The organism is Bradyrhizobium sp. SZCCT0153 (genome assembly GCF_018129995.1).
GTDB classification, from domain to species: domain Bacteria; phylum Pseudomonadota; class Alphaproteobacteria; order Rhizobiales; family Xanthobacteraceae; genus Bradyrhizobium; species Bradyrhizobium japonicum_G.
In genome coordinates this window covers 511774-569070 of sequence record NZ_JAFCKS010000002.1, presented here as the reverse complement: position 1 = coordinate 569070, position 57297 = coordinate 511774, and the positions used below count along the sequence as shown (strand labels likewise).

General features: G+C 65.2%; 51 protein-coding genes (2 of these 51 cut by a window edge). 27 read left to right on the top strand and 24 right to left on the bottom strand.

Translation table 11 applies throughout. The features are described 5' to 3' along the window. Both JQ572_RS10430 and JQ572_RS10425 read right to left on the bottom strand, forming a co-directional pair. On the bottom strand, positions 1-87 hold the beginning of the coding sequence (locus JQ572_RS10430; RefSeq protein WP_349643090.1) for a hypothetical protein. 390 nt of this gene lie to the left of the window's left edge; the window shows 87 of its 477 coding nt (coding positions 1-87); it begins with the start codon at positions 85-87; its stop codon lies beyond the left edge, outside the window. A 6-nt stretch (positions 88-93) separates the two neighbouring features. Beyond that, positions 94-3513 (bottom strand): CHAT domain-containing protein, encoded by a 3420-nt coding sequence (locus JQ572_RS10425; RefSeq protein WP_211382915.1) that lies wholly within the window; start codon positions 3511-3513, stop codon positions 94-96. Between the two features lie 54 nt (positions 3514-3567). Here JQ572_RS10425 and JQ572_RS10420 point away from each other — a divergent pair, with 54 nt between their 5' ends. Next, a complete protein-coding gene (locus JQ572_RS10420) occupies positions 3568-4596 on the top strand; it encodes a dienelactone hydrolase family protein (protein ID WP_249128945.1) in 1029 nt (342 codons plus the stop codon). A 35-nt stretch (positions 4597-4631) separates the two neighbouring features. Here the strand turns inward: JQ572_RS10420 and JQ572_RS10415 are convergent, their stop codons facing one another. Both JQ572_RS10415 and JQ572_RS10410 read right to left on the bottom strand, forming a co-directional pair. Further along, positions 4632-5393, bottom strand: a complete 762-nt coding sequence (locus tag JQ572_RS10415; RefSeq protein WP_211382914.1) for a hypothetical protein — start codon at positions 5391-5393, stop codon at positions 4632-4634. A gap of 14 nt (positions 5394-5407) precedes the next feature. After that, positions 5408-5596 carry a hypothetical protein gene (locus JQ572_RS10410; RefSeq protein WP_211382913.1) on the bottom strand — a complete coding sequence of 63 codons (189 nt, stop codon included), beginning with the start codon at positions 5594-5596 and terminating at the stop codon, positions 5408-5410. Between the two features lie 253 nt (positions 5597-5849). On the opposite strand from JQ572_RS10410, the gene JQ572_RS10405 reads away from it, so the two are divergent. Further along, the gene (locus JQ572_RS10405) at positions 5850-6827 is read left to right on the top strand and encodes a DUF2336 domain-containing protein (RefSeq protein WP_211382912.1); all 978 of its coding nucleotides are present in this window, start codon (positions 5850-5852) and stop codon (positions 6825-6827) included. On the opposite strand, the gene JQ572_RS10400 is transcribed toward JQ572_RS10405, so the two are convergent. The 4 genes from JQ572_RS10400 to JQ572_RS10385 form a co-directional block, all read right to left on the bottom strand. Beyond that, positions 6828-7172, bottom strand: a complete 345-nt coding sequence (locus JQ572_RS10400; protein WP_211382911.1) for a DUF1491 family protein — start codon at positions 7170-7172, stop codon at positions 6828-6830. Positions 7173-7225: 53 nt separating this feature from the next. Continuing rightward, on the bottom strand, positions 7226-7438 hold the full coding sequence (locus tag JQ572_RS10395; RefSeq protein ID WP_211382910.1) for a hypothetical protein: 213 nt from the start codon (positions 7436-7438) through the stop codon (positions 7226-7228). A 158-nt stretch (positions 7439-7596) separates the two neighbouring features. Further along, entirely contained in the window at positions 7597-8295 is a 699-nt protein-coding gene (locus JQ572_RS10390; RefSeq protein ID WP_211382909.1) for a peptidoglycan-binding domain-containing protein, read from the bottom strand. Beyond that, positions 8288-10156, bottom strand: a complete 1869-nt coding sequence (locus tag JQ572_RS10385) for a PAS domain-containing sensor histidine kinase (protein WP_211382908.1) — start codon at positions 10154-10156, stop codon at positions 8288-8290. The genes JQ572_RS10390 and JQ572_RS10385 overlap by 8 nt, the downstream gene beginning before the upstream one ends. Positions 10157-10562: 406 nt before the next feature. Here JQ572_RS10385 and JQ572_RS10380 point away from each other — a divergent pair, with 406 nt between their 5' ends. Together JQ572_RS10380 and JQ572_RS10375 are read left to right on the top strand one after the other, a co-directional pair. Continuing rightward, the gene (locus tag JQ572_RS10380; RefSeq protein WP_211382907.1) at positions 10563-10988 is read left to right on the top strand and encodes a DUF5330 domain-containing protein; all 426 of its coding nucleotides are present in this window, start codon (positions 10563-10565) and stop codon (positions 10986-10988) included. A 69-nt stretch (positions 10989-11057) separates the two neighbouring features. Beyond that, a complete protein-coding gene (locus JQ572_RS10375) occupies positions 11058-11486 on the top strand; it encodes a SufE family protein (RefSeq protein ID WP_211382906.1) in 429 nt (142 codons plus the stop codon). 4 nt (positions 11487-11490) lie between these two features. Here JQ572_RS10375 and JQ572_RS10370 read toward each other — a convergent pair whose 3' ends face one another. Continuing rightward, a complete protein-coding gene (locus tag JQ572_RS10370; RefSeq protein WP_211382905.1) occupies positions 11491-11907 on the bottom strand; it encodes a Ros/MucR family transcriptional regulator in 417 nt (138 codons plus the stop codon). A 149-nt stretch (positions 11908-12056) separates the two neighbouring features. Beyond that, the gene (locus JQ572_RS10365; RefSeq protein WP_211382904.1) at positions 12057-12923 is read right to left on the bottom strand and encodes a DUF308 domain-containing protein; all 867 of its coding nucleotides are present in this window, start codon (positions 12921-12923) and stop codon (positions 12057-12059) included. A gap of 313 nt (positions 12924-13236) precedes the next feature. Between JQ572_RS10365 and JQ572_RS10360 the strand changes: the two genes are divergently transcribed. Both JQ572_RS10360 and JQ572_RS10355 read left to right on the top strand, forming a co-directional pair. Next, positions 13237-14886 carry a glycosyltransferase family 39 protein gene (locus tag JQ572_RS10360; protein WP_211382903.1) on the top strand — a complete coding sequence of 550 codons (1650 nt, stop codon included), beginning with the start codon at positions 13237-13239 and terminating at the stop codon, positions 14884-14886. Between the two features lie 127 nt (positions 14887-15013). Next, positions 15014-15793, top strand: a complete 780-nt coding sequence (locus tag JQ572_RS10355; RefSeq protein ID WP_211382902.1) for a class II aldolase/adducin family protein — start codon at positions 15014-15016, stop codon at positions 15791-15793. A gap of 208 nt (positions 15794-16001) precedes the next feature. On the opposite strand, the gene JQ572_RS10350 is transcribed toward JQ572_RS10355, so the two are convergent. From JQ572_RS10350 to JQ572_RS10340, 3 genes are all read right to left on the bottom strand, one after another. Further along, the gene (locus JQ572_RS10350; RefSeq protein WP_211382901.1) at positions 16002-17396 is read right to left on the bottom strand and encodes a M20/M25/M40 family metallo-hydrolase; all 1395 of its coding nucleotides are present in this window, start codon (positions 17394-17396) and stop codon (positions 16002-16004) included. 38 nt (positions 17397-17434) lie between these two features. Next, positions 17435-18793: a glycosyltransferase family 87 protein gene (locus JQ572_RS10345; protein WP_211382900.1), complete on the bottom strand. Its 1359-nt coding sequence runs from the start codon at positions 18791-18793 to the stop codon at positions 17435-17437. 133 nt (positions 18794-18926) lie between these two features. Then, positions 18927-20546 carry a helicase HerA-like domain-containing protein gene (locus tag JQ572_RS10340; RefSeq protein ID WP_211382899.1) on the bottom strand — a complete coding sequence of 540 codons (1620 nt, stop codon included), beginning with the start codon at positions 20544-20546 and terminating at the stop codon, positions 18927-18929. 348 nt (positions 20547-20894) lie between these two features. Here JQ572_RS10340 and JQ572_RS10335 point away from each other — a divergent pair, with 348 nt between their 5' ends. The 11 genes from JQ572_RS10335 to JQ572_RS10285 all read left to right on the top strand — a co-directional run bounded on the left by JQ572_RS10335 (position 20895) and on the right by JQ572_RS10285 (position 31418). Beyond that, positions 20895-21260, top strand: coding sequence for a DUF2267 domain-containing protein (locus JQ572_RS10335; protein WP_211382898.1), 366 nt, complete (start codon positions 20895-20897; stop codon positions 21258-21260). Between the two features lie 26 nt (positions 21261-21286). Continuing rightward, the gene (locus JQ572_RS10330; protein ID WP_211382897.1) at positions 21287-21694 is read left to right on the top strand and encodes a DUF4332 domain-containing protein; all 408 of its coding nucleotides are present in this window, start codon (positions 21287-21289) and stop codon (positions 21692-21694) included. A 231-nt stretch (positions 21695-21925) separates the two neighbouring features. Then, a complete protein-coding gene (gene folP, locus JQ572_RS10325) occupies positions 21926-22786 on the top strand; it encodes a dihydropteroate synthase (protein ID WP_211382896.1) in 861 nt (286 codons plus the stop codon). Further along, complete coding sequence (folB, locus tag JQ572_RS10320; protein ID WP_211382895.1) at positions 22783-23151, top strand: dihydroneopterin aldolase; 369 nt, start codon at positions 22783-22785, stop codon at positions 23149-23151. Before folP ends, folB begins: the two co-directional genes overlap by 4 nt. A gap of 1 nt (position 23152) precedes the next feature. Then, positions 23153-23644, top strand: a complete 492-nt coding sequence (gene folK / locus JQ572_RS10315; RefSeq protein WP_211382894.1) for a 2-amino-4-hydroxy-6-hydroxymethyldihydropteridine diphosphokinase — start codon at positions 23153-23155, stop codon at positions 23642-23644. 81 nt (positions 23645-23725) lie between these two features. Next, complete coding sequence (locus JQ572_RS10310; RefSeq protein WP_211382893.1) at positions 23726-25597, top strand: methylmalonyl-CoA mutase family protein; 1872 nt, start codon at positions 23726-23728, stop codon at positions 25595-25597. Next, on the top strand, positions 25594-26058 hold the full coding sequence (locus JQ572_RS10305) for a GFA family protein (RefSeq protein WP_211382892.1): 465 nt from the start codon (positions 25594-25596) through the stop codon (positions 26056-26058). Before JQ572_RS10310 ends, JQ572_RS10305 begins: the two co-directional genes overlap by 4 nt. A 23-nt stretch (positions 26059-26081) precedes the next feature. Beyond that, positions 26082-28238, top strand: coding sequence for a methylmalonyl-CoA mutase (scpA, locus tag JQ572_RS10300; RefSeq protein ID WP_211383534.1), 2157 nt, complete (start codon positions 26082-26084; stop codon positions 28236-28238). 76 nt (positions 28239-28314) lie between these two features. Beyond that, entirely contained in the window at positions 28315-29304 is a 990-nt protein-coding gene (meaB, locus tag JQ572_RS10295) for a methylmalonyl Co-A mutase-associated GTPase MeaB (protein ID WP_211382891.1), read from the top strand. Continuing rightward, the gene (locus tag JQ572_RS10290) at positions 29301-29954 is read left to right on the top strand and encodes a pyroglutamyl-peptidase I (RefSeq protein ID WP_211382890.1); all 654 of its coding nucleotides are present in this window, start codon (positions 29301-29303) and stop codon (positions 29952-29954) included. The genes meaB and JQ572_RS10290 overlap by 4 nt, the downstream gene beginning before the upstream one ends. Before the next feature lie 93 nt (positions 29955-30047). Continuing rightward, complete coding sequence (locus JQ572_RS10285) at positions 30048-31418, top strand: TIGR03808 family TAT-translocated repetitive protein (protein WP_211382889.1); 1371 nt, start codon at positions 30048-30050, stop codon at positions 31416-31418. Between the two features lie 25 nt (positions 31419-31443). Here JQ572_RS10285 and JQ572_RS10280 read toward each other — a convergent pair whose 3' ends face one another. From JQ572_RS10280 to JQ572_RS10265, 4 genes are all read right to left on the bottom strand, one after another. Next, positions 31444-32031: a TIGR03809 family protein gene (locus JQ572_RS10280; RefSeq protein WP_433996199.1), complete on the bottom strand. Its 588-nt coding sequence runs from the start codon at positions 32029-32031 to the stop codon at positions 31444-31446. A 509-nt stretch (positions 32032-32540) separates the two neighbouring features. After that, complete coding sequence (locus tag JQ572_RS10275) at positions 32541-34229, bottom strand: S8 family serine peptidase (RefSeq protein WP_211382887.1); 1689 nt, start codon at positions 34227-34229, stop codon at positions 32541-32543. 15 nt (positions 34230-34244) lie between these two features. Then, on the bottom strand, positions 34245-34937 hold the full coding sequence (locus JQ572_RS10270; RefSeq protein WP_211382886.1) for a hypothetical protein: 693 nt from the start codon (positions 34935-34937) through the stop codon (positions 34245-34247). Beyond that, complete coding sequence (locus tag JQ572_RS10265) at positions 34934-35503, bottom strand: sigma-70 family RNA polymerase sigma factor (protein WP_211382885.1); 570 nt, start codon at positions 35501-35503, stop codon at positions 34934-34936. The genes JQ572_RS10270 and JQ572_RS10265 overlap by 4 nt, the downstream gene beginning before the upstream one ends. Positions 35504-35939: 436 nt before the next feature. On the opposite strand from JQ572_RS10265, the gene JQ572_RS10260 reads away from it, so the two are divergent. Both JQ572_RS10260 and JQ572_RS10255 read left to right on the top strand, forming a co-directional pair. Then, positions 35940-37097, top strand: a complete 1158-nt coding sequence (locus JQ572_RS10260; protein WP_211382884.1) for a GGDEF domain-containing protein — start codon at positions 35940-35942, stop codon at positions 37095-37097. Between the two features lie 63 nt (positions 37098-37160). Beyond that, the gene (locus tag JQ572_RS10255; RefSeq protein WP_211382883.1) at positions 37161-38264 is read left to right on the top strand and encodes a DUF2336 domain-containing protein; all 1104 of its coding nucleotides are present in this window, start codon (positions 37161-37163) and stop codon (positions 38262-38264) included. Between the two features lie 118 nt (positions 38265-38382). Here JQ572_RS10255 and JQ572_RS10250 read toward each other — a convergent pair whose 3' ends face one another. Then, positions 38383-39021, bottom strand: coding sequence for an NrsF family protein (locus JQ572_RS10250; RefSeq protein ID WP_211382882.1), 639 nt, complete (start codon positions 39019-39021; stop codon positions 38383-38385). A 2-nt stretch (positions 39022-39023) separates the two neighbouring features. After that, positions 39024-39569, bottom strand: coding sequence for a sigma-70 family RNA polymerase sigma factor (locus JQ572_RS10245; RefSeq protein WP_211382881.1), 546 nt, complete (start codon positions 39567-39569; stop codon positions 39024-39026). A 290-nt stretch (positions 39570-39859) separates the two neighbouring features. On the opposite strand from JQ572_RS10245, the gene JQ572_RS10240 reads away from it, so the two are divergent. Together JQ572_RS10240 and JQ572_RS10235 are read left to right on the top strand one after the other, a co-directional pair. Beyond that, complete coding sequence (locus JQ572_RS10240; protein WP_211382880.1) at positions 39860-40525, top strand: hypothetical protein; 666 nt, start codon at positions 39860-39862, stop codon at positions 40523-40525. A gap of 122 nt (positions 40526-40647) precedes the next feature. Next, positions 40648-41427, top strand: coding sequence for an enoyl-CoA hydratase (locus JQ572_RS10235; RefSeq protein WP_211382879.1), 780 nt, complete (start codon positions 40648-40650; stop codon positions 41425-41427). 105 nt (positions 41428-41532) lie between these two features. Here JQ572_RS10235 and JQ572_RS10230 read toward each other — a convergent pair whose 3' ends face one another. Further along, entirely contained in the window at positions 41533-43392 is a 1860-nt protein-coding gene (locus JQ572_RS10230; protein WP_211383533.1) for an acetyl-CoA hydrolase/transferase C-terminal domain-containing protein, read from the bottom strand. Between the two features lie 239 nt (positions 43393-43631). On the opposite strand from JQ572_RS10230, the gene JQ572_RS10225 reads away from it, so the two are divergent. From JQ572_RS10225 to JQ572_RS10210, 4 genes are all read left to right on the top strand, one after another. Continuing rightward, positions 43632-45029, top strand: coding sequence for a TolC family outer membrane protein (locus JQ572_RS10225; protein ID WP_211382878.1), 1398 nt, complete (start codon positions 43632-43634; stop codon positions 45027-45029). Between the two features lie 25 nt (positions 45030-45054). Beyond that, entirely contained in the window at positions 45055-45612 is a 558-nt protein-coding gene (locus JQ572_RS10220; protein WP_211382877.1) for a P-loop NTPase family protein, read from the top strand. A gap of 39 nt (positions 45613-45651) precedes the next feature. Beyond that, entirely contained in the window at positions 45652-46563 is a 912-nt protein-coding gene (locus JQ572_RS10215) for an amidohydrolase family protein (RefSeq protein WP_211382876.1), read from the top strand. Between the two features lie 201 nt (positions 46564-46764). Beyond that, a complete protein-coding gene (locus JQ572_RS10210; protein ID WP_211382875.1) occupies positions 46765-47388 on the top strand; it encodes a LysE family translocator in 624 nt (207 codons plus the stop codon). A gap of 9 nt (positions 47389-47397) precedes the next feature. On the opposite strand, the gene JQ572_RS10205 is transcribed toward JQ572_RS10210, so the two are convergent. The 3 genes from JQ572_RS10205 to JQ572_RS10195 all read right to left on the bottom strand — a co-directional run bounded on the left by JQ572_RS10205 (position 47398) and on the right by JQ572_RS10195 (position 53364). Beyond that, on the bottom strand, positions 47398-50514 hold the full coding sequence (locus tag JQ572_RS10205; protein WP_211382874.1) for an efflux RND transporter permease subunit: 3117 nt from the start codon (positions 50512-50514) through the stop codon (positions 47398-47400). Positions 50515-50551: 37 nt separating this feature from the next. Next, positions 50552-51796: an efflux RND transporter periplasmic adaptor subunit gene (locus JQ572_RS10200; RefSeq protein ID WP_211382873.1), complete on the bottom strand. Its 1245-nt coding sequence runs from the start codon at positions 51794-51796 to the stop codon at positions 50552-50554. Between the two features lie 167 nt (positions 51797-51963). Beyond that, the gene (locus tag JQ572_RS10195; protein ID WP_211382872.1) at positions 51964-53364 is read right to left on the bottom strand and encodes a CoA transferase; all 1401 of its coding nucleotides are present in this window, start codon (positions 53362-53364) and stop codon (positions 51964-51966) included. Between the two features lie 119 nt (positions 53365-53483). Between JQ572_RS10195 and JQ572_RS10190 the strand changes: the two genes are divergently transcribed. Both JQ572_RS10190 and JQ572_RS10185 read left to right on the top strand, forming a co-directional pair. After that, the gene (locus JQ572_RS10190; RefSeq protein ID WP_008136644.1) at positions 53484-53771 is read left to right on the top strand and encodes a hypothetical protein; all 288 of its coding nucleotides are present in this window, start codon (positions 53484-53486) and stop codon (positions 53769-53771) included. Positions 53772-53866: 95 nt separating this feature from the next. Next, positions 53867-54637 (top strand): SDR family NAD(P)-dependent oxidoreductase, encoded by a 771-nt coding sequence (locus JQ572_RS10185; RefSeq protein WP_211382871.1) that lies wholly within the window; start codon positions 53867-53869, stop codon positions 54635-54637. Between the two features lie 137 nt (positions 54638-54774). Here the strand turns inward: JQ572_RS10185 and JQ572_RS10180 are convergent, their stop codons facing one another. Next, on the bottom strand, positions 54775-57297 hold the 3' portion of the coding sequence (locus JQ572_RS10180) for an error-prone DNA polymerase (protein WP_211382870.1). It continues 921 nt past the right edge of the window; only the last 2523 of its 3444 coding nucleotides appear in the window; its start codon lies beyond the right edge, outside the window; its stop codon occupies positions 54775-54777.

Sequence of the window (57297 nt, the reverse complement as noted above, 5' to 3'; positions counted from 1 at the left end):
GCCCGAAAGCAACAGACCCGCACCAATAAACCCAAGCAGAATGTGACGCTTCATTGTGAATTCACCCATGCCCTTGCCTGCCTTCACCTGCGATCAACGTACGCCGCCATCGCCGATGATCGTGTACGGCGCCCAGAACAGCGGATGCGCATAGGCAAACTCGGTCTTGCCTTCGCTGTTGAGATAGCCGGGTCCGTCGACAAGGGCCATCATCGCCTCGCGCAGCGCCTGGCTCCGCGACAGCTTGGGATCATCCGCCTGCCGCTTGAACAGGTCGGTCACCAGTTGCCGTGCCGATTGCGAATGCACCGACCAGTTCGTGACCAGCAAGGCGCGCGTTCCGGCGTAGAAGAACGCGCGGCCGAGCCCCGACGCCGCCTCGGCGCCGGCACCTGCACCTGCACCCGTGTTGCAGGCCGACAGGATCACCCAGTCGGCATCGAGCTTGAGGCCGAGAATCTCCTCCATGGTCAGGAGGCCGTCACCGCCCTCTCCAGTCACCGTCGGGGACGACAAGGCCAGCGCCGGCTGTGTCAATCCATTGAGCTCGCCCGGGACCAGACCGTGGGTGGCGAAGGCCAGAATCCTGAAGCCGGAGAGGTCCATCGTCTTGACGACGCTCTCGGTCGCACTCTTGCCGAGGAACAACACCTTTGAAGGATCCGCCTGCAAGGCCAGCGCGATCGACTTCAGCTCATCGGCCGTGTCGGGAAGCCGGGGCAGCAGACCGAGTTCGGCACTGTCGACACCCTCCAGCTTGGGACTGTTGCGCCGCTTGAGCGGCCCGCCGCGCGTCACGTTGCCGGCGGCGTCGGCGACCAGAACCTTGGCCTGATCGCCTTCGGCCTCAGCCTCGGCCTGCTGATCCTTGTTGAAATAGGGATCGCCGAATGCCACCAGGTCTCCCCTGCCGGGCTTGCCAGGGGGCAATTGTCGCAGCGTGCGCAAGGCTGCAGCCGACGGCACCGTCGACACGGCATGGGTGCGGGCCAGCCAGGGCACATTGCGGTAGCCGACGAACAGCGGATCCTCGTCCTGAGCAACTTCGGCCGGTGCGGTCGGCAGCAGCGAGAGCGGCAACAGGCCCAGGGCGCCATTGGTGACCACGATGAGATTGTTGGCCGGTTTCCATCCGCTCTCGACGGGCTTCAGCAGCAGCTCATAGAGCTCGTAGCCGAGCTTGAGATCGAAGGGCGGAATATCCGAGATCATCGCGGCCTGCGGCTCGAGCGCCTCCCGCAGCTTGCGAATCTTCGTCTCGATGTCGCCGATACCCGCCTTGACCGCGGCGAAAGCCACCGGGCCCGACTTCGGCACGGCCCAGACGAAGCTGCCGTTATGGCCAAAATAGAAGGACAGCATCGCCTCATTGTCGGCAAGCGTCGCGCGAATCTCGGCGACGCTCGGCGGCCGGGGCGAGACGAGATCGGCGTAGGTGGGAAACTTCTGCTTGATCTGCTGGCGCGCCTTGTCGCGTTCGCCGCGCAAGGCCGCGATCGACGCCTGGATCTGCTGAACTCCCTTGTCGTCGCGTTCCGCCGAGGGAAGCGCGAGCACGTTGTTGAGTGTGCCGAGCTGGGCGTTGACCTGTTTGGTGAGGTCCTGCTCCTTGCGGACGAGCTCGGCGAGCGCGGGATCCTTTGCTGCTGCGCGAGCACTGGAGGCCGCGAGCGCCTGCTGCACCGAACGACCACGAACGGCATCGGCGAGACTGAAGGTCTCCTCGCCAATGCCGTTGCCCTCGGCCCTCGCGAGCAGCAGGAGGTAGCTCTCGACGATCGACTGCAGCCGCTGGCTGCGTGCCGCCACCACACTCGTGTTCTCGTCGTCGGCGTTTTCGTTGGCGTTCGCCATCATGACCGGAATGGCCGCCTTGAATTCCCGGATCGCGTCGGCGTCGCGCCGCGCGCGCATCAGGCCGACCGCCAGGGTGCCGCGCGCCGAGGCGGCGTCGAAATGGTTTTCGCCGACCCGAGCGATCTGCTTCTTCACCAATTGCTCGGCGGCAGCGATCCCGGCGTCCAATTGACCAGCGCCGTAGAGCGACATGATCCGGGACGGATTGAGCTCGAAGACCTGGCGGCGCTGCGGCTCCCAATTGGCGATCGCCTTGTCGATCCTCGCAAACATGTCGTTCGCCTCGGCAGTCTTGCGCTGGATCGTCAGAATGCCGGCAAGCTGCGAGAACAATTGCACCGTCGCCTGCGAGTCCTCCGGCACGCCTACCGTCTTGTTGATCTCTAGGGCGACACGGCCCAGCTTCTCGGCTTCGTCGTAACGGCCCTGATCGACCAGAATGCTGGCCAACCCGATCACGAAGCGCGGCGTGACGGGATTGTACTTGCCGGTGTCCTTCAAGCGCGACAGCAGCGCACGGCGGGCGTCGACCTCGGCTTCGGCCAGCCTGCCCTGTCGGGCCTTCATGCGTGCCTGATTCAGCACGATGCCGTCGATAGCTTGCAGCAGAATAGTTTCCGCGGGCGGACTGTCCGCATCCATGATGGCCTTCGTGCTCGACCGCTTGCGAATCTCCGCGGTGCGATAGGCTGCCTCGGCTTCGGCAAACTGGCCGCGCGCCTCGAAGATCTGGGCGCGGGACATCTCCAGCTCACCTTCCCAACTCTGGCCGAACTTGGCATAGGAGGCTCGCCAGCCGGGAAGGCCGCTGGTGCGCGCTTCCTGAATCGCGGTCAGGCTGCGGCGCATATACGCTTCGGCCTGCGCCACATCGCCCATCTGAATGAGAACGGACGCAATCCCACGGTTGGTATTGAACTGCAATCCCTTGGCGCCTGGCATGCTGGCCGATTCGCGCAGAAGTCTTTGCATGATCTCGAGAGAACGCTTCGGATCGCCCGCAAGGGAGTGCTGCAGCGACTGGAGTTGCATCATCCGACCGAGCATGTTCGCCCCGACGAGCCCGCGCCCCACGTCAACGGCCTTGTCTGCATCGGCGATGGATTCGGCGAGCCGGCCGAGTTGTGCGCGCGCATTGGCCCGATCGAAATAGAATTGTGCGAGGTCCTGGCGCGATTCCTTCCCCGTGGGCGCGGCGTCGGCGTCCGATCGCAATTCAGCAAGCATCTTCTCGTCAGGTTTTTCACCATCCAGGACCGCGGTGATGTCGGCGATGCTGCGAGGCGGCGCGACGAAGCCCTTCGGCAAAGCGGCCCCCGGATCGAGCTTGGGCGCGACCTCCTTCGGAAGCTCGACGGCGACGTTGGCACGGCCGTTTGCAGCGTTGAGTGCGGCGAGCACGCAAGCCCTGACCTGAGGAGACGCCTTGGCGCGGCACCCCTCGATGTCGGCACCGGCTTTGCGGCCTCCCTGCGCCTGCATGCACGCCTGCACGATCGGCTTGCCGACCGTCATCCGGCAATTTTCGAGCGCCGCCTCCTTGGTCAGCGCGGCGGCCGGACCGGTCAGCCCCAGCAAAATGGCAAATGGCAGCAGCTTCCGCGGCAGGTTGAAATCCAGACGGCTTTCAAACGGATTCCTGGTCTCTAAGCTCATCTTGAAAGACCTTTTGCGAAAAATGACCTGATACAACGAAATAATCCTATCCTCATGGATGTGGAGAACAAGCGCCAATCAGTGCGGTCCGGGGATATGCTCAAAAGGGTTAGCGGTTGCAGCAAAAGCGAGTTCCCAAGGCGCGCGGGCTGGCTGAACTGGCGCAGGCGGATCGGGCTGGTTGCAGGATTGGTTGCGGGCTGGTGCGCCGGCGGGGTCAGCGCCCAGGACGGTCAGGACGGTCCCGCGTGGCAGCCCGCGGTCTGGGAGGCCGAGACCATCTATCGCGGAGCGACAATCGCACCGGATCTGGTCCTTCCCGACACCGCTGAATCCGTCGAACAACTCGCATCGCCCCGGATGGCGCTGCTGAAGCCAACCGGACCAGGCCCGTTCCCGGCCATCGTTCTCATGCACCAGTGTAGTGGACTGCACGGGCCCGTCGCTGCGTGGGCCCGCGCGGCAATTTCACACGGCTACGTTGTCCTGCTGGTCGACAGCCTCGGGCCACGGAACGTCCAGAGCGTCTGTTTCGGTCCAAGAAACGGCGTGAATTTTTTCCGGGGCGTTAGGGATGCGCTGCAAGCCGCGGAACGTCTCCGCCAGCAGTCCTACGTCGACAAGAAGCGCATCGCTCTCGCCGGCTTCTCCTGGGGAGCCATGGTAAGTTTGCTGGCCGCGAGCCCGCACTACGTCAGCGCGTTGAAAATCGACTCGGGGTTTGCGGCGGTTGCAAGTGTCTATCCCGGCTGCTTCCGCATCACGCCGAAGGGACGGCCGCCGTTCGACCTGGTCAATACGGATATTTCGAATCCGCTTCTCGTCCTGATGGGGGGCGCCGACACCGAGACGCCCGCATCGGACTGTATCGACAAGCTGGAAGCGATCAAGGGAAGCGGTGTGCCCGCGGAGTGGCACCTCTATCCCGACGCGACGCATTGCTGGGATTGCCAACGGCTGGACGGAACGAGCAAGATCGACGTCCGCGGCCATCGCGTCGAATATCGGTTCCGACAAGATCTGACCGAAGACTCCCGGCGCCGGCTTTTTGAATTCCTGGACCGGACCATGCCAAAGCGGTAGCGCGCCGGACCTCCGCCCCGGCGGACGCGCCCCGATCAGCCCTTCACGACGACCGCGCGGCCGTAGGGCGGCTGCGCCGCGACCGGCGGGTTGGCGGTCTGGGCGGCGAGTTCGCCGATCAGGCGGTCGGCATCGGCGGCCATGCCGTCGGGCGCCTGGATCACCAGGCGTTCCAGCGCCCAGCGATAGGACGCGACGCGCTGCTCGAGGCATTGCTGGACCCACTGGATGATCAGCGAATTCTCCTGCATGCGCGCGACCGCATCCTCCCTCTCCCTCGGCGAGAGCTCGGAGACGCGCGCCATGCTGGCATTGCGCTTCTTGTCGAGATCGATGACGTGGATCGCGGAGGCGAAGAACGGCTCGAAGCGGGTGATGTCGTTGCGCACGTCCTCGATCAGCTGCGCATAGCGCGAGGAATGCGAGCGGTGCGGCTCGTCGATCAGCGTGCGTCCGTACATGGTGCGGTCGAACACGATCTTCTGCTGCCAGGGTGACGGCAGCGCCTTGTAGTCGCCGAACACGCTCTTCCAGGCCGGGCGCGACAGCGGCGGCTCGATCATGGGATAGGCGAGGTCGCGAAGCTGGCGCTCGGCGTCGGTGAGCTGGAATTGGGACGGCCTCAGGCCGACGCTGCCGGTGACCTCGGCCCCCAGCCAGCGATGCATGTCGTCGCTGCGCATGCTCTCGCGGGTGCGGCCGAAATCACCGCCGCTGCAGGCGGCGAGCATCGCGCCCAAAGCTGCGAGCAGGATGGCCGTTGCGACGGCGCGGATCTGGCGAAGGTCTTCCGGCATTGCAAAGCCGGAGGCTAGCGGCGACGGCGACGACGCCCCGGCGCTGTGCCCTGCTCCGGTCCGCGATCGCCGCTGGTTTCGTCGCTCTCGCGCTCGATGCGGATCACCGGGAGGATCAAGATCGTTCCCATGTCCGCGCGCGGAGCCACGTCCCCCGACGAGCCCACCCGGCGACCGGCCGGAAATTCGATGATGGTCCCCATGTCAGCTCTCTTCAATTGCCGCGCGACCGAGCGCGCTTCTGCAACATGGGATCATTAAGATCAGTTCATGGTTAACGGGGTGTAAACGCGCCGGCGGAACCGTAACCGCACGGGCCGGCCCCGCCGTCCCGTTGCGGCACGAGAACGGCTTCAATTGCAGGGCCGGCTTCACGCCTCGTTTTCCTTAACGAGCCTTTAAAGGAGCCTGCGATAGACTGGCGGCGAGCATCTTTTCCAGGTCGCGTATCTCTCAATGACCAAGTCGCTGTTTCCCGGATTCGACGGGCTGATGTCCCTCTCCCGTCGCGAAGGCGTCGATGTTCGCCCGACGCTGCTGCGCGTGCTGACCGACCTGTATGTCCAGACGCGCGTCCACAGCGAGGACGAACAGCGGCAATTCGTCGAACTCGCCACGCGATTGATCGACCAGGTCGACGATGCGACACGCGCGGCCGTCAAGGCACGGCTCGCGATCTATCCTCAGACGCCCGTCCCGATCCTGCAGAAGCTCGGGCTGGTCGCAGCCCAGGAAGGCCGCAGGGTTCCGCTCGCGCGCGAGACCCCGGCTGCCCCGCCGGCGCCCTCCCCGGTCCGCACGCCGACCGAGGCCGAGCAGCGCATGGCCTCGAACATGGCGATGCAGCCGAGTGACGCCGCCGAAATCCACGACATGTTCTTCCGCGCCGATGCGTCCCAGCGCGCGCTGATCCTGCACAATCTGGCGCAGACGCCGCTGAAGGCCGCGCCGCGAATTCCGACCGTGCGCGCCAAGCGCGCGATCCAGATCCTGGAGATGGCGGCGATCGCGGGCGACGTCGAGAATTTCACCTTCGAACTCGGCGACAGCCTGATCCTGCCCTCGCGCGTCGCCGCCCAGATCGTGGACGATGCCGGCGGCGAAGCGCTGGCGATCGCCGCGCGCGCTCTCGACATGCCGAGCCCGAACTTCCAGCGCATTCTGCTGTTCTTCAAGCCGGAGATCGGCATGTCGGTCGAAGCGGTGTACCGGCTGTCACGGCTCTACGATCGCCTCGGCGATCGCTCGGCGCTGGTGATGCTGGCGGCCTGGCGCGGCTCGACGCTCGCCGTCACGCGGGCAAAGTACCAGCCGTCGCTGCATGACAGCGAGCGCCAGCGCGCGCGCGCGGGCGCGAGCCAGACGCGGCCCGGCGTGCAGCCCGGCTCGAGCCCGGCGGTGCGCACCGGCACAGGCGGATCGTCGGATCGGTAATCAGGTCTTCGCGAGCTCGAGAAAGTGTCGCCCGGCGCGGTCCTCGGTCTCGACGATCCAGACATCCGAATCGAAGCGTATTTCCTTGGTCAGCCGTTCCTCGACCGCGGGCTCAGGCAGCGGCTGCTGCGCAACCGGCACGAAGAAGCGGTCGACCGGCCGGCCGTCGTCATAGACGGTCTGCGGCGCCGGCACATAGAGCATCGCATTGCCGTCGAGCAGCGACACCTTCACGAACACCGCTCCCGCCTCCTCGGCCCCGCGACGACGCACCGCGCCGTACACGCCCTCGGTCTGGCACCGGCGCAGATAGGCTGCGACCCATATGTTCGATTTCAACCGCATGAGTCCGACGATAGGCCAGCATGAAGCGCCGCGCCAGTCTCAGCGCGGGCTTCTCATGCCTTGCGCGCGCGCTGCTGTCCACCGCCGATCTGGCGTGCGACGAGGTATGACAACGGCATCGCGAGCGCAAAGCCCACGGCGACCGCGTACGGGATGTTCCTGATGGCGTCGCTGGCAAAGCTCGGGACCATCAGCACCACGATCAGGCTGATACCAGCCAGCGTGGTTCCAAGCATGATCCAGACCAGAATCGAGACCTTGAACATGACAACCTCTCCTCCTCGATGATGAAGACGAGAGATCATCGTGGCCGAAGCCGCCGGCCGTCATTGATCCCGGGCAAATCACACCAGCATGGACCCGGCTTCTTTTGCCGGCGCGCGAGGCGCAGAATTGATGCGCATCAATGACAGTTGAAGTACCGCTATTCGACGGGATGGCCGATCGCGGCGCCGAGCTCGCGCAACAGGCGGTCGGACACCTGGCCGGTCACCTGCATCCTGTGTTCGCGCTCGAATTTCTGGATCGCGGACTGGGTCTCGCCGCTCATCGCGCCCGTGACCTTCAGATTTCCATAGCCGTATTCGGACAGCGCACGCTGCACGCCGGCGATACGCCTCGCGGCGGGGCTCTGCTGCACCGGAATCGGCGCCGGCGGCCGCATCGCGGAGAGCGGCGTCGAGGTCGTTGCCTTGACCAGACTGGTCATCGGATCGCTGCCCGAGCGCGGCGCCGATGCGGTTGCCTCGACCGGCTTCTCGGCGGCCCGTTCGGCAGGCTTGGGCTCGACGCGAAACTCCGTCGCTTTCGGCTCGAGCGGCGAGGTATCGGCGCCGACGGGGCGCGGACGCGGCAACGGGTTCGACAGCGACACGGACGAGGGCGCTGGAAGATTGATCACGGTGCCGAACATCGGCGCGGGATGCCGGCCGGTCTGCAGGAACAGCGCATTGGCGACGATCGCGCCAATGGCGGCGACGGCGACGAGGCCGGCCAGCGTGTCCTTGGGGCTGTGCAGCAGCACGCGCATCACGAGGTTGCGCTCGGTCTCGACATCGATGACCGCGGCCTTGGCGCCTCGGCGGCGCGGAGCAGCTTCGTCCTTGGCAGACTTCTTAGGCACTTTTCTTCACCGGAGCAGGTTGGTCGTGAGTTTGGTCTTGAAGTTTGTCGTGAGGCTCATGACGCAGCACCGGCGTCAAGGTCGCGATCTTGCTCTCAGCCGGCATTCTATCGGCAGGTTTGGCGTGCGGCGGCGTGTAGACGAGCGGCAGCTTGACGGTGACGGCAGTGCCCTCGCCGAGCCTGCTTTGTACCGTCAATTCGCCGAGATGCAACGCCACGAGGCTCTTGACGATCGAAAGTCCGAGGCCGGTTCCTTCATGCCGTCGCTGATAGGTCTTGCCGGCCTGGAAGAACGGCGCACCGATACGCTTAAGATCGTCGGGTGCGATCCCGACGCCGGTGTCGCTGATGCGCAACGTGAGCTGCGATCCCGTCACCGCGGCTGTCACTGAGACCTGGCCGCCGCGCTCGGTGAACTTGATGGCGTTGGCGACGAGGTTGAGCACGATCTGCTTGAACGCGCGCGGATCTCCGGTCATGGCCGGCAGGTCCTGCGGCGCGTCCGTGACGAGATCGACGCCGTTCTCCCGCGCCTTCAGCGCCAGCAGATTGCAGCAATGCAACAGCGATGCGCGCGGCGCGAACGGCTCGGACGCGATCTCGAAATTGCCCGATTCCATCTTGGACATGTCGAGGATGCCGTTGACGACCGAGAGCAGATGCTGGCCGGAATCGTTGATCAGTTGGGCGTATTCCTTGCGCTGGGCCGCACCCAGCATCAAGGTCTGCTCCTGCGCGATCATCTCGGAGAAGCCGATGATGGCGTTGAGCGGTGTCCGCAGCTCATGGCTCATGGTGGCGAGGAAGCGCGTCTTGGCGGCATCCGCCGCCTCCGCGGCGCTGCGCGCCTGATCGAGCGCCTGCTCGGAAAGCTTGCGATCGGTGACGTCGCGCATCACGCCGACCACTTCGGCCTCGCACGTGACATCCCGGCCCATATCCTGATCGAGCGGGCGGCAGCGCATCTCGACCCAGATGAAATCGACCTGGCCACGCTCCGAGCCGACGGGCTCCCGGCGCAACCGGAATTCGACGCTGCGCACGTCGCCGCGCGCGGCATCGGACAGCGCCGTGAGATACGCCGGACGGTCGGCGACATGGACGCGGTCGAACAGACCATGGCCGAGCAGCTGGGTGGCGGGCATGCCGAGCATCGCCTCCACCGCGGGCGAGATGAACTGCACCGCGCCGTTGCGCTGATGCCGCGAGATGACGTCGCTCATGTTGCGCGCCAGGAGGCGATAGCGCTCCTCTTCACGCGACAGCAGCGCAACGCTGGTGCGCGCGAGCGATTCCGCGCCGAAGGCAAGGGCTGCGGAATAGAGCGTCGCCGAAGCGACGCCGAACGCGATCAGCGCGCCACGTTCCGCGGCGCTGGTGTCGCCGGCCGGCAGCCAGCCGAGATGGCCGACGAGGATCAGGATCCCAGCACAGGACAGCGCGAGCAGCGAGGCGAAGGCCGCGACGCGGCGCGAGGCCGACAGCGCAGCTTCGAGCGGGACCACGACCAGCCAGATCGCTGCGAATGATTCGATGCCGCCGGTGGTGACCGCAACCGCCATGATCAGGCCGGCCAGCGCCAGCGACGACAGCACATGCGCGCCTTCGTAGCGGCCGGTGCGCGACAGGAACCAGGACAACAGGATTGGCGCGATCAGCCAGGCGAAGGCGGCCACCTCGATCGCGCTCGGCGCGCCGCGCATGGCGAGATAGACCGGGAATGCGGCAAAGGCGGCCAGGCTGCCAAGCAGCCGCGGCGCCATGAAGGCACGATGGCGCGCTCGCGTCAGCGCATCGTAACGCGCGGAAGGATGCAGCAGCGCATCGAGACAATCGCGGATGATACTCAAAACTGTCACGGGTCTCGCGCTTCGGCTCACTCGTCGAGAAGACGCGCCGGAACGCCTCCTTATCGTTGAGCCACCGTGTCAGAGCGACCTTAAACGAGTGCTAAGGCAATGCGGCGCGCGGCTGGACACGGTGTCATCGCGGAGATTTTTAGGCGATTTGAACACGTCTTCGGCGGGGATGGTGAACACAGGGTTTCACCTTCCCCCGCATGGTTTCGAATTGGTGGATATGCGAGCCGGCGGAATCACGGGCACAGGGCGTCAATCGAAAATTCACGAGAACGGGACTTGGAAAGATTTTTGCGTAAATTTTCCGCGAATTAAGCGGAAGGCAATCAGTTGGGATTTATCGAGAGTTGCTAGGTCCGACATCCGCGGAGATCGCCGCGGGGGATCTAACATACAGGTCGATAAGATGCGCTTTCTGCTTCGCATCACATTCTGGCTCGGGCTGGTGCTGGTGCTCCTGCCGCGGGACAAGACGCCCGAATCGGACAAGCTGCCGCAGATCGGCGCTGCCGACGCGGTGCAGGCTGCGACCGCGGCCGTCTCCGACATGACCCAGTTCTGCAAGCGCCAGCCCGCGGCCTGCGAGGTCGGCGGACAGGCCGCGACCATCATCGGCCAGCGCGCGCAGGACGGCGCGAAGAAAATCTACCAGATCATCAACGACAAGAAAGAGCAGCTCGAGAAGACCGACAAGAAGGCGCCCGACCACACCGGCTCGATCGCGCTGGCCGGCGAAGGCGACCTTGCTGCAGGCGAGGCGCCGCACGACACCCTGTCCCAGGACGATCTCGCGCTGGAATGGCGCGGCCCGGCGCCTGCAGAGGCGAATTAGCGCCCAAACCCTATCGATTTCGGCGCCTTGCGTCCCTATATTGGCCTGAACGGGAACACACGGGCCAGCATGACGACGATCGATGAAATCAGGGATAATTTCGAGATTCTGGACGAGTGGGACGACCGCTACCGGTACGTCATCGAGCTTGGCCGCGCGCTGGAACCGATGCCCGAGGCCGAGCATTCGGCCAAGAACAAGGTGAATGGCTGCGTCAGCCAGGTCTGGCTCGCCAAGCATGTCGACCGCAGCAATGGTGCGCCGATCCTGAAGTATCTCGGCGACAGCGACGCGCATATCGTGCGCGGGCTGGTCGCGATCGTGCTCGCGCTCTATTCGGGCCGCACGCCGCAGGAGATTCTCGCGACGGACGCCCTTGCCGTGTTCGACGAATTCGGCTTCCGCGATCACCTGACGCCGCAGCGGTCCAACGGACTGCGCTCGATGGTCGAGCGCATCAAGACCGACGCAAAAGAGGCGCTCGCGGACGCATCGTGAGAAGTTACTTCCGCTTCCGCTGCTGCTGCCCCAGTCCCATCTGCTTCGCAAGCTGCGAGCGCGCCACTGCATAGTTCGGCGCGACCATGGGATAGTCGGCCGGCAGGCCCCATTTCTCGCGGTATTGCTCCGGTGTCATGTTGTACTGGGTGCGCAGATGGCGCTTCAGCGACTTGAAGCGCTTGCCGTCTTCCAGACAGACCAGATAATCGGGCGCGATCGACTTCTTCAACGAGACCGCCGGCTTTGCCGGCTCGAGCGTCGCCGTCTCGGTGCGGCCTGACGAAACCCGCACCAGGGCGCCATGCACCTGGCTGATCAGGTTCGGTATCTCGCCGGACGGCGTCGGATTGTTGCTGAGATAGGCCGACACGATGCTCGCCGTCAGCTCGATGAAATTCTTAGCCCCGGCATCCGACATGGGCCCGACCTTTCCCTAACCTTGCATTCTCATGGATTGACGACGCCGAAGTATTCCGTGTCAACAATACGTTGGGCCAAAATACGACGACTGACGAGAATGAGCTGATTACTGAGGAAACGCCGACGCTTTACTTGTGCGCCGCAGTCTCAGGACCGCTGGTCGAGATGGGCGCGCAGCTCGTCGATCGATGCGAAGCGCATCATGCCCTCCGGCATCTGCGCTTCGATCGAGCCGTCGGAATACAGCGAATAAGCCATGCCATCGACAATGCCGGATTTGAGCACGGTCACGGGCGCCTGCTCGGCCGCTGGTGCCGGGTCGGGCGGCGGCGGCGGCGGCGGGGCAGCTTCCACGAAGGTCGACGGCGAACGCGGCGGCGGGCGACGCCCGGCGGCCGGCGGTTCCGGTGCGCGCGTCCGGTCCGGCTTCGGCCAGGCGTCGTCAAAGCTCGCAGGCGGAACATCCGGTACGCCAGGCGCCGCTGACGGCTCTGCATGCGGCGGCGAGGCCTCGCCGGCCTTCGCCTCCGCACGCTCGCGCTCCTTGCGGGAGGTCGAGGCGAACAGCAAGTTGCGCCGGCGCGGTGGTTCAGGAGTTTCGGGCAGCGCTGGAACCTCCGATTCCGGCGGCGGCTCGACGCGCGGACGCTCGCGCGCGGACGCTTCGTTCTGCCACGGTGGCGGGCCTCCGGCCGGCGGTGGCGGCGCCGGCTCGATCCTGGCTGCGCTCCCCGCTTCGGGCGCGGGCGCTCCAGGCATCCCGAGACCGGGCAGCACGGGCCTCACTCGAACCTCGGACGCTGCGGCTGATCCAGCGAGCCGGCGGGCGATGCCCTTCAGTTCCGCGACCACGACATAGAGGCCGGCCAGTAACATCCCGGAGCAGACCCCGATGGTGCCGGAGATTATGAGAGTGCTGCCGAGACTGAATTCCCTGACGGTAAAGCCAAACAGGATCGCAAGGAGGCCCGCCAAAATGGCGAAAATCCCAGCGATCAACAGAGCCACGGTCATCGAACTCACCCCCGGCCGCGCATCCACACGCGACACCCGTCACGCCACGATACCGTCATACGGCGTTCCACGCCAACGGCGAATTCGGGCCTGCGTTCCTAATGAGAAGGAAATCAGGGACTTATTCACATTCCCTTCAGCTACGGCCCGCTACGTCTAGGCTCGCTCTCAAGTTTCTGGTTTTGCTGCGTCGCATCAGGAATTTAGCTATAATGCCCAATTACTTGGTAATGGAACTGCGCTATAGGGATTTCGGGGAGCAGGCCCGCGCGCGCCAGCAGGGCCAACAGGGGATTCCGGGTCACCAATAGCCATGACATCCATCACGACTTCGGCGATCGATACGCCCCTGCGGCGGTCGGTTGAACGGACTTGCGACGATCTTGCCATGCTGGTGCTGGCCGCGGTCGCCGTCATTGCAGGCTTGACCTTCCGCGACTACGGGCTCGGCTGGGACGACTACACCCACGCTGAATATGCCGACCTGCTGCTGCGCATGTTCGGTTCCGGCTTCAGGGACACCGCGGCGCTCTCCTTCGCCAATCTTTATATGTACGGCGGCGGCTTCGACATGGTCGCAGCCCTCCTGCACAAGGTGATTCCGCTCGAGCTGTTCGAGACGCGCCGTCTGCTCGGCGCGGTCGTCGGCGTGATCGGGCTTGCGGTGACGTGGCGGCTCGGCCGCCGTGTCGGCGGCCCGCTTGCGGGTCTTGCCTCGCTCCTGCTGCTCGCGCTCTGCCCGATCTTCTACGGCCACATGTTCATGAATCCGAAGGATGCGCCCTTCGCGGTGGCCATGATCATCCTGATGCTGGGCCTCGTCCGCCTCGCCGAGGAATATCCGCAGCCTTCGCCGCGCACGATCCTGATCGTCGGCTTCGGCTCGGGCCTGTCGCTCGGCTGCCGCATCCTCGGCGGGCTCGCGCTGGTCTACGCCATGGTCGGCTTCCTCCCGCTGTTCCTGGAGGAACTGCGTACCGAAGGCGTTCGCGAGGCGGCCCGCCGCTTCGCCCATGTCGTCTACGTGCTGCTGCCCGGCCTCGTGTTCGGCTACCTCGTGATGGGCCTGATCTGGCCGTGGTCGATCATGGAGCCGGGCAATCCGTTCGAGGCGCTGACCTACTTCTCGCACTTCTTCGAGAAGCCCTGGAAGGAGATGTTCGACGGCGCGATCGTGTCCGTGCCCGACATGCCCTGGTCCTATCTGCCGACGCTGTTCGCGCTCCAGCTGCCCGAGGTGATGCTGGTGCTGATGGCCGGCGCCGCGGTCAGCACTTTCGCCATGCTGCCGCGCCGCGAGGTTGCAGCGCGCCGCAAGACCATCCTGCTGATGCTGACGCTGGCGGCGACGCTGCCGCTCGCCATCGCGATGGTGAAGCGGCCGGCGCTCTACAACGGCATCCGCCATTTCGTGTTCGTGATCCCGCCGATGGCAGTGCTCGGCGGCGTCGCCTTCGGCTGGGTCATGGAGCGGCTGCGCGTCAACCACCGCACCTGGCAGCCGGTCGTGCTCGCGACCTTCTGCTTCGGCCTCGCGCTGTCGCTCGCCGAGATGATCCGGCTGCACCCCTATCAATACACCCACTTCAACCACATCGCCGGCACCGTGCGCGGCGCCGACGAGCGCTTCATGCTGGACTATTGGGGCCTGGCGCTGAAGCAGGCTTCGGACGAGCTGCGCGAGCAGATCGTCGAGCGGCAGGAAGTGCCGCCGGGCAATCGCAAGTGGAAGGTCGCGGTGTGCGGTCCGCAGCGCCCCGCGCAAGTCGCACTCGGGCCCGACTTCACCATCGGTTGGGATTCCAACGCGGCCGATTTCGCGATGACGCTCGGCGAGTTCTACTGCAAGGGCCTCACCGCACCGGTCATGGTCGAGATCAAGCGCGACGACGTGGTGTTCGCGCGCGTCTACGACATCCGCGGCCGCAGCATTTCCAGCCTGCTCTCGATCCCGGCACCGTAATATTCTTCCCCGGACCCGCTGGCTCCATGCGGGCTACGCTGGACTGCCGCGCTTTCGGCGCCTTGCCGCCGCCCCCAACCGCGACTACGCTGCCGCCCCGCAACAACGATGTTCGGAGAGACCAGCCATGTCGCCAGCGGAAGCGCGCCTGAAGGAAGTGCCGTCGAACATGACGGAGGCCGAGTGGCAGCAACGGGTCAATCTCGCCGCCTGCTACCGCCTCGTCGCGCTCTATGGCTGGGACGATCTGGTCGATACCCACATTTCCGCGCGCGTCCCCGGCCCCGATCATCACTTCCTCATCAACCCCTACGGGCTGATGTTCGACGAGATCACGGCCTCCAGCCTCGTCAAGGTCGATCTGCACGGCAACCAGCTCTCCGAGAGCGAGTACAGCATCAATCCGGCCGGCTTCACCATCCATTCGGCGATCCACGAGGTGCGCGAGGACGCAATCTGCGTGCTGCATCTCCACACCCTCGACGGCACCGCGGTGTCGAGCAGCGCCGAAGGGCTGCTGCCGCTGAACCAGACGGCCCAGCTCGTCACCCACGACCTCGCCTATCACGACTATGAAGGCATCGCGCTCGACCATGACGAGCGGCCGCGGCTGCAGAAGGATCTCGGCGACCACAACCACATGCTGCTGCGCAATCACGGCACGCTGACGGTCGGCCGCTCGGTCGCCTCCGCCTTCGAGCGCATGTACCACCTCGAGCGCGCCTGCTCGATGCAGGTGCGCACGCGCGCGCTGGGCACGCCGGTCTATCCGGTGGACGATGTCGCGATCGACAAGAACACCGAGCTGCTCGCCAACCGCGACCGTGCCGAGCTGCGCGCGACGAACCTCGTGTGGCCGCCGCTGCTGCGCAAGCTCGACCGCGAACTGCCGGGCTATCGGTCTTGAGATTTTCGGGATTCGGTGTAGGGTAGCTGCCAACGAACCTCTACGCCTTTTGGAATGAAACGCCGCCCAATTCCGGGTGGCGTTTTTATTTTGGGGCGGCCTCCTCGGCTCGTCATGCGCGGGCTCGACCCCCGCATCCATCGCAAAATGATCTTGCCTGATGGATTGCCGGGTCAAGCCCGGCAATGACGGCGTTGATGCCGTAGCCCTACTTCACCTCCGCCAGCGCAGCCAGGATGCGGGCCCAGGAGCGGATGCCTTTCTGGAAGCTGCGGAGGTCGTACTTCTCGTTGGGCGAGTGGATGTTGTCGTCATCCAATCCGAAGCCGACCAGCAGCGAGTCGAGCCCAAGCGTACGCTTGAAGTCGGCGACGATCGGGATCGAGGCGCCCGAGCCCATCAGCACGGTCTCCTTGCCCCATTCCTCCGTCAGCGCCTTGCTGGCGGCTGCGAGCGGCTTCATGTTCCAGTCGAGCGCGACCGCCGGCGCGGCGGAATGGTCGCCGAACTCGACCTTGCAGTCGCCCGGAAGCCGCACCGTCACGTAGTCGCGGAAGCCCTTGCGGATCCTCTGGGGGTCCTGCCCCTCGACCAGGCGGAACGAGACCTTTGCCGAGGCATGCGACGGGATCACCGTCTTGGAGCCCTCGCCGATATAGCCGCCCCAGATGCCGTTGACGTCGCAGGTCGGGCGCGAGGAGGCCTGCTCGATCAGCAGCCGTCCCTTCTCGCCGGCCGGGATCGACAGGCCGATCGGCTTGAGGAACATCTCGGGCGTCAGGTTGAGCTTCTTCCACTGCTCCAGGATGTCGGGCGGCAGATCCTTCACCCCGTCGTAGAAGCCGGGGATGGTGATGCGGTTGTCGTCGTCGAACAGGCCGCCGAGGATTTTGGTCAGCACCCGGATCGGGTTCATCGCGCTGCCACCGAACACGCCGGAATGCAGATCGCGATTGGCAGCCGTGATCTTCAGCTCCTCGTAGAGCAGACCGCGCAGCGAGGTCGTGATCGCCGGCGTGTTGCGGTCCCACATGCCGGTGTCGCAGACCAGCACATAGTCGGCCTTGAACTCGTCCTTGTTGGCCTCGATGAAGGGCACGAAATTCTTCGAGCCGACCTCCTCCTCGCCTTCGATCAGGAAGGTGACGTCGATCGGCAGCGAGCCAGTCACCTTCTTCCACGCGCGGCAGGCCTCGACGAAGGTCATCACCTGGCCCTTGTCGTCCTCGGCGCCGCGCGCAACGATGATCTTGCGGCCGTCGGCGTGGTCGGTGACCACGGGCTCGAACGGCGGACGGTGCCAGAGATCGAGCGGATCGACCGGCTGCACGTCGTAATGGCCGTAGAAGATCACATGCGGCCGCCCGCCCGCCCTGGTCATGCCGACGATGGCGGGATGGCCGGCCGTGGGCCTCACTTCCGTGGCGACACCGAGGCTGGCGATGTCCTTGGCAAGATGTTCGGCCGCCGCCTTGCAATCGGCGGCGAAGGCCGGATCCGCGGAGATCGACTTGATCCGCAACAGCGAGAACAGCCGCTCCAGGCTGTTATCAAAATCCTTGTCGATGTGGTCGAGCACGGATTGAAGCTGCGCATTGGCCATGGTCGATTCCCTACGTTCGGGTCCCAAAAATCGGGAGCTCAGGATGTCTTTTCAAGAAGTCTTGGCTCTTCAAGAAGTCTGGCTTTTACCGCTACCGCAGGCTCGGAGCCAGCCGCAACCGGGGGATGGCGGATGTGCCATGCGAGGCAACCTGCGAGGATGGCCGTGGCGGCGAGGTTATTGCCCCAGGCCTGGGTGACGTTGGGAAACCACGGCAGCGACAGCAGCATGAGGGCGCCGGCCGCGCCCAAAGCGAGCCAGGTTCCAAGCCGCACGTTCGCCCGCTCGTCGAAAGCGGCACGATGCATCAGCACCGTCATCGGGAAGAACAGCCACATGAAGTAGTATTGCCGCGCCAGGGGCGATGCCACCGTCATCAGGCAGAACAGGATGCCCAGCTCCTCGGCGTCGGAACGCGCCGTTCGCCGTGCTTGCCGGGGCATGACCGCGACGAAGCCGAGCCCGAGCAGCGCCGACAGCGCCAGCACGATCCAGTTCGCCGTCCTGTAGTCGACGTCGATGACATTCATCGTGCGCGGCGGCTTGTTGGGATCCTCCTGATTGTAGTTGATCGGCCGGACCAGGCGATGCGTGACCGCAATGAGGGACTGGTTCACCCACGACCAGTTCTGCTCGTCGCGCTGGCCAAAACCCTTTTCCGAGCTCGAGCCGACCATGGCGTTATACCAGGTCTCGAGCTCGGCGGCGTTGCGCTCGAAGCCACGGATCGGCGCCGGCACGACATAGAGAAGGATGCCGGTGAAGGCGACCGTAGCGGCGACGGCGGCCCACTTCCGACGCCAGACCAGGTAGGGCAGAACCGCAATCGGAAACACCTTAATGGCGGTCGCGAGCGCGAACATGAAACCCGCGAGCCAGGAGCGCTGATGCTGCAAGCTCCAGAAGCCGTAGAGCATCATCGCCAGCAGCACGAGGTTCGGCTGGCCAAGATCGAACATGTCGAACACGAAGGTCACGGTGACGATGGCGGGCAGCGCCTCCAGCCAGGGGGCCGGCCTGCGGCCCGAAGCGGTCATGGCATTTGAGAGCATCCCGGTGTACCACCACGCCACGATATTGAGGATCGACAGCACGCTGTAGAGCGCGATCTTGCCGAACCAGCTCGGGATCGCCAGCAGGATCGCCGGCAGCGGTGGATAGATGAATTCGAAATACGCACCGATGTCGCCGGGATAAAGCGGCCCGCCCTGCAACACCTGCTGCCCGGCCCAGTACCACAGCCCGTAATCCTTGGTCTTGCCGTGGCCGAATATCTCGGGACCGAGGACATCGGCGGTCAGGACGAAGCAGCAGAGCAGGAAGAGCAGGTCGAGCGGCGCACGCAGCGACAGGGTTCTGAATGCGAGGGGTTCGGCGAAAGATTCGGTTGAGGTCACGGTGCGGTCCAGTCAGGGACCATAGCACCTAGCAGACCGACGGACGCTTGGAGAGTCCTGTTCACCCTAATTTGTACCGGTCGCGCACGAGGGCCGGGTTTGCGGACAGATTGCCTCGAACGGGGCTTTCTGCCTATCGACGCAGCAAGCCGCCGAGCGCGCCACGGACCAGGGTGCGGCCGATCGAGCCACCAATCTGGCCGGCGACCGACTTGCCGAGATTGGCGGCCATCCCCCCGATCACCTGGTTCGTCACCGATCGCGTCACGTCGCGCGCGATGACCTGGCCCGTCGACAGGCGACCGCGCTTGACGTTGGTGCCGAAGATGGTGCCGACCATCGAGCCGATCTGGCCGAGGATGCCGCCACCACCAGCCGGACCGCCATCGGCAATCGCAGCCGTCCCGGCAATGCGCTTCTGGATCATCTCATAGGCGGACTCTTCATCAACGGTGGTGTCGTATTTGCCCTTCACCGGGCTCGCATCCATGATCGCCTTGCGCTCTTCCGGCGTGATCGGTCCGATCCGGGCCGATGGCGGTCGGATCATCACCCGCTCGACCATCGCCGGCGTGCCGTTGCCTTCGAGGAAGGACACCAGTGCTTCGCCCTTGCCGAGCTCCATGATCACCTTGGTGGTATCGAGCTTCGGGTTGGGCCTGAAGGTCTGTGCTGCGGCGGCGACCGCCTTCTGGTCGCGCGGGGTGAAGGCGCGCAGCGCGTGCTGCACCCGGTTGCCGAGTTGCCCGAGCACGCGGTCGGGGACGTCGATCGGGTTTTGCGTAACGAAATAGACGCCGACGCCCTTGGAACGGATCAAGCGGACCACCTGCTCGATCTTGTCCATCAGCGCCTTCGGCGCGTCGTTGAACAGCAGATGCGCCTCGTCGAAAAAGAACACGAGCTTCGGCTTGGGCAGGTCGCCGGCCTCGGGCAGCTCCTCGAACAGCTCCGACAGCATCCAGAGCAGGAATGTCGCGTAGAGCCGTGGGCTCTGCAGCAGCTTGTCGGCGACGAGGATGTTGACCATGCCGCGGCCGTCGCGATCGGTCTTCATGAAGTCCTTCAGCGTCAGCGCAGGCTCGCCGAAGAATTTGGTGCCGCCCTGGTTCTCCAGCACCAGGAGCTGGCGCTGGATGGTGCCGACGGTGGCCTTGGTGACATTGCCAAAGCCCTGGGCCGCCTTCCGGATGTCGGCAAGCGGATCATCGGCCGCGTCCGGCCCCTTCTTGCCGCTGTCGGGCACGATGGCATCGAGCAGCGCGCGCAGATCCTTCATGTCGACCAGGACAAGGCCGTTGTCGTCGGCGACGCGGAAGGCGACGTTGAGCACGCCCTCCTGCACGTCGTTCAGATCGAGCATGCGCGCGAGCAGAAGCGGTCCCATTTCCGTGACGGTCGCCCGTACCGGATGGCCCTGCTCGCCGAACACGTCCCAGAACACCGTCGAGAACTGGTCGGGCTCGAACGTCAGTCCCATCCCGGTAGCGCGCTTGACGATGAAATCCGTGGGCACGCCGACCTCGGAGATGCCGGAGAGGTCGCCCTTGATGTCGGCAGCGAAGACCGGAACACCGGCGCGCGCAAATCCTTCCGCCATGACTTGCAGCGACACCGTCTTGCCGGTTCCGGTTGCACCTGTGACGAGGCCGTGGCGATTGGCGAGCGCCAGCGTCAGCCATGCCTGCTCGTCTCCCTTGCCGACGAAGATCTTGTCGTCGGTGTCGCCGAGCTTGCTGTCCTGTGCGGTCATTATTCTCTCTGATCTGTCTGACGCGTTTCGCTGATCGAAACTCAAATGCACCAGTTCCGTAGTTTAACGCATGTCGCGCGCCGATTGAAACCATTCAACGCGGCCTCGGCATGCGACATTGCCGGAAACCAATGAGCGACATCAGCCGAAAGTAGGAATGACGCATTCGCACCGCGGCATTTTTTTGCCGATTCGATCTCCGCTCTTGCATCGCTGCAACACTTCTCGCGCGTTCGAGAACGAATCGGAACGTTGGTGGCGTTCATCGCTTGTATTTCACATCACACCGGCTCAAGATCATTTTGAAAGCAATACTCCGGCATGTGAACCGGCTGAGGGGCAGGCCATATGGACGAGCTGATCGGGCGGCTGGCGACAAACGCCAGCATAGATAGTGCTGTCGCTGAAAAGACCGTCGGCATTATCCTGGGCTTCCTCCGCAACGAGGGTCCTTCCGACATCGTCAAGGCTCTGATCGATCATATCCCCGGTGCGGAGGGCGCAATCGAGGCGTCCGGCAGCGGCGGCGGGCTGTCGCGGCTGATGGGCGGCGGCCTGATGGCGGTCGGGACACGCCTGATGGGCCTGGGCCTTGGTATGTCCGAGATTCAGAACGTCGCCCGTGAACTTTTTCGCTTCGGCCGAGACAAAATCGGAGCGGATCAGATGGGCAAGATCATCGCGGGGACCCCGGGCCTCAGCCAGTTCGCCTGAAGCCTGCGCATTTCATATCGAGCATCATGACATATCCGATCTCCGAGATTGAGGGCCTGTCGACCTTTGCCGCCAACAAGTTGAAGGCGCAAGGTATCCGCACCACCGACGCGCTGCTCGAGGCGGCCTCGACCGTGAAGGGCCGCAAAGCGCTCTCCGCCAAGACCGGCATCAGCGAGCAGTTGCTGCTGGAATGGGCCAACGTCTCCGACTACATGCGTATCCCCGGCATGGGCAGGGCCAAGGTCGGCCTGGTCCGCGCCGCCGGCGTTACCACCGTGCGCGAGCTCGCCTATCGAAATCCGGCGAGGCTCGCCCAGAGCATGCGGGATGCCAACGAGAAGAAAAAGCTCCTCCGCATCCTGCCTTCAGAGAAGTCGGTCGGCGACATCATCGCCAAGGCAAAGAAGCTGCCGCCGAAGATTTCGTATTAGCCTGCTTTCCATCCGCGCCATTCTCTCCCCGTCATCCTGAGCTACTCGTCGTGGGACGCAACGCGTCTGACGACGAACCTCGAAGGATGCACGGCCACGCTGCGAGAGCCGGGCGGTCGCCCTTCGAGGGCCGCTGAAGAAGCGGCCACTCCAGTATGACGGTGAAACAGCAGCGCGCGTTGCCGCCAATCCCGTCTTGACTCCCCCTCCCCGGCAGCTAAAGCGAGCCGCATGAATGCCTCGCCCTCCCCATCCGTCCCGGCGGCCGGTTCAGTCGGGCATGATTTGCTGCGGACGCTGCTGGAGCGGCCGATCCCGGCAGTGATGGGTGTGCTCAACGTCACCCCTGATTCCTTCTCCGACGGCGGCGAATTCGTCGCACCAGAGCAGGCGCTCTCGCGGGCGCGCGCGATGATCGAGGCCGGGGTCGACATCATCGATATCGGCGCCGAGTCCACCCGGCCCTACACGGGTGCCAAGGCCGTCACGGTTGCCGACGAGCTTGCCCGGCTGAAGCCGGTGCTGTCAGGCGTCGTGGCGCTCGGCGTTCCCGTGTCGATCGACAGCATGAAGGCCGAAGTCGTGGCCTTTGCGCTCGACCAGGGTGCCGTGATCGCCAACGACGTCTGGGGCCTGCAACGCGACGCCGCCATGGCGCCGCTGGTGGCCGCGAGGGGCGTCCCCGTCATCGTCATGCACAACCGCGACAGCGTCGATCCCGCCATCGACATCATCGCGGACATGAAGGCGTTCTTTCAGCGCTCGCTGGAGATCGCGGCACAAGCCGGCATCGCCCGTGACAAGATCGTGCTCGACCCCGGCATCGGCTTCGGCAAGACGGCCGAGCAGAGCATGATTGCGCTGGCGCGGCTGCGCGAACTCGAAATGTTCGGCCTGCCGGTCCTGGTCGGCGCCTCGCGCAAGCGTTTCATCGCCTCGGCCTCGCCGTCGGAGCCGAAAGAGCGGCTCGCCGGCTCGATCGCCGCGCATCTGATCGCCGCCCGGCGCGGCGCAAAGATCATCCGGACCCATGACGTCGCCGAGACCCTGCAGGCCCTGCGGGTCGCAAACGCAATCGAGAGCAAGCAATGACCGATACGATCTTCGTGACCGGCCTGTCGATCCATGCCCGCCACGGCGTGATGGATCACGAAACCGAAGTCGGACAGCGTTTCGTCATCGACCTCGAACTCCATACCGACCTGTCGGAGCCTTCGCGCTCCGACCGCCTCGCCGACACGGTGTCCTACGCCGAAGTCGTGGCGACCACGACCGCGGCGTTCAAGAACACCAATTACAAGCTTTTGGAGCGCGCCGCCGGCGCGGTCGCGGATGCCATCCTGTCGCACTTCCCGCGTATCCGAGCCGTGAAGATCACCGTGCACAAGCCGCATGCGCCGATCGCGGCGATCTTCGACGACGTCGGCATCATGCTGACGCGCTCGCGGCACCCCTGACATGGCGAGCGTCCTCATTGCGCTCGGCGGCAATGTCGGCGACGTCCGCGCGACGTTCGGGAAGGCGATCGCCCATGTCTGCGGCATGGCGCAGGCCGCGCTGATCGCGCGCTCATCGGACTATGCGACCCCGCCCTGGGGCGACGAGGACCAGGCTCCCTTCATCAACGCCTGCATCGAAATCGACACCGGCCTCGATCCGCACGCACTGCTGTTCGTGATGCAGAAGGTCGAGCAGAAATTCGGCCGCACGCGGGACAAGGAGCGGCGCTGGGGCCCGCGCACGCTCGATCTGGACATGATCGCCTATGACGATGTCAGCCTGCACAAGCCCGACCTGACCCTGCCGCATCCGCGCCTGTTCGAGCGCGCCTTCGTGCTGGTGCCGCTGGCCGAGATTGCACCCGACCGCGTGATCGCAGGCATTCGCGTGCGTGACGGGCTCGCCAGCGTCTCGACGCAAGGCATTGAGCGGCTTCCGGATACCGGTTAACCAAAAACAACCGTTTGCAGGGACGGCCGGCCGTGGCAATTTCGCCTGCGAATAACAAGATTTTCGGGAGCCCCTCGCCGCATGACCTCCGTGACTGACGAACTGCCTCTGGCGGCGGATTTTCCCAGGGCGACCGTCGAAGACTGGCGCAAGCTGGTCGATGGCGTGCTGAAGGGCGCGCCGTTCGAGAAGCTGGTCGGCAAGACCTATGACGGCCTCAGGATCGATCCGCTCTATCCGCGCGCCAAGGGCGTTGCGCCCGTGGTGGGACGGCCGCCGACCGCGCCCTGGCAGATCATGCAGCGGATCGACCATCCCGATGCGATGCTGGCGAATACGCAGGCGCTGACCGATCTCGAGAACGGCGCAACCGGGCTCGCGCTGGTGTTCGCCGGAGGCAACGGCGCTTACGGTTTCGGCCTGGAACCTTCGGCCGATGCGGTCGCAAAGGTCTTGAAGGACATTCATCTCGACGCCGGCATCGGCATCGAGCTCCAGATCGGTCCGCAATCGCGGATGGCGGCGATCCATGTCGCGGAATATGTGAAGAGCAATGGCATCGATCCTGCCGCCTGCGACATCCGCTTCGGGCTCGATCCGCTCGCCGCCGGCGCGGCGTGGGGCCACAGCCCCTATACCTGGGACGAGATCGTTCCTGCCGTCACCGGCGGCATCAAGGGCCTCGCCGCGCTCGGCTTCAAGGGGCCGTTCGCGTCTGCCGACGGTCGCGTGCTCCACGATGCCGGCGGCTCCGAGGTACAGGAGCTTGCCTTCGTGCTCGCCTGCGGCGTCGCTTATTTGCGCGCGATCGAAGGCGCCGGCGTTCCGCTGGAAGCCGCGCAGGGGATGGTTTATGCGCGTCTCTCTGCCGATGCCGACCAGTTCCTGACCATGGCAAAATTCCGCGCGCTACGGCTGTTGTGGGCACGCATCGAAACGTCGTGCGGATTGACACCGAAGCCGCTGTTCATTGCCGCCGATACGGCCTGGCGCATGCTGACGCAGCGCGACCCTTACGTGAACATGCTGCGCGCGACCATTGCGACGTTCGCAGCGGGGCTCGCCGGTGCCAACGCGATCACCGTGCTGCCGCATACGCTGGCGCTCGGGCTGCCGGATCCATTCGCGCGTCGCGTGGCGCGCAACACGCAAGCCCTGCTGCTGGAAGAAAGCAACCTTGCCAGGGTCAGCGATCCCGCGGCCGGCGCAGGCGGCATCGAGACGCTGACCGCGCAGCTGTGCGAGGCGGCCTGGGCGCTGTTCCAGGACAGCGAGAAAGCCGGCGGCGCCTTCGCCGCGCTTCAGCAGGGCGTGTTCCAGAGCAGGGTCGCGGCCGCGCGAAAAGCGCGTGACGCCAACATTGCAAAGCGCCGCGACGTGTTGACCGGTGCCAGCGAGTTTCCGAACCTGCATGAGCGCGAGACCACGGTGCTGAAGGCGACGCCGGTTGCGCTCGCCCCCTACGGCGAGCAGAAATACAAGTTCGATGCGCTGCCGCCGATCCGGCTTGCGGAACCGTTCGAGGCGCTGCGCGACAAATCCGATGCCGCGCTGAAGGCGCGCGGGGCGCGACCAAAAGTGTTTTTGGCCAATCTCGGTACGCCCGCCGACTTCACGGCGCGCGCGACCTTTGCCAAGAGCTTGTTCGAATCCGGTGGGATCGAGGCCGTTGACAGCGAGGGCTTTGCCGATCCGGCCGAGCTGGCTAATGCCTTCAAGGCCTCCGGCGCCGAGCTCGCCTGCCTTTGTTCCAGCGACAAGGTCTATGCGGAACACGCCGAAGCCGCGGCGAAGGCCCTGCAAACCGCAGGCGGGCGACATATTTATCTGGCAGGCCGCCCGACTGATGCCGAGGCGGCGCTCCGTGCGGCCGGCGTCACGGGCTTCGTTTTCGCCGGCGGCGATGCGCTTGCCACGTTGCAAGACGCTTATCGACGTATGGAGCAGGCATGACCGAAGCGGGCAAACCAGTCTTCACCGGCGGCTGCCAATGCGGCGCAGTGCGCTTCGCGGTCACGGCCACGCCGAACCGGGTCTCGATCTGCCACTGCCGGATGTGCCAGAAGGCGAGCGGCGCGCCGTTCGCCTCCTTCGCCGACATCAACAAGACGGACTTTGTCTGGACCAAGGGAAAGCCGTCGTTCTTCCGCTCCTCCACGATTGCGGACCGCGGCTATTGCGCCGCCTGCGGCACGCCTCTCAGCTTCGGCCGTATCGACGGCGATCGGATCGAGATCATGACCGGCGCCTTCGACCGACCCGACCAGCTGGTGCCGACACGGCAATATGGAACGGAATCCCGCCTCGGCTGGGTGGTGGGAATCTCCAATCTGCCGAGCCAGACCACGCAGCAGAATTACGGGCCGGAGAAGATGGCGACCATCGTCAGCCATCAGCATCCGGATCATGATTGAGCGTCTATGATATGGTCGAAACCATGAGCCGCATTCCCAATTTCGCCGACGTCGCCTTCGAGCGCATCGCCACCGCCGCGCCGTCAGGCAGCGCCGAACCGTGGCTGACACCCGAGGGCATCCTGGTGAAATCAGCCTATGGCGAGGCCGATCTGGCCGGGCTCGATTTCCTCGACACCTATCCGGGCATCGCGCCCTATCTGCGCGGCCCCTACCCGACCATGTATGTCAACCAGCCCTGGACCGTGCGGCAATATGCCGGCTTCTCCACGGCGGAGGATTCCAACGCTTTCTACCGCCGCAATTTGGCTGCCGGACAGAAGGGTCTTTCAGTCGCCTTCGATCTCGCCACCCATCGCGGCTATGACAGCGATCATCCGCGCGTCGGCGGCGACGTCGGCATGGCCGGTGTTGCCATCGATTCCATCTACGACATGCGCACGCTGTTCGCGGGGATTCCGCTCGACCAGATGAGCGTGTCCATGACCATGAACGGCGCGGTGCTGCCGATCCTCGCGCTCTACGTCGCTGCCGCAGGCGAACAGGGCGTGGCGCCGGAAAAGCTCTCGGGCACCATTCAGAACGACATTCTGAAAGAGTTCATGGTGCGCAATACCTACATCTATCCGCCCGCGCCCTCGATGCGGATCATCTCGGACATCTTCGCCTACACTTCGCAGAAGATGCCGAAATACAATTCGATCTCGATCTCCGGCTATCATATGCAGGAGGCCGGCGCGACACAGGATCTCGAGCTCGCCTATACGCTGGCCGACGGTGTCGAATATCTTCGCGCCGGTCTTGCGGCCGGCCTCGACGTCGACCGCTTCGCGCCGCGGCTGTCGTTCTTCTGGGCGATCGGCATGAACTTCTTCATGGAGGTCGCCAAGCTGCGCGCCGCGCGCCTGCTCTGGGCCAAGCTGCTGAAGCCGTTCAACCCGAAAGACCCGCGCTCGCTGTCGCTGCGCACGCACAGCCAGACTTCAGGCTGGTCGCTGACCGCGCAGGACGTGTTCAACAACGTGATGCGCACGACCGTGGAGGCGATGGCGGCGACGCAAGGCCATACCCAGTCGCTGCACACCAATGCGCTCGACGAAGCGCTCGCGCTGCCGACCGATTTCTCGGCGCGCATCGCCCGCAACACCCAGCTCTTCCTGCAGCAGGAGAGCGGTACCACCCGCATCATCGATCCCTGGGGCGGCTCGTATTATGTCGAGCGGCTGACGCGCGATCTCGCCGCGAAGGCCTGGAGCCATATCCAGGAGGTCGAGGAGCTCGGCGGCATGGCCAAGGCCATCGAAGCCGGCGTGCCCAAGCTGCGCATCGAGGAGGCCTCCGCCAAGACCCAGGCCCGGATCGATGCCGGCAAGCAGGCGGTGATCGGCGTCAACAAGTACAAGCCGACGGATGAGGCTCCCATCGACATCCTCAAGGTCGACAACACCAATGTTCGCCGGCTCCAGATCGACAAGCTGACGCGGCTGAAGTCCGAGCGCAGCCAGAAGGACGTCGATGCCGCGCTCGCCGCGCTGACGCGCTCGGCCGGCGAAGGCAACGGCAATCTGCTCGCGCTGGCCATCGACGCTGCGCGCGCGAAGGCGACCGTCGGCGAGATTTCGGACGCGATGGAGAAGGTGTTCGGCCGGCACCGTGCCGAGATCAAGTCCATCACCGGCGTCTACAAGCGGGAGGCGTCCACCATGGGCAACCAGGTCGAGAAGGTTCAGGCGCAGATCGATACCTTCGAGGAGGCGGAAGGCCGCCGGCCGCGCATCCTGGTGGCCAAGATCGGCCAGGACGGCCACGACCGCGGCCAGAAGGTGATTGCGTCCGCGTTTGCCGATATCGGGTTCGACGTCGACATCGGGCCGCTGTTTGCCACGGCGGACGAAGCCGCGCGACAGGCCGTCGAGAACGACGTCCACATCCTCGGCGTCTCCTCGCTGGCCGCCGCCCACCTCACCGCCGTGCCGGAGCTGAAGGCCGCGCTGAAAAAGCAGGGCCGCGACGACATCATGATCATCGTCGGCGGCGTGGTGCCGCCGCAGGATTACGACGCGCTCTACGCCGCCGGGGCGGAGGCGATCTTCCCGCCAGGCACGGTCATCGCGGACGCGGCCGAGGAGCTGATCCGCAAGCTGAACGCCCGGCTCGGGCATAGCGAGGCGGCGGAGTAGAGCCACCCTCATCCCGAACACTCGGCCCACGACGAGCGGCCCTCGCCTGCTCCGCCGGGGCGTTGTAAAGCAGGGCATGGTTGAGAAGAAAGCTTCGCTGGACATCAAATCCCTCGCCCGCGACCTCCGCTCCGGCAGTCGCGCGGCCCTTGCCCGGGCGATCACGCTGGTGGAGAGCCGGCGCGGCGACCACCAGGCGCTGGCGCGGGAGCTGGTGCAGATGCTGCTGCCCGACACCGGCAAGGCGGTCCGCGTCGGCATCACCGGCTCGCCCGGTGTCGGCAAGTCCACTACCATCGATGTACTCGGCACTCACCTGATCGAGCACGGCCACAAGGTCGCGGTGCTCGCGGTCGACCCATCCTCGGCGCGCAGCGGCGGCTCGATCCTCGGCGACAAGACGCGGATGGCGCGGCTATCCGCCTCCGACAACGCCTTCATCCGCCCCTCGCCGTCGTCGGGCACGCTCGGCGGCGTCGCTGCGAAGACGCGCGAGGCGATGCTGCTCTGCGAAGCCGCCGGCTTCGACGTCGTGCTGGTCGAGACCGTCGGCATCGGCCAGTCCGAGACGGCGGTCTGCGATATGACCGATTTCTTCCTCGCCTTGATGCTGCCAGGCGGCGGCGATGAGCTGCAGGGCATCAAGAAGGGCCTGGTCGAGCTCGCCGACATGATCGCTATCAACAAGGCCGACGGCGACAATCTCAAGCGCGCCAACATCACCGCCGCCGACTATCGCGGCGCGCTGCATATCCTCAGCCCCCGCTCCGAACACTGGCATCCGCCTGTCGTCACCTATTCGGCACTGGCCGGCACCGGCATCGCCGAGCTTTGGCAGAAGGTCCTGGATCACCGCAAGGCGATGAACGCGTCCGGCGAATTCGCCGCACGGCGACGCGAGCAGCAAGTGAAGTGGATGTGGTCGATGCTGGAGCAGCGCATGCTGGCGCGGCTGCGCAGCGAGGCATCGGTGCGGACGAAGGTCAGGAAGATCGAGACTGAAGTGGCCGATGGCCATCTCACGCCGGCGATTGCCGCCGAGCAGATTCTGGAGTTGCTGCAATGAGCGAAAAGCTCCGCATTCTCCTCACCGGCTTCGGGCCGTTTCCCGGCGCGCCGTACAATCCAACCCAGCCGCTGGTGGCGCGACTGACGCAGCTGCGCCGTCCGGCGCTCGACGATGTCGCGATCGCGAGCCACATCTTCCCGGTGACCTATGGCGCCGTCGACCGGCAATTGCCCGAGGTGCTCGCGAAACAGAAGCCGGATGCGCTGCTGATGTTCGGCCTCGCCGCGCGCACGTCTTACCTGCGCATCGAGACCCGCGCGCGCAACGCCGTTACCATGCTCTGGCCCGATGCCGCCAACACCCGATCGAGCAAGCGCGGCATCGCCGGCCGTGCGGACGCGATGACGTTCGGCCCGCACACGGCAAGGCTGCTGCGCGCGGCGCGCCTCACCGGCATCGACGCCCGCGCCTCGCGCGATGCCGGCGCCTATCTCTGCAACTATCTGAGCTGGCGTGCGATCGAGCAGGTGAAGGCAGGCGGACCGCAGCTCGCGGCGTTCATCCATATTCCCCTGCTTGCGCGAAGCGGCGCGGTGCGGCGCAAGGGCGCACCTCGGATCACGCTGGACGAGCTGGTGGATGCCGGCGAGGCAATGCTGATGGAGATGGTGCAATTGGCACGGAAGGGGCGTGCTTCACTGGGGTAAACATTTAACCCTACCGCGAACAATCCCCACGTCCTCTGCCGCCCTGCGCTACCTAACCGCTGCGGACCCCCCGCGTCCGCCGGAGGACGCATCATGGACCTCAATCGCCGTCATCTCATCGGAGCTTCCACCGCAGGCATCGCCGGCGCGCTGGCCATGCCTGCCGACGCTGCGCGCGCGGCGCCGCTGACGTCCCTGCTCGGCCGCGACGCGACCCAATATGGTGTGCGACCCGGCAGCAGCGAGGACCAGACCCGCGCACTCCAGCGCGCGATCGACGAGGCCGCGCGTGCGCAGATGCCACTGGCGCTCCCGCCCGGAATCTACCGTGCTGGGCTGCTACGGCTTCCGAATGGCGCGCAGCTGATTGGCGTGCGCGGTGCCACAAAACTCGTCTTCACGGGCGGCGCCTCCGCGATCCAGAGCGACGGTTCGGACTCGATTGGCCTCACCGGCATCACCTTCGACGGCGGCGGCATTCCGCTGCCGACGCGACGCGGCCTGATCCAGGTGCTCGGTGGGCGCGACGTCCGCATCACCGATTGCGAGATCACCGGCTCCGGCGGCAGCGGTATCTGGCTCGAGCAGGTCTCGGGCGACATCTCCGGCAACGTTTTCACCAACATCGCCGTGACGGCGGTGGTCTCGTTCGACGCGCGGGGCCTCTGCGTCTCGCGCAACACCATCACCGGCACCAACGACAACGGCATCGAGATCCTGCGCACCGCGATCGGTGATGACGGAACGCTGGTCATTGACAACCGCATCGAGGACATCAAGGCCGGTCCCGGCGGCTCCGGCCAGTATGGCAACGCCATCAACGCCTTCCGGGCCGGCAACGTGATCGTGCGCGGCAACCGCATCAGGAACTGCGATTACTCGGCGGTGCGCGGCAATTCGGCCTCCAACATCCACATCACCGGCAACAGCGTCAGCGACGTGCGCGAGGTCGCGCTGTATTCCGAATTTTCGTTCGAAGCCGCCGTGATCGCGAACAATACGGTGGACGGCGCCGCCGTCGGCGTCTCCGTCTGCAATTTCAACGAGGGCGGCCGCATCGCCGTGGTCCAGGGCAACATCATCCGCAATTTGATCCCGAAGCGGCCGATCGGCACCGCGCCCGACGACGATGCCGGCGTCGGCATCTACATCGAGGCGGATTCGTCGGTGACCGGCAACGTGATCGAGAACGCGCCGTCCTACGGCATCGTCGCCGGCTGGGGCAAGTATCTGCGCGACGTCGCCATCACCGGCAACGTGATCCGCAAGGCGCTAGCCGGTGTCGGCGTCTCCGTGGTGCCGGGCGCCGGCACCGCGCTCGTCAACAACAACATGATCTCGGAAACCCCGCGCGGCGCCGTGGTCGGGCTCGATCATGCGCGCGCCGTGACATCTGATCTGTCGGCGGACGGCGCGCAGAGGTTCGCGCAGGTGGTGGTCGGCGGGAATGCGGTGCGGCGATAGGTGCCGCCTCTCGCCCGCCGAACCCTTAGAACGCGTTCCTCAGCAGCGGGTATTTCGCCTCCAGGCCGTCGAGGCTGAGGGTGAATTCGACGACGCGTTCGGGGGCTGCGACGATTTCGGCTGCCGGCGGCGAGAACTGCGGCAGAAGCGTTGCCATCGCCGCAGGCACGGTGGGCGGCGCCGTCACAATTGGTGCGGTGACGGGTGCCATTGCAACGGGCGCGGCACGCGGCGCGATCGGGGCTTCGGTGATTTCAGCGAGCACGTTCGGAGTGCGATCGAGCGCGACCGGCACGGCGGTCTCGGGGGCGATGTGCACGGCCTTCGGCTGCATGACCTGCGCCTCTTGCTCGCGCGGAGACATGCGGGGCATCGTCGCGGGCGACCAGCCGAATGCGGGCGACACGCTCGCAGCCGCCGCGGCGACGTCCGAACCGGTGGCAAGCGCGCGCCAGGTCTGGACGGCGCGCTTGGCTTCCTGGATGTTTTCAAGGAATGCGATCTCGGAGTGATAGCGGCGCCAGCGTCCGGTCTCGAACATCTCGGAAAGATGCTCGAGCCTCTGCTCGGCAAGAGCGCACCAGCGCGCCGCAATGTCGCGGCCGTCGGCCACGTCGCGAACAGCCCCTTGGCGATGTGTCATAAGTCAGCCCGTCAGGAGAAAATACGGACGCGACGCAACGCAGACGAATCAATTTAGACGCGACATGAATATTTTGTGGAAAAGTTTTGACTTGTCCAGCAACGACACGGCCTTCGTCACAAAACACCGTAGTCGTGCGGAGATTTCAGGCATTTGCGAGTCAAGCTTCACACAAGCATGACTCACTTGCGGCGCACCCGAGCGACGGCTGCGATCAGCACAGCCGCAATCTCTCAACCGGAAGCTGATCGCGCGCAGAGATTCAAGAAATCAGACCCCCAAAAGAAAAGACCCGTCCGGGGGGACAACCGGACGGGTCGAGCCATATGGGCGCTTGGGGTGGATGGGCGCTCGCGCCTGATATGACTTATGGGGAGGGATGACCGCTCCCACATAATTTGGTCGTGGCAGCAGGCTGAACGTTCAATGTGGAGGTTGATTTTTCGACCGTCGCGCGGCGCGCAATCTTGTCGCAGCCGCTATCGCGCCGCCGGCCTATCCGCCTGAGAAATCGCGGATTTATCGCCTGCGCTCGACAGCGAGGGTTGTTCGATTGCGCGCATACCAGGCTCGTCGCGACGCTTCTCGATATCTTCACGTTTAGTTGTACCGGATGCGGCGGCAACGGGCGTCGCGCTATCGGCCGGAACGGCCATGACCGCGGCAAACGCATCGGCCTCGCCGTCGCCGAAGAGATCGTCACGCCCGGGCGAGCCGAGGTCGCGCGCGGTCTTCGCCAGCGTGATGCGCAGCGCTTCCGGCTTCAAGGCGTAGTTGCGCTCGAGCAGCAGCGCCGCGACGCCGGAGACATAGGCGGCGGAGAACGAGGTGCCCGACGTCATCTGGTATTTGCCGTCGGGCGCCGGCAGGAAAATGTCGACGCCAGGCGCCGCGACCGCGATGTAGTTGCCCCGGTTGGAGGCGGTGAACAGCCTGTCCTGCTGGTCGGTCGCGCTGACCGCGATCACGTTGGGATTGGCGGCGGGATAAAGCGGCGGCGACTTCGCGCCGGCATTGCCGGCGGCGGCGATCAGCACCAGGCCGCGCGCAGCGGTCGCCGCGATAGCCCGCTCGATCACCGCGTCCTTCGGACCGGCAAAGCTCATATTGACGATCTGCGCGCCATGCTCGGCGGCATAGTTCAGCGAGCGCAGGATGATGTAGGATGAGCTCTGGGCCCCGGAGTTGGTGCCGCCGAAGGCGCGGATGGCGATGATGCGCGCCTCGGGCGCGCTGCCCATCAGCTTGGCATGGGCCACGATGGCGCCGGCGATGCCGGTGCCGTGAACGTGCGGGCCCTCGGTGCTGCCGAGCGCATCGAAATTGTCGGCGATGGAATGCGCAAGCTCGGGGTGATTGGCGTCGATTCCGGAGTCGATCACGGCAACCGTCACATTTGCGCCGTGCGCCAGCGCATGCGCCTGTGGCAGGCGTAGCTTGGCCAGCGCATATTGCGCGGGATCTCCCTCGGTCGGCACCGACGATTTCTGGTCCTGCAGCACGTAGCGGAAGTTCGGCTGGACCGACCGCACGCCGCCCTCGGCAGCGAATTCGCGCCGCACCGTCTCGGCGGGCCGGCCGTCGGTGATGCGGAACAGTCCGAACGTGGCCCCGATCAGCGGGAAATTCTCGGAGAAGACGCGCGTCAAACCGTGGCGTCGCGCAAGCTCGTCGGCCTCGGTCACCGACAGCGCGCCGTCGATCTCGGCGACGAATTCGCCTGCGAAGGTGCGCGGGTTCACGGCGACCGGCGTGGTGTTGCCCCTCCCCTTGCCGGCGCTCTTCTTGCCGGATTTGCCAGTGCCATCACCACCGGCATTCGGCTGGCCAAGGCACTCGCCGTCGCCGTCGCGATAAGGCGCGGAGCAGGACGGATAGAGGTTCGGCGAATAGCGCGCATAGGGCAGCACCGGTGCCCCCATTCGGCCTATGCTGGTGGTATGCGGGATCGCGGGGATAGCCCGCGGTCCAGGGGCGACAGCGACGGCCCGCGCGGCGATACTGGGAGAGATGGTCGGCGTGCGCGTGGGGACGCTGATCGTGGGCGTGCGCATGATCGCCTGCGCCTGCGCGACCTCGACGCCGAGACAGGCGGCGAGCAGCAGCGCGGCTCCAACCGAGGACGCGAAGGCCCCGGCGCGCAGTTGGCTTTCGGACTTGCGCATCATCGGTGCAGCGACGCCTTACGGCGCCGCGACGGCCAGATTGACGAACTTCTCGCGCGACATTTTTCCGAGCAGCGAGGCAAGCTCGTCCTGACCCATCGCCTTGTCGAACTGGAGACGGAACATGCCACCCTTGGCATCCCCGATAATCGACGCCTGGTAGCTGTCGAGCAGCGCTGTGATGTCGGCGACACGCGCCTCGGGCGTGAAGCGCACCAACGCCCGCGCCGGCGCGGCTGCCCCGAGCTCGCGCGTGAGCGGCGCGCTGGTCGAGAGCGAGGCGGTCTGGAAGGTCGCGGGCTGGGTCTTCATCAGAACGGCACCGATGATGCCGGCCTGCACCAGCAGCGCGATGGCACCGAGGCTCGCCGACCAGGCCAGCGTGCGCGGCGACAGGCTCGAGAAGAAGGTCGCAATGCGCGCCGAGAGCGGCAGCGAACCGACCGGTCGCGCCGGCTCCGCGTCGATCGCGGCGAACAGCTTCTGCATCGCGCGCGCCGAAGGGGCGCCCAGGCTCTCGTTCAGATGGATGGTCTCTTCGTACTCGCCGCGGATCGCGGCATATTGCCTGGCGAGCGCCGGATCATTCGCCAGCGCTTCCTCGACACGGCGCGCGTCACGCGCGTTCAGCGTGCCGGCGGCATGCCAGGGCAGCAGCAGTTCGATCTCACTGGGCTCTTGCTCCAGCATCTTCTTGCTCAACGCCATCATGGCCAGCCTCGCTCAATGCCGGCTGCCTTCAGCAGTTCGGCCAATTTCTTGCGCGCATAGAACAAGCGCGTCTTCACAGTGTTCTCCGGAATGCCAACGATTTCGGCCACCTCTTCCACGGACTTCTCGTGGTAGTAGACGAGATCGACGATTTCCCGATGGTCAGGCGAGAGGCCCGTCAGACACTCCCGCAACGCTTCACTGGTATCCTTCTTCTGCACCACCGTTTCCGGATCGTCGGACGTATCCTCGATCGCGTTCGCGGCTTCGTCGTCCAACCCAACGTCCTTCCTGCGCCGAAGCGCAGACAGGGCCTTGAATCGGGTGATTGCCAGCAGCCAGGTGGAAACGGCGGACCGGCCCTCGAACTTGCCGGCTTGACGCCAGACGTCGAGAAACACGTCGCTGATGAGGTCTTCCGCCGCCTGCTCGTCCCGCACGAGCCGGAGGCCGAACCGATACACCCTGACATGGTGCCGCCCGTACAGCACCTGCATGGCGAGCCGGTCGCCTTGAGCGATCCTGGCGATCAGGACCTCGTCCGAAGCCGCCTGGGTCACGCTCAAAGGCCGTCTCGCAAGGTTGGTCGGGTCGATGCGGCAGACGGTTCGACGGGAGAAGGTAAATTCTTCAATCTACCGCAGTCATACGGGGGCCTGTGTGATCTACCCCACATACGGGATTTTTCCTTTTGCCACCCCCGGCGGCCGGTCGCCTCGCTCAAGAACGGTAACATAGTAATGGAGCACTTTCCTGCGCAATGCCGTCCAGCGCAGACGGCCCGACGAGCATGGAACCATAGCAGCCCTGCACGATGTATGTCTCGCCAAGCCCCGCTTTGGCTCGACTGCACCGCACACAATGCCTAATCGCCGGCAAATTCCTTTGCCGGCACAGGCGTCCCCGTCCCGCGCTGCACAGTGCGGATTCGGTTTCGAAGGATACCAAACCTAAAGGCTTGCCACGTAGATTTTTGGGCTGAGATCGACCATTGGCGGGACCATGAACACGGCCGCGACGTCCTTTCCGGAGAGGAATGCCGCTGAGGTCGCGGATCTCGTCCTCACGCCCGAGGCGGCGGCGCCCGAAGTGCTGGCGCGCCGGATCCGGCAGCGCCGCCAGATGTATATCGGCCAGGTGGCGAGCTATTCGCTCGGCGCCTCCGTCCTGCTGGTCTACGCTTTTGACGGTGCGATCTCGATCGACGTTGCTTCGCTGTTCTGGTTCGGCGGGCTACTGATCATCGGCACCTTCGCCGTGCTGTCGGAAGCCGGCGTCGGCGACAGATTCACCGACCACTATCTGACCGTGTTCCAGATTTCGGCGCATATGGCGCTGCAATTCGTGTTTCTGCTGTCGGTGCCGACCGTCGGCGTCGCCTTCATCAGCGTGCTGTTCCTGATCTTCGCCTTCGGTACGCTGCGCATGACCTCGGCGCAGGCGATGCTGACCTGGGCGATCGCGACCGCCGGCCTCGCCACCGTCTTCCTCGCCTCCGACCTGCCGATCGGCATGCCCGTTGCAACGCGTCTGCAGCGAACCGCCTCGATGCTGTGCTTCGTGCTGGTGATCGGCCAGTGCGCCTTCCTCGGCCTGTTCGGCGCCACGCTGCGCAAGATCCTGTACCAGCGCAGCATCGAACTGAAGGCCGCCTATCAGCGCATCGAGGAATTGGCGGAGCTCGACGAGCTCACCGGCTCCTACAACCGCCGCTGCATCATGCGGCTTCTCGACGCCGAGATCGAAAAATCAAGGCGGGCATCGACGCCTTGCGCGATCGCACTGATCGATCTCGACTGGTTCAAGCGCATCAACGACGCCCACGGCCATCCCGTCGGCGACGAGGTGCTGCGCACCTTCGCGATCACCTTTTTCGCCAACATTCGCCCGGCCGACAGCTTCGGCCGCTACGGCGGAGAGGAATTCCTGCTGCTGCTGCCGGGCACGGACGGCGAGGCGGCGTCGCGCATGCTCGATCGGCTGCGTGGCATCGTTGCCGATCTCGACTGGAGCGCATTCTCCCCGGGCATGCGCGTGACCATTTCCGCAGGCGTCGTGACGCTGCGCGACGCTGATACTGCCGACACGTTTCTCGCGCGCGCCGACAGCGCGCTCTATTCCGCCAAGGCACAAGGGCGCAACCGCATTGCAACGAGTTGATCAATCCATTTTCTCCCGGCACGGCATAAGCCGCCGTCGGGCCGAACGCTCCAGGACAGGGCAATGAAAACCAAATCCGTAAAGACAGCCGAGAATCTGCTCGAGGAATTGCAGGCCACGCTCTCCCACGGCACCGTCGCGCGCCGGGTCGAGGCGCTGCGCCGGGTCACCGATCTCTTCGTGGGCAACGCGGTGGACTATTCCGAAGACCACGTCAGCGTGTTCGACGACGTGTTCCAATGCCTGATCGAGCAGATCGAGGTTTCGGCCAGGGCGCTGCTTGCCGACCGTCTCGCACCGATCGCGGCTGCGCCGCCGAAGATCATCCGCACGCTCGCGCTCGACGAGGTGATCGAGGTCTCCGGCCCCGTGCTGTCGAAATCGGAGCGGCTTGACGAGGCGACCCTGATCGAGATCGCGCGCACCAGGGGCCAGGCCCATCTCAAGGCGATCTCGCTGCGGCGGGTGCTGTCGGAAGCACTCACCGACGTGCTGGTGACGCGCGGCAACGAGGACGTCGTGCAATCGACCGTCAGCAATCCCGGCGCGCAGCTGTCCGAGGGAAGTTTCACCGACCTCGTCACGCGGGCCGAGCGCGACGACGACCTCGCCACCTGCATCGGCCTGCGACGCGACCTGCCGCGACACCACTACCTCAAGCTGGTCGCGAAGGCGTCCTTGAGCGTGCGCAGGAAGCTCGAGGCCGCGCATCCGGAGCTCGCGGACGAGGTGTCGAGCGTGGTCCAGGAAGCGGCCCAGCGGGTCCGCACCGCGGCCATGACCAGGCAGACCGAGATGGCGCGCGCGCTGGTGAAATCGCTCCACGACGACGGCCGCCTCAACGAGCTCCAGGTCGCCGCCTTCGCAGAGCAGGGCAAGTTCGACGAGGCCAATGCGGGGCTCGCGGCGCTCGCGGGTGTCACGGTCGATACCGCCGAGAACATGATGATCGAGAGCCGCACCGAGGGCGTGATGATCCTCGCCAAGGTCGCGGGCATGTCGTGGCCGAGCGTGCGCGCAATCATTGCCATGCGCGAGAAGCTTTCAGGCGGCTCGCAGACCGACATGCTGACGATGCGCGATACCTACGAGGCGCTGCGCTCATCGACCGCACAGCAGGTGCTGCGCTTCCACCGCATGCAGCAGGGCGCAACGCCGGCGGCCTGAAGACCTGAGGGCTGCCGCGGACGCAGACGTCAGGCGGCAACGGCCGGAGCGCGATGGGGCTAAGCGAAACCCGGGAGTCGCGGCGATGCGACGCGACGACTATTTGCGCGGAACGCCTTCAGTACCGCAGGACTTTCGAGCCCACGAGCGCTCCCACTGCCGTCACCAATGCGGTCGCGATCGTGTACCAGGTCGCGACGAACAGCGGCGAATCGTCGGTGCAGTGAGAGGCGTACAGCGTCGCGGCCAGACCGGCCGACACCAGACCGGCGAGCGCGCCGGCAAGCGCGGGACGCGATGGCGCGCCGTGGCGCAGGCCGAACAGCGCCCCCGCAAGCAGCGGCAGCGACATCGCTGGGATCGCTGACAGGCACACCCTGGAGTTCTTGCCCATCAAGCGCATCGTCATCGGCATGGCCGGCGCCATCATCGCCTCACTGCCGATCGCAACCGCGAGCAGCCCGACCGGCAGCAGCAGCAGCCAGCCCCAGCCGCGCAGCAGCGCTTCGGGCCGCGACATATGCAGGCTGACGATGATCGCTGGGATGGCGAGCGACAGCGTCACGGCGAACTTCATGTCGAAGAACGGATTGTGCATCGCGCTCATCACGTCCGGCCGAACGCCGAGGAACGTCGCGAAGATCAGGATCGACAGGGGCGCGGCGACCAGCAGGGCCATGGTCAGCACCGCGCCGACGCGCGGTGCGCGATGGGCGTTGTCGGCCGAGAGCGAGCGAATGAGTTGATCGGTATCCATGACTATTGGTCTCGCAGTTTGGCTGTCAGCGCCGCAAGTCCGCGATGCAGCGCGACCCGCACCGCACCTTCGCTCATCGAATATTTCGCCGCCGTATCCTTGATCGAGGCGGCCTCGACCGCGATCGACTGCAACACGTCACGCTGGCGCTGCGGCAGCGCGCTCAGCTGCGCCGCGACCTCGCCGGCTGAAGCGGTCTGCTCCGGCGCCTCGCCCGGCAGGGTCTCGGCGAAATCGTCGATGTTGACGAAGATCCGCCTGCCCCGGCGCCGCAGCGCGTCGATCAGCTTGTTGCGGCCGATCGCAAACAGCCAGGGCGCGAACGGGGCTTCGCTGTCCCAGGTGTGCCGCTTCAGATGCACCGCCAACAGAATCTCCTGCACGATATCCTCAGCCTGGTCGGGCGGCTGGCCTGCCCGCGCCAGGCCGCGTCTTGCGGCTGCGCGCAGCACCGGCGTGACCGCCCTCAACAGGCGATGATAGGCCGCGTCATCGCCAGCCATGGCCGACCGCATCAGGCCGGTCCATTCGTCCTCACGTCCGCGCACGCGCGCCCTCACCATGCAATTCGGCCGCTCTTTCAATTTGTTACGCAGGCACCGCTCGATCACGAAGTCGTGATCTCTGCTGTGCCTCAGGACCGAGACGGCCGTCAGGATCTCGGACGGCTCATAACACCGATCGGTTCCGTCCGCACCCGGCGGCCGGCCGGAAAGGGAGCCGCTTGCCGCGTTTTTGCCCGGTCCAGCCAGAAGATTCCCATTTTTTGCCCCGCTGTCGTCACGCCTCAGGGTCTCTGTTCGCTGCCGGGACGGGCGGAATTGGGGAGATCGTCAACATGATGAAAGCCAGCGGGCGCGCGGCATTGACCCTTCTTGCCGGGCTTTTCTTGCTGTTCGGGGGCGTCGTACAGGCGGCACCGGGTTCAGCCGCAAGCAACAAAGCGGACAGCGCGGGCAAACAGGCCGACGCGGTCAGGCCGGGCAAGCAGGGGCGCCACACGTCGCGCCACCGCGACAGCACCAAGACGGCGCAGAAATCCGATGACAAGGCCGACAAGAAGGAGGCCGCGGCAAAGGCCGACGAGGCGAAGCCCGACGATCGCGACGTGCCGCCCTCAGGCCAGATGCCGCCGGAAATCGCCAACGCCAATGCGCAGCTCGCCGCTACGGATACGCCGACTGCAGCTGCCGCCTCCGCGATGACGGGCCGCGCCAACGACAACGTCCAGGCAGCGGCCGATAATACCGCCGAGCCGAATGCCGAGAGTCAGGTCGTCGCACCCGATCAGCTCAACGACATCGACCGCGCCGTGCAACAGGACACTCCCCCGGCCCAGAAGGCGGTGATTGCCGCAACCGACGCGCAACCGCGGCCGGCTCCGGTGATGGCGAGCAGCCAGCAGAACTCGGCCTGGGACCAGAGCTCCCTGATCGGCAAGATCTTCATCGGCGTCGGCACGCTGCTGACGCTGGCCTCCGCCGCGCGCATGTTCATGGCCTGATCTGCGACCTGATCCTGACCTGCGGGAGCTCCGGAACGCGCACCTCGCGGGCGTTCCGGCCCTCTTGAAGCCCACCGCGCCAGAGGGCACATTGCCGGCCCAATCAGAAGCGCGGGTGGAGCATGAGCACGTTCGAACACATCATCGTCGAAAGCAAAGAGGCGGTCGGCATCATCAAGCTGAACCGGCCGAAGCTGCTCAATGCGCTCTCCTTCGGCGTCTTCCGCGAGATTGCCGCGGCGGTCGACGATCTCGAAGCCGATGACGCCATCGGTTGCATTGTCGTGACCGGCAGCGAGAAGGCTTTCGCCGCCGGCGCCGACATCAAGGAGATGCAGCCGAAGGGCTTCATCGACATGTTCACCGAGGACTTTGCCGCGATCGGCGGCGACCGCCTCGCGCGCTGCCGCAAGCCGACGATCGCCGCGGTCGCCGGCTATGCGCTCGGCGGCGGCTGCGAGCTCGCCATGATGTGCGATTTCATCATCGCCGCCGACACCGCCAAGTTCGGGCAGCCCGAGATCACGCTCGGCACCATTCCCGGCATCGGCGGCACCCAGCGCCTGACCCGCGCGATCGGCAAGTCCAAGGCGATGGACCTCTGCCTCACCGGCCGCATGATGGACGCGGCGGAAGCCGAGCGCTCAGGCCTCGTCAGCCGCATCGTGCCCGCTGACAAGCTGATGGACGAGGTGATGGCGGCAGCCGACAAGATCGCCGCGATGTCGCGCCCCGCGGCTGCGATGGCCAAGGAAGCGGTCAACCGTGCCTTCGAGACCACGCTCGCCGAGGGCATGAGCGTCGAGCGCAACCTGTTCCACTCGACCTTCGCGCTGGAAGATCGTTCAGAGGGCATGGCGGCGTTCATCGAGAAGCGCAAGCCGGTGAACAAGAACCGGTAAGCGGCTAGAGCATGATCCGGAAAAGTGCGAAGCGGTTTTCCGAAAAGATCATGCTCAAACGAGAACCTAAAGCGCGATGACGATTTATCCCAATCTCATCGCGCTTTAGGCGTTGCGGCTCTGCGCGAGGGCCGCGCTGACCAGCGCGCGGTAGCCGCGCTCCGGCCAGGTTTTGGGGCGATCGAGACCGAGGCGTGCGAGACATGCCTCGTCGGCCGCATCCGTTTTTCGGATCAGCCCCTGCCAGAGCAAGCCTGCGAGCGCCCGCGGTGAACGTTGCGCGCCTTGCAGGATCTCCAGTGCCGGAATGAGGCGCTGTTCCACCTCGGTGAAATCGCAGCCGAACGGAAATGGCGGCAGCAGGCCGGCGTCGCGCGCGGGCTTGAGCGCAGCCGCGATCCGCTCGGGATGGTTGTCGCGATGAGCCGCCGGGATCTCGTAGTCCCGCGGCAGTTTGCCGGCTTCCTTCGCGACCCGCATCAGTTCGTCCTGGAAGCGCGAATCCGCGATCGCCAGCATGCCGGCAATCACATCGACATCGGACTTTCCTCTGAGATCGGCGACGCCATATTCGGTGACGAAGACGTCGCGCAGATGGCGCGGAATGGTCTCGTGCCCGTAGCGCCAGAGAATGTTGGATTTGAGCCCGCGGCCGGCATGTCGCGTCGCCTCGAGCGTCAGGACCGACCGCGCGCCCTCGAGCGCAAAGGCCTGCGCCACGAAATTGTACTGCCCGCCGACGCCGCTCACCACCTGCCCGTCGTCCAGGCCGTCGGAGACGGCCGCGCCGAGAAGCGTCGCCATCATGGCGTTGTTGATGAAGCGCGCATCGACGCGGGCGCGGCGCTTCCGCTCCTCTTCGCCGTAGAGCTCGTTGGTGAACGACACCGGCATCATCTGAATGCAAGCGATCCGGTCCGGCGGCATCTCGCGCAGCGCGCGATAGAACGATTGTGGACCGAGGAAAAAAGCGCCGTGCAGCACCACACCATCGACGGAGCGCTTGAGAATGTCGGCCTCGATCAGGCCGATGAAGGCCTCGGTCAACATTTCGCTGACACCGTAGAGGCCCGCGGCGAAGGCGCCGGATTCCTGCGCGACGGCCGGTCGCGCGGGTGACAGCCGGGCCATGACGCTACGAAACGCGCCGCTGTCGCGATGGCGCAGGATCAGGCCCTGCGCCAGCGCGTCGCCGATCTGCCCGATGCCGATTTGGAGCGTGCCGCCGTCGCGCACCAGTGATGCCGCATTCAGCCCGATCGCGAATTTGGTGTTGGAGATCGGCTCCGAAGGCGGCGCAAAGAGCGGGAAGTCCGTCGCGGCGCTATCCAGCACCGCACTGAATTCATCGGCCGCCAGATCACCCGCACCCGGCATGAACGGCAGTTCGGAGTTCACCTGCGCAACCAGCTTGAACGACGCACGCCCGGCGCGGCGCTCACGCAGCACATCCAGCGTCGTATCGGTGTTGCAGGACAGGCTGTAGCGCGGAACGCCATCAACGACGCGCTTGGCCACCAGTTGCGTCACCACGTTGAGTCCGCGCGCCAGCAAATAGCTCGCCGCGTGCGTGTAATTGGCGGAGATGTAGTTCTGCTGCGCGGCCGGCACGTGCAGCCAGCGCCCTGCGAGAAAGAAAAATTCGGCGACCTTGATGTTGGGCGGCAGCCGCCCCTCGCGCAGCGCGTCGGCATAGGCCAGATCGGGATAGCCGCCGAGGAGCCGGTCGATCACGGGCGCGATGAAGCGGTGCTCGATCAGTCCCTTCGGTCTCGGCTTTTCCAAGGTCAGCGCCGAGAGCAGTGTCAGCTTGATGTCAGGATCCGCGCAGGCCCGCGCATAGAGGGCGTTGACCACATGACAGGCCTTGCCGAGGCCGAGCGGCAGGCCGACCACCAGATCGGTTCCGACATCGCGAACGATCTCCTCCGCGAGCGCATCGGGGTCGGAGAAGAGTTTCGGCATCATCCGTGGGATCCGGACCACATTACGGGCACCTGACGGAATCCCTATAGCGCATCCGGGAGGAAATTGGTGTGTGACGCACCTGCAACAAGCACGGAATACATGGGGGTTTTCCCCGCGGCAGTTTGCCTGCGGGACCCGCGCTGGATAAACAGTTAAGAGGCCACCGTCGGCGGGGGCGGACAGCCGGGGTTTTGCGGGATCATATGATTGGGCGTGCCACCAGAGCTGGTCGCGTGATGACGCGGCATCGATCGGGCGTGGCTCCTGTGCTGGCAACATGGACCACGCTGGCGCTCTGTTGCGCCTTGCCCTCCGCCGCATGGGCGGAGGCCCTGCCGGAGGCGCTGGCCAAGGCCTACCAGACCAATCCACAGCTCAATGCCGAGCGTGCGCGGCAGCGTGCCACCGACGAGAACGTGCCGCAGGCGCTCGCCGGCTATCGGCCGCAGATCGTGGCGAGCCTCAGCGCCGGCCTGCAATCGGTGCGCAATCTGCTGCCCGACAACACCATCCAGACCGCCAATTTGAAGCCGTGGATCATCGGCGTCACGGTGACGCAGACCCTGTTCAATGGGTTCCGCACCGCCAACAACGTGCGCGCCGCCGAACTCCAGGTGCAGTCGGGCCGCGAGGCGCTGCGCAATGTCGGCCAGGGCGTGCTGCTCGATGCGGTGACCGCCTACACCAACGTGCTCGCCAACCAGTCGCTCGTCGAGGCGCAGCGCTCCAACGTCGCCTTCCTGCGCGAAACGCTCTCGGTCACTCAGCGCCGCCTCAACGCCGGCGACGTCACGCCGACCGACAGCGCGCAGGCCGAGGCGCGGCTCAACCGCGGGCTTGCCGATCTCAACGCCGCGGAAGTCGCGCTGGCGGTGAGCCAGGCGATGTACGCGCAGGTGATCGGCAATGCGCCGTCGCAGCTTCGGGCCGCCGAAGTCGTCGATCGCTATCTGCCGAAAAGCCGTGAAGACGCGCTGACGATGGCGATCCGCCAGCATCCGGCGGTGATGGCGGCGGGCTTCGACGTCGACGTCGCCTCCACCAACATCCGCGTCGCCGAAGGCGCGCTGCTGCCGAGCGCCAGCATCCAGGGCAGCGCCAGCAAGAGCCGCAACAACGACCCGACGCTCGGCACCTTCGCCGAAGACCAGGCCTCGATCGTCGCCAACGTCACCGCGCCGATCTACGATGGCGGACAGGCTGCCGCGCAGACCCGGCAGGCCAAGGAGATCACGGCGCAGAGCCGGCTCGTGCTCGACCAGGTGCGCAACCAGGCGCGCACGGCCGCGGTCAGCGCCTGGGTCGCCAATGAAGGCGCCAAGATCGCGGTCTCGGCCTCGGAGTCCGAGGTCAAGGCGGCAACCGTCGCGCTCCAGGGCGTGCAGCGCGAAGCCGCCGGCGGACAGCGCACGACGGTCGACGTGCTGAACTCGCAGGCCGATTTGATCCAGGCAAAGGCCCGCCTGATCGGCGCGCTGCGCGACCGCATCATCGCCTCCTACACGCTGCTCAGCGCCGTCGGCCATCTCGACGTCAAGACCTTGAGCCTGAACACGCCGGACTACCTGCCCGAAGTGCACTACCAGCAGGTCCGCGACGCCTGGCACGGCCTGCGCACGCCGTCTGGGCAGTAGTATCACATCGTCTGGCTTGGTGCCGATGAAGAGCCGCCGAATCCATCTGATGGGAGCTTCAGGCTCCGGCGTGACGACCGTCGGTCGCGCGATCGCCGGCCGGCTTGCGCTGCCGCATCACGACAGCGATGATTATTTCTGGCTGCCGACCGCGCCCCCTTACCAGACGACGCGCCCCGCCGCCGAGCGCCTGCGCCTGATGCGCGAGATGTTTCTGCCGCGTCTCGATTGGGTGCTGAGCGGAACCATCACCGGCTGGGGCGAGGAGCTCGTTCCGCTTTTCGATCTGGTCGTCTTCGTGAGCACGCCGCGCGAAATCCGGTTGACGCGATTGCGCGCCCGCGAGGCCGCCCATTTCGGCGCTGACGCCGTCGCACCGGGCGGATGGCGCCACGACGAGACTGACTCTTTTGTCGAATGGGCATCGCGCTACGAAGCCGGGGATCGCGAAGGCCGCAGTCTTGCAAAGGATGAAGCGTGGCTCGCGAGCCTGCCCTGCCCGATGGTGCGCGTTGACGGCTCACGCCCGCTTGCGGACCTCGTCGAGCAGCTATGCAGCGAAGTGGGGCGGCTGCCGGGCTGATGTGATACCGTGCCGGCCTCCCTTGCCGCCGGAGTAGCCATGTCCAGCAAAGCCCACCCCCGCGCGGCGCAGCCCGCGACGCCGGTCAATTTCGACGTTCCGGCGCATGCCTGCGACTGTCACACCCACATCCATGGCGACGTCGAAAAATTTCCCTTCTTCGCCGGGCGCGTCTACACGCCGGAGCCGGCGAGCCCTGAAGAAATGGCGGCGCTTCACAAGGCGCTGCATGTCGAGCGCGTGGTGATCGTGACGCCGAGCGTCTACGGCACCGACAATTCCTCGTCGCTGTTCGGCATGAAGGCGCGCGGCGCGAACGCGCGCGGGGTGGCCGTGATCGACGACAACACCACGGAGGCGCAGCTCGATGCGATACAGGCGGATGGCTTCCGCGGCATCCGCATCAATCTCGCGACCGGCGGCGTCAGCGATCCCAATGCCGGCCGCGCCCGCTTCACGGCGGCTTCCGAGCGCATGAAGGCGCGCGGCTGGCACGTGCAACTCTATACCACGCTGCCGATGATCTCGGCGATCAAGGAGCTTGTGCTGGCCGCACCGGTGCCCATCGTGTTCGACCATTTCGGCGGCCTTGAGGCTCCGCATGGGCTGGAGCAGCCGGGATTTGCGGACCTGGTCGAACTCGTCAAATCCGGCAAGGCCTATGTGAAGATCTCCGGCGCCTACCGCTCGTCGAAGCTCGCACCCGATTATCAGGACATGGTGCCCTATGCGCGCGCACTGATCGCGGCGAATGCGGACCGCATCGTCTGGGGCACGGACTGGCCGCATCCGGATTCGAGCCGTGTCGAGGGACGCAAGGCAACCGACATCGCGCCGCTCTACCAGATCGACGACGGCCGCCTGCTCAATCAGCTTCCGGTGTGGGCGCCGGATGCTGATGTACGCAAGAAGATCCTGGTCGACAATCCGGCACGTCTCTACGGGTTCTGAGTCGCGACAGGCGCGATTAGGTTCAACGAAGTGCGACGCAATTCCATGCCGAGTCGTGGAACTGTTGTCGCGAAAGCACAACGGTGCCGGACTCACACGAACGTGTTCGTGTTTCCTTTCGCTTTTCACCCTTTCGGTTGAGGCAAGGATTCTCATTCGCCGGTACGCACACGCACAGATTTCATTTATTCGTGCGGATGCATGCCCTTATCGCATTATCTTGCCGCGCTTTTCTCCGGCATTGGAATTGGTTTCACCGTCGCCGCTCCCATCGGACCCATGGGGATGCTCTGCATTCAGCGCACACTGGCATCGGGCATGGCCACTGGCCTCGCAACCGGCTTCGGTGCGGCGACCGTGCATCTCACCTACAGCGTCCTTGCGGTCTTGGGACTCGGCGCGCTTGCGCAGCCCTGGGTCGAGGCCAATGCCGCCGGCTTCGGCATCGTCTCGGCGCTTACGCTGCTGTGGTTCGCGATCCGGACCCATCGCAGCTCCTTCGTGCTTCAGGAAGGCCGGATCGCCAACGTACGCCTGACGCGCGCCTATTTCAGCGCCGTCGCTCTCGGGCTGACCAATCCGCTGACCGTCATCCTGTTCCTGGCGGCGCTGCATGCGTTCTCGACACCATCTGTTGCCCCGCCGCTGGTCGCGGGCGTCTTCGTCGGCTCGGCGATCTGGTGGATGATGCTCAGCACGATGGTCGCAACCGCGCGGTCACGGCTGACGCCGCGGATGCTGTCGTTGAGCAGCCGGTTCGCGAGCCTGATGCTGCTCGGACTCGGCGCCACGATGCTGGTACGGATCGCGCAGCGGATGTTGTGACAGGCGCGTTCAGCGCGCGCGGCGCGAGAAAAAGGAGATCAGCACCGGCAACGTCACCAGAATCACGATCGGGGCCAGCATCATGCCGGTCACCACGACCACCGCGAGCGGCTTCTGCACCTGCGAGCCGATGCCCTCCGACAACGCCGCCGGCAAGAGCCCGATGCCGGCGACGACACAGGTCATCAGCACCGGCCGAAGCTGCAGTTCGCCGGTGCGTATCACCGCGTTCACGCGGTCCATGCCCTCTTCGATCAGCTGGTTGAACTGCGACAGGATGATGATGCCGTCCATCACGGCGATGCCGAACAGCGCGATGAAGCCGATCGCCGCGGAAACGCTGAAAGCGGTGCCGGTGATCAGGAGACCGAGCACGCCGCCGAAGATCGCCATCGGGATCACGCTCATGGCGAGCAGCGTGTCGGTCATCGATCCGAAATTGAACCAGAGCAGGACGCCGATCAGCGCGAGCGAGATCGGCACCACGATCGACAGCCGCCGGATCGCGTCCTGGAGATTGCCGAATTCGCCGACCCAGTCCATGTGCGCGCCGGGCGGCAGTTGCACCTGATCGGCGATCTTCTCCTGCGCCTCGCGGATCGCGCTGCCGAGATCGCGCTCACGCACCGAGAACTTGATCGGCAGATAGCGTTCCTGCTGCTCGCGATAGATGTAGGCCGCACCCGAGACCAGGCTGATGGAGGCGACCTCGCTGAGAGGGATCTGCGTGACGGTGCCGTTGGGTCCGGGCGCGCCGATCCGCAGATTCTGGATCGCCTCGGCACTCCTGCGGAATTCCGGCGCGAGGCGAACGATGATCGGGAAGTGGCGGTCGCTTCCCGCCTCGTAGATGTCGCCGGCGGTGTCGCCGCCAATCGCCACCTTGATGGTGGCGTTGATGTCGCCCGGCGCGAGGCCATAGCGGGCGGCCTTGGCACGGTCGATGTCGATCTGGATGGTCGGCTGCCCGAGCGAGGTGAACACCGCAAGATCGGTGACCCCCTGCACGGTGGCCAGCACCGACTTGATCTTGTTGGCAGTGTCGGTCAGCGCCTGGAGATCGCTGCCGAACAGCTTGATCGAGTTCTCGCCCTTCACGCCGGAGACGGCTTCGGAGACGTTGTCCTGGAGATATTGCGAGAAGTTGAACTCGACGCCGGGGAAACGATCGTCGAGCTGCTTGAGCAGCTGCGCGGTCAGCTCCTCCTTGTCGCGGGTGCCGGGCCATTGGCTGACGGGCTTGAGCGGCGCGAAGAACTCGGCGTTGAAGAAGCCGGCGGCGTCGGTACCGTCATCGGGTCGGCCGTGCTGCGACACCACGGATTCAACTTCGGGCCGCGCGCGAATCACCTTGCGCATCTCGTTGACGTAGGAATTGCCTTCCTGGAGCGAGATGGTCGGCGGCAGCGTGGCACGTATCCAGAGATTGCCTTCCTCCAGCTTCGGCAGGAATTCGAGGCCGAGCAGCCGGCTGAGCGCAACCGTCATCAGCACGAGGCCGACCGCGCCGCCGAGCACGATGCCGCGGTTGGCAACGGCCCAATTCAGCAGCGGCATGTAGAGCCGGTGCAGGATCAGCATCACCCTGGTCTCGGTCTCCTCGACATGCGCCGGCAGGATGATCGCGGACAGCGCCGGGGTGACGGTGAAGGTCGCTAGCAGCCCGCCGGCGAGCGCGTAGGCATAGGTCCGCGCCATCGGTCCGAAGATGTTGCCCTCGACGCCGGAGAGCGTGAACAGCGGCAGGAAGGCCGCGATGATGATCGCCGCGGCGAAGAAGATCGAGCGCGAGACGTCGGCTGCCGCGCTGAGGATGGCATGGCTCTTCATGCCGAACAGCGTCTCGGACGACATCTGCTCGGATTCCGACATCGGCGTGGTCTGCGTCAGGCGCCGGAAGATCGCCTCCACCATGATGACGGTGGCGTCCACGATCAGGCCGAAATCGATGGCGCCGACCGACAGCAGGTTCGCCGATTCCCCGCGCAGCACCAGGATGATCACCGCGAAGAACAGCGCGAACGGAATCGTCGCGCCGACGATCAGCGCGCTGCGGAGGTCACCGAGGAAAATCCACTGCAACAGCACGATCAAGAGAATGCCCACCACCATGTTGTGCAACACGGTGTGGGTGGTGAGCTCAATCAGGTCTCCGCGGTCGTAGATGCGCTCGATGCGCACGCCGGGCGGCAGGATGCTGGAATTGTTGATGGTCTGAACGAGTTGGTGGACGCGCTTGATGGTCGGCGAGCTCTTCTCGCCACGGCGCATCAGGACGATGCCCTGCACCATGTCGTCGGACTCGTCGAGGCCGGCGATGCCGAGTCGCGGCTTCTGGCCGACGGTGACGGTGGCGACGTCCTTGACCAGCACCGGATTGCCGTTGGTCTGCGAGACCATGGTGTTGGCGAGGTCGTCGATCGAACGTATCAGGCCGACGCCGCGCACCACGGCCGATTGCTGGCCTATATTGACGGTGTTGCCGCCGACATTGACGTTCGCATTGCCGACCGCCTGGAGCAATTGCGGCAACGTCAGGCCGTTGGCGACCAGCTTGTTGTTGTCGACCTGGAGTTCGTAGGTCTTGCTCTTGCCGCCCCATCCGGTGACGTCGATCACGCCCGGCACCGCGCGGAAGCGACGCTGGAGGATCCAGTCCTGGATGGTCTTGAGGTCGAGCACGCTGTAGTTCGGCGGGCCGACGAGGCGATAGCGGAAGATTTCGCCGATCGGGCTGAGCGGCGAAATCTGCGGCTGCACGTTGCCGGGCAGCGGCGCGAGCTGCGCCAGACGGTTCAAGACCTGCTGCAATGCCTCGTCATAGGTATAGGCGAAGGAGAATTGCAGTTTGACGTCGGAGAGGCCGTAGAGGGAGATGGTGCGAATTGTCGTCAGGTTCTTCAGACCTGCAACCTGGGTCTCGATCGGAATCGTGATGTAGCGCTCGATCTCTTCCGCCGACAGGCCCGGACTCTGCGTCACGATGTCGACCATCGGCGGGGTCGGATCCGGGTAGGCCTCGATGTTGAGCTGGTTGAAAGCGATCAGGCCGCCGATCAGCACGACGACGAACATGCCAACCATCAGGAAGCGCCGGTTGACGGCAAGGGCGACGAGACGATCCATGCGGGGCTTCAGCTTGTCTTGTTTCTTGGGTCGTCGATCAGCTGCCGGACGCCGCGCGGTCGATGAACAGGCTGCCTTTGGTGACGATCTGCTCGCCGGGCTTCAGATTGCTGGTGACCTCGACGAGGTTGCCGTTGATGAGGCCGATCTTGATCTCGCGCAGTTCGACCGACTTGTCCTCGCGCGCAACCCAGAGTCGGACCTTGTCGGCTTCATAGATCAACGCCTGCTTCGGCACGGCCGGCGCGGCGCGGTCGCCAGCCGAATAGATCGTGACGTTGGCAAACATCTCGGGCTTGAGCAGGCCGTCCTTGTTGTCGATGGTGGCGCGCACCAGGAGGCGGCGAGTGGCGGGATCGATCGCCGTGGCCACGTAGTTGATTTTAGCCGTCAGCGGGCGGCCCGGAAGCGCCATCACGTTGACGGTGATGTCCTGTCCGAGACAGACCGCGGCCGCATCGCTCTCGCGCACGAAGGCGGTGAGCCAGACGGTGGAGAGATCGCCGATCACGAAGACCGGATCGCTGGCGCCGGAGTTGACGTACTGGCCCGGGCCGATCTTGCGCTGCACGACCGTACCCGCGATCGGCGAATAGATCGTGACTTCCGGATTGATGGCGCCCTTGTCCTGGAAGGCCTTGATGGTCTCGTCGGTGAAACCGAGGATGCGCAGCTTGTTGCGCGCGGCTTCCAGCGACGTCGCCGAGGAGCGCATGTCGTTCTGCGCCTGAACCTGGGTCGCTTCCGCCTGCTGGTAGTCCTTCAGCGGAATGGCGTGGCCCTCATAGAGGTCCTTGGCGCGTTTGAACTGGATGTCGGCAAGATCGATCGCGGACTTCGCCTTGTTCTGCGAGGTCATCGCCGCGATGAAATCGTTCTGGGCCTGCACGGTGTCGGCGGCCTCGATCGTGAACAGCGGTTGACCTTGCTTCAGCGTCTCGCCCGGCTTGGCGAGCAGCCTGGTCACCCGGCCTGCATAGGGCGAGAACACCGGCGTCGAGCGGTCCTCATCGACCGCGACCTTGCCTTCGGTGACATATTCGGCCCGGAAGGTCTTGGCCTTGACCGGCTCGATCGTCAGCGTCGCCCATTCCGACGGCGTCGGCGTGAAGTTCTGCGCACTCCTGCGCGACTGGCTGGATATCTCGGAGTGGCTCTTGTCCTTGGCTCCCGCATAGAGGAAGCCGTAGGCCCCGGCACCCGCAAGCGCTAGTAAAACTACGGACGTGATCACCCGCTGTTTTGTAAGCACCTGCAATCGTTTGGTATTTTCAACTACCATGGGGCCCGGTCTAATCTGCGATGATACCGGCGGCTGCCTGCCTCATCGGTCGCGCTAATAGTGCCGAATTGCGATTTCAAACAACCTAAAAAACGCCGGGCGCCTTTCGGTTTGCGTTAAAATTTTGCGACACGTCAGCTTCATGTCAGCTTCGCGTTAGCTTCACGTCAGCTTCTCGCCGGCCACTGCGCCGGATGACTGCCGAGCGGCATTGCCGGACGACTCCATTGCGCCGGCGTCTTCGACAGCAGCGCTGAATGGCGCACTGCCTTCAACGTGCCGAAGCCAGATGGCATGCTCTCGATGAATGCAGCATGTACAGCCTCACCCGTAATATCCGGGGTGTTCAGGCCACCTTCGAGTCGTCCGAGATTCCACAGCCAGCGTCCGGTCTGCGCCAGCGACACGCGAACGTGCCAGCTGCCGCCTTCGCGGGCCTGGCGCGCCTTGGCCATCATCGCGCCGAACGCCATCAGATAACCGGTGGCATGGTCGAGCATCTGCGCCGGCAATTCCTTCGGCCCGTCGATCCCGGCGGCCTGCCCTTCGGCACGGTTGAAGCCGGTCGTGGTCTGCACCAGCGAGTCGAAGCCGCGCCGCTCCGCCCAGGGGCCGGCATGGCCATAGGCCGACAGCGTCACATAGACGATGCCGGGATTGATCTTCGCTGCGTCCTCCGGCGCGAAGCCGAGAGCGGCCAGCGCGCGCGGGCGATAGCCTTGCGATAAGATGTCGGCGTCCTTCAACAACTCGCGCATCTGCGCCCGGCCGGCCTCACTCTTCAACGCGATGAAGGTGGTGAGCTTGCCGCGGCCGGTGTCAATGGTGAGCCAGGGTATAGCGGGCAGCTCCGGCCCTGAAATCAGCAGCACATCGGCGCCGTGCGCGGCGAGCGTGCGGCCGGCGACCGGCCCTGCGATGACGCGGGAGAGATCGAGCACGCGCAGGCCTGAGAGCGGACGATCGCCTTTGGACCACCGCTTTGGCGCAGCCTCGCCGATCTTCTCGATCGAGATGAGCGGCAATTCGGCGAGCACGCGGGCCTGCGGCAGCTCGGACCATTCGTCGTAGGACCGCATCAGGGCGACGACTCCGCCCGCGGCATAGGCCGCAGTCTCGAAATCCTCACCCTTCCATTGCATCAGCGCAGCCTGCACTTTCTCGCGCTCGGGCTCGCAACCGAGCACGTTGCAGACGGCGTCGCGGTGATGCGGGAAATTGGTATGACAGCGGACGAAGCGGTTGTCGCCGGTCCTGTAGACGCCGGCGATGGCGTCCCAGGCCGGCGGCGGCGGCTTGTCGTCGACACGCAAATAGCGCTCGGAGCGGCATTCGACGACGGCGTGGCGCATGTCGACCGAGACATCCTGCGCCTCGCCGCTGCGCAGCCTCCAGATCTCGGCGGCAGCGAGGCCCGAGGCGGCGATCGTGGTTTGTCCGGCGACGGCGACGCGAAACGAGGACGGGATTTGCGGCTCTTCGCCCGTCAGCTTCACGCGTTCGAGCGCGGCCGCATCGCCGCCAGCGGAGGTCCAGATGTCGCTGAGAATGCCGGCGGGGCTTTGCATGACCGCTTCTCTCTCTTTCAGGTTATTGTTTGAGCATGATCTTCCGGAAAACCGCTGCGCGCTTTCGGGATCATGCTGTAGTTTTTTCGAGACCTTCCATCAGCACACAAAGGAATGCAATGGCCGCCATCGATCCCCTCACCGCAGGCGCCGTGTTCATCGCAACGGCGGCCACCGACGCGGTCTATGTCATGTTCACCTCGGCCGTGATCGCGCGCAAGCGGGTGCCGGCGGCGAACTGGAGCGCGGTCTGGTACCTGCTCTCTTCCTACGCGGTGATCAGCTACACCGAAAACGCGTTCTATGTCGCTTTCGCGGCGATCGGCTCCTGGGCCGGCGCCTACGCCTCGCTGACCTTCCTGCACCGCCCGCCCGGCGGCCCGCCGGTGGGCGCGGCGCCGGAGTGAGGTGGGCCGCTTTCGCGGGGTATGACACCGAGAATGAATTCGACATCCTCGCTCAAACAACTAAGTTCCGCACGATCAACAAGGAAAACCAAACAATGGATCTCGGTCTCAAAGGCAAGAACGCCGTCGTACTCGGCGGCACGCGCGGCATCGGGCGGGCGATTGCGGCAACGCTGGCCGGTGAAGGCGCCAATGTCGCGGTGTGTGCGCGCAACGCCGACCAGGTCGCGGCTACCGTCGCTGAACTGAAGTCCAGCGGCATCCGCGCGACCGGCGGCCCGGTCGATGTCACCGACGGCGCGGCGCTGAAATCCTGGATCGAGGGCGCTGCACGCGAACTCGGCGGCATCGACATGCTGTTCTCCAACGCGGGCGCGATGGCACAAGGCCATGATGCCGCATCGTGGGAACAGAATTTTCGGCTCGACGTGCTCGGCGCCGTGCACGCGTTCGACGCCGCGCGGCCGTTCCTCGAGGCCGGCGGCGAGACGAGCGGCGATGCCGCCTTCGTCATCATTTCATCGATTTCGGCGGCGCAGGCCGATCTCGCCAGCTCCTACGGCCCGATCAAGGCGGCCCTGATCCACATGGCCAAGGGGCTGGCGCGGCAATATGCCAAGAAGAAGATCCGCGTCAACGTGGTGTCGCCCGGCACGGTCTATTTCAAGGGCGGCGTCTGGAACATGATCGAGCAGAACATGCCCGAGCGTTACAATGATGCGATGAAGCGCAATCCGACAGGCCGCATGGCGACGCCTCAGGAGATCGCGAGCGCAGCGGTGTTTCTGGCAAGCCCGGTGTCGGGGTTCACGACGGGATCGAATCTCGTCGTGGATGGGGCGATCTCGAACCGGGTGAATTTTTAGGGAAGCGGAGCATCATCACCGAAGAACTTGTAGGGTGGCGAAGCGTGCCCACCGCTTTCGCGAAAGAACCTAGAACGTGGGCACGGCGCTTACGCGCCTTTGCCCACCCTACGGCAGCTTCGTTAGAGGGAAGCACCTCAATGAAAATCGCGCGACGGCGGCAGGATGCGGACGTTGCGGGGGTGGCGGATCTTTTGCGCGGGGGTATCCGCGTGGTCGCGGCGGTCGTCGTTGAGCGGCTCGACCACGGTAGCGCCTGCCGGCACTGGATGCTTGCGGCTGAGTGCATCGTTGGCGAGGCTGACCAGATCGTGCGAGCGGTCGACCATGCGCTGCGCGATCAGATGCGTCACCTTTTCGGGGCTGCTCTGGATATAGCCCTCGACCAGGATGAGGCGCGCGCCCATCACCTCCTTGCGGTACTGCTCCATGATCTTGGGCCACACCACGACATTGGCGATGCCGGTTTCGTCCTCCAGCGTCATGAACACGACGCCGCTGGCGCTGCCCGGCCGCTGCCGCACCAGCACGACGCCGGCGCAGCGGACGCGTCGCCGCTCGTTCTCGTGGCTGATCTCCTTGCAGGCCACCACCCGCTCGCGCGAAAGCATCCCGCGCAAAAATTCCATCGGATGGCCCTTCAGCGATAGCCGGATGGTCTGGTAGTCCGCGACCACCTGCTCGGCCCGCGGCATCACCGGCAAGGGTTTGGCGTGCTCGTCCGGCTGCTCGCGCGCGGTGGCGGCCTCGAACAGCGGCAGCGGTACGTCGTCGGGCAACCGCCGCACCTGCCACAGCGCCTCGCGGCGATCGAGCCCGAGCGAGCGGAAGGCATCGGCATCGGCGAGCAGAATCAGCGCACGCTTGGGCAGGCCGGTGTCGCGGGCGAAGTCTTCCAGCGAGGTGAACGGCCGGCGATTGCGGGCGGCGACGATGCGGGCGGCCCAGTCTTCCTTCACCTCCCCCGGGAGAGGGAGCACAATCCCGTCATGGCTCGCGCTTCCGCCTTCGCTCTCCGAGCTTCGGCGGACAAGTTGCGCACTCCGGAATGACAGTTGAGAGCGTTTCAGCCTCTCCTCATCCTCATCGAGCCAGTGAAACCCGTCGATCTGGCGGAAACCGAGGCGCACGGCGCAATATTTGCCGCGTCCCTCCTCCAGCGTGTTCTGCGCGAAACTGTAGGACACGTCGATGTCGCGCACCTCGACGCCGTTCTTGCGCGCATCGCCGACGATCTGCGCCGGGGCGTAGAAGCCCATCGGCTGCGAGTTCAGCAGGCCGCAGCAGAAGGCGTCGGGATGATGATGCTTCAGCCACGAGGAGATGTAGACGAGCTGTGCGAAGCTCGCGGCATGGCTCTCGGGAAAACCGTAGGAGCCGAAACCCTTGATCTGGTCGAAACAGCTTCTGGCGAAGTTGGGATCGTAACCGCGCGCGACCATGTTGCCGATCAGCTTCTCTTCGTATTGGCCGATGGTGCCGACATTGCGGAATGTCGCCATCGAGCGACGCAGGCCGTTGGCTTCCTCGGAGGTGAATTTTGCCGCCTCGATCGCGATACGCATCGCCTGCTCCTGGAACAGAGGCACGCCCTTGGTCTTGTGTAGCACCTTGTAGAGCTCGTCCGCTGGACCATGCTCGGGCGATGGCGAGGGATAACGAACCTCCTCCTGACCGTTCCGCCGCCGCAAGTACGGATGCACCATGTCGCCCTGGATCGGACCGGGACGCACGATCGCGACTTCGATGACGAGATCGTAGAAGGTCCGCGGCTTCAGCCGCGGCAGCATGTTCATCTGTGCGCGGCTTTCGACCTGGAACACGCCGAGCGATTCCCCGAGGCACAGCATGTCGTAGACTTTTGGATCGTCCTGCGGGACGCTCGCCAGCACCCAGCGCTCACCCTTGTGCCGGTCGATCAGATCAAAGCATTTCCTGATGCAGGTCAGCATTCCGAGCGCCAGCACGTCGACCTTCATCATGCTGAGCGCGTCGACGTCGTCCTTGTCCCATTCGATGAAGGTACGCTCGTCCATCGCGGCGTTGCCGATCGGCACATAGGTGTCGAGCCGGTCTTGCGTGAGCACATAGCCGCCGACATGCTGGGACAGATGACGCGGGAATTCGATCAGTTCGGTCGCAAGCTCGACTGCGAGGTTGATCATCGGATTTTTCGGATCGAGCCCGGCCTGCCTGACCTGCATGTCGTTGAGGCCCTTGCCCCAGCTTCCCCACACGGTGTCGGCGAGTGCGGCGGTGACGTCCTCGGTCAAGCCCAGCGCCTTGCCGACGTCGCGGATGGCGCTGCGCGGGCGATAATGAATGACGGTCGCGATGATCGCGGCGCGGTGGCGGCCGTAGCGGCGATAGACATATTGCATCACCTCCTCGCGCCGTGAATGCTCGAAATCGACGTCGATGTCCGGCGGCTCCAGCCGCTCCTTGGAGATGAAGCGCTCGAACAGCAGATCGACCTTGGTCGGATCGACCGAGGTGATGCCGAGCACGTAGCACACGGCCGAGTTCGCCGCCGATCCCCGCCCCTGGCACAAAATATTCTGGCTGCGCGCATAGTGCACGATGTCGTGCACGGTGAGGAAATAATGCGCGTATTTCAGCTCGGCGATCAGCGCGAGCTCTTTCTTCAGCGTCGCGCGAAG

Coding starts and splice junctions, on each gene's coding strand:
- JQ572_RS10425 (WP_211382915.1), bottom strand. CDS start 3,513: ATGAGCTTAGAGACCAGGAATCCGTTTGAAAGCCGTCTGGATTTCAAC.
- JQ572_RS10420 (WP_249128945.1), top strand. CDS start 3,568: ATGGATGTGGAGAACAAGCGCCAATCAGTGCGGTCCGGGGATATGCTC.
- JQ572_RS10415 (WP_211382914.1), bottom strand. CDS start 5,393: ATGCCGGAAGACCTTCGCCAGATCCGCGCCGTCGCAACGGCCATCCTG.
- JQ572_RS10410 (WP_211382913.1), bottom strand. CDS start 5,596: ATGGGGACCATCATCGAATTTCCGGCCGGTCGCCGGGTGGGCTCGTCG.
- JQ572_RS10405 (WP_211382912.1), top strand. CDS start 5,850: ATGACCAAGTCGCTGTTTCCCGGATTCGACGGGCTGATGTCCCTCTCC.
- JQ572_RS10400 (WP_211382911.1), bottom strand. CDS start 7,172: ATGCGGTTGAAATCGAACATATGGGTCGCAGCCTATCTGCGCCGGTGC.
- JQ572_RS10395 (WP_211382910.1), bottom strand. CDS start 7,438: ATGTTCAAGGTCTCGATTCTGGTCTGGATCATGCTTGGAACCACGCTG.
- JQ572_RS10380 (WP_211382907.1), top strand. CDS start 10,563: ATGCGCTTTCTGCTTCGCATCACATTCTGGCTCGGGCTGGTGCTGGTG.
- JQ572_RS10375 (WP_211382906.1), top strand. CDS start 11,058: ATGACGACGATCGATGAAATCAGGGATAATTTCGAGATTCTGGACGAG.
- JQ572_RS10370 (WP_211382905.1), bottom strand. CDS start 11,907: ATGTCGGATGCCGGGGCTAAGAATTTCATCGAGCTGACGGCGAGCATC.
- JQ572_RS10365 (WP_211382904.1), bottom strand. CDS start 12,923: ATGACCGTGGCTCTGTTGATCGCTGGGATTTTCGCCATTTTGGCGGGC.
- JQ572_RS10360 (WP_211382903.1), top strand. CDS start 13,237: ATGACATCCATCACGACTTCGGCGATCGATACGCCCCTGCGGCGGTCG.
- JQ572_RS10355 (WP_211382902.1), top strand. CDS start 15,014: ATGTCGCCAGCGGAAGCGCGCCTGAAGGAAGTGCCGTCGAACATGACG.
- JQ572_RS10350 (WP_211382901.1), bottom strand. CDS start 17,396: ATGGCCAATGCGCAGCTTCAATCCGTGCTCGACCACATCGACAAGGAT.
- JQ572_RS10340 (WP_211382899.1), bottom strand. CDS start 20,546: ATGACCGCACAGGACAGCAAGCTCGGCGACACCGACGACAAGATCTTC.
- JQ572_RS10335 (WP_211382898.1), top strand. CDS start 20,895: ATGGACGAGCTGATCGGGCGGCTGGCGACAAACGCCAGCATAGATAGT.
- JQ572_RS10330 (WP_211382897.1), top strand. CDS start 21,287: ATGACATATCCGATCTCCGAGATTGAGGGCCTGTCGACCTTTGCCGCC.
- folP (WP_211382896.1), top strand. CDS start 21,926: ATGAATGCCTCGCCCTCCCCATCCGTCCCGGCGGCCGGTTCAGTCGGG.
- folB (WP_211382895.1), top strand. CDS start 22,783: ATGACCGATACGATCTTCGTGACCGGCCTGTCGATCCATGCCCGCCAC.
- folK (WP_211382894.1), top strand. CDS start 23,153: ATGGCGAGCGTCCTCATTGCGCTCGGCGGCAATGTCGGCGACGTCCGC.
- JQ572_RS10310 (WP_211382893.1), top strand. CDS start 23,726: ATGACCTCCGTGACTGACGAACTGCCTCTGGCGGCGGATTTTCCCAGG.
- JQ572_RS10305 (WP_211382892.1), top strand. CDS start 25,594: ATGACCGAAGCGGGCAAACCAGTCTTCACCGGCGGCTGCCAATGCGGC.
- scpA (WP_211383534.1), top strand. CDS start 26,082: ATGAGCCGCATTCCCAATTTCGCCGACGTCGCCTTCGAGCGCATCGCC.
- meaB (WP_211382891.1), top strand. CDS start 28,315: ATGGTTGAGAAGAAAGCTTCGCTGGACATCAAATCCCTCGCCCGCGAC.
- JQ572_RS10290 (WP_211382890.1), top strand. CDS start 29,301: ATGAGCGAAAAGCTCCGCATTCTCCTCACCGGCTTCGGGCCGTTTCCC.
- JQ572_RS10285 (WP_211382889.1), top strand. CDS start 30,048: ATGGACCTCAATCGCCGTCATCTCATCGGAGCTTCCACCGCAGGCATC.
- JQ572_RS10275 (WP_211382887.1), bottom strand. CDS start 34,229: ATGATGCGCAAGTCCGAAAGCCAACTGCGCGCCGGGGCCTTCGCGTCC.
- JQ572_RS10270 (WP_211382886.1), bottom strand. CDS start 34,937: ATGATGGCGTTGAGCAAGAAGATGCTGGAGCAAGAGCCCAGTGAGATC.
- JQ572_RS10260 (WP_211382884.1), top strand. CDS start 35,940: ATGAACACGGCCGCGACGTCCTTTCCGGAGAGGAATGCCGCTGAGGTC.
- JQ572_RS10255 (WP_211382883.1), top strand. CDS start 37,161: ATGAAAACCAAATCCGTAAAGACAGCCGAGAATCTGCTCGAGGAATTG.
- JQ572_RS10250 (WP_211382882.1), bottom strand. CDS start 39,021: ATGGATACCGATCAACTCATTCGCTCGCTCTCGGCCGACAACGCCCAT.
- JQ572_RS10240 (WP_211382880.1), top strand. CDS start 39,860: ATGATGAAAGCCAGCGGGCGCGCGGCATTGACCCTTCTTGCCGGGCTT.
- JQ572_RS10235 (WP_211382879.1), top strand. CDS start 40,648: ATGAGCACGTTCGAACACATCATCGTCGAAAGCAAAGAGGCGGTCGGC.
- JQ572_RS10230 (WP_211383533.1), bottom strand. CDS start 43,392: ATGCCGAAACTCTTCTCCGACCCCGATGCGCTCGCGGAGGAGATCGTT.
- JQ572_RS10225 (WP_211382878.1), top strand. CDS start 43,632: ATGACGCGGCATCGATCGGGCGTGGCTCCTGTGCTGGCAACATGGACC.
- JQ572_RS10220 (WP_211382877.1), top strand. CDS start 45,055: ATGAAGAGCCGCCGAATCCATCTGATGGGAGCTTCAGGCTCCGGCGTG.
- JQ572_RS10215 (WP_211382876.1), top strand. CDS start 45,652: ATGTCCAGCAAAGCCCACCCCCGCGCGGCGCAGCCCGCGACGCCGGTC.
- JQ572_RS10210 (WP_211382875.1), top strand. CDS start 46,765: ATGCCCTTATCGCATTATCTTGCCGCGCTTTTCTCCGGCATTGGAATT.
- JQ572_RS10205 (WP_211382874.1), bottom strand. CDS start 50,514: ATGGATCGTCTCGTCGCCCTTGCCGTCAACCGGCGCTTCCTGATGGTT.
- JQ572_RS10200 (WP_211382873.1), bottom strand. CDS start 51,796: ATGGTAGTTGAAAATACCAAACGATTGCAGGTGCTTACAAAACAGCGG.
- JQ572_RS10195 (WP_211382872.1), bottom strand. CDS start 53,364: ATGCAAAGCCCCGCCGGCATTCTCAGCGACATCTGGACCTCCGCTGGC.
- JQ572_RS10190 (WP_008136644.1), top strand. CDS start 53,484: ATGGCCGCCATCGATCCCCTCACCGCAGGCGCCGTGTTCATCGCAACG.
- JQ572_RS10185 (WP_211382871.1), top strand. CDS start 53,867: ATGGATCTCGGTCTCAAAGGCAAGAACGCCGTCGTACTCGGCGGCACG.